Origin of the sequence: Kurthia massiliensis, from assembly GCF_000285555.1 — a bacterium.
Lineage (GTDB): Bacteria > Bacillota > Bacilli > Bacillales_A > Planococcaceae > Kurthia > Kurthia massiliensis.
The window spans coordinates 1-57,281 of the sequence record NZ_HE611002.1 but is presented as its reverse complement, the minus strand read 5'-3'; the positions used below and the strand labels follow the sequence as shown (position 1 = coordinate 57,281).

Genomic DNA, 57,281 nt, shown 5'->3' with positions numbered 1-57,281 from the left:
TCGTTCGTAGACTTCGTCATCATTTCAATATTTTTATAGTGAACAGCGCCGTTTTCTTTCAACGAGCTTTTTAATAAACAGTAGGGCATAACGATAAAAACAGCGATGCACATCAATGTAATAGCAGTCGCTAGCAATGCTTTTTTCAATGAAAAACATCCCTTTCATCTATATGATATTACTGAGGACGCTGTGGATAAAAAAATGTTTCCGGTGAAATTTATCCACAGGTGAAACTATTTAGCACTTCGTCCGTATAATAGTTATCCACATATAGAAAGGAACGTTGTCATGACTCAATCGACTACTGATAATAAAGTTTTAAAAGTGATTGTCCATGCGAGTGGTTTCTTTTCATCTTTCTATGTATCAATACTTGTACCGTTAATTACGTACTTTGTAAGTAAAGATGCAGAAGTGAAAAGCTTGTCGATTCAAGCGATTATTTTCCAATTACTAATGGGCGTTCTGATTTCGATTTCTGCGCTACTTGCTTATGTTCTTATCGGTATTCCATTTTTAATCGTATTCGTTGCGATGACGATTATCGTACCGATCGTCGGCATTGTCCGTGCGTTACAAGAGAAAAGTTGGAGTTACCCAATTATCGGGCGATTCTTTTAATGTAAAAGCGTGCTACTTACTTATAAAGTAGCGCGTTTTTTTCATGAGTTAAAATATTTGTCAAACGTTGTCTGACTATTTTATAATATAGTCAAAGATAGTCAAAGTCAGTGAAGCAAGCGAGGTGAAGACGGCAACATGAAAAATATTTCGGACATCATTGAAGGATATTTGAAGGAAGTTATTGAATTAGAAGGAAAAGGATTAGTTGAAATTAAACGCAGCGAAATTGCGGATATGTTTCAATGCGTACCATCGCAAATTAACTACGTCATTAATACGCGTTTTACCGAAGAACGCGGTTATCAAGTCGAAAGTAAACGCGGAGGCGGCGGCTATATTCGTATCGTTCGCGTTCAAGTAACTTCAGCCGCTGATTTAATCGATGAGATGATTCACCAACTCGGCACACAAGCATCGCAGCAAGTCGCTGAAGATATTGTCTTTCGTTTAATTGACGAAGAGGTCATTTCTAAGCGTGAAGCAAAAATGATGCTTGCGGCTGTCGATCGTCATACTATCGCACTCGGCTTACCACTACGAGACGAACTAAGAGCGCGCATTTTAAAAGCAATGCTTACGACGCTGAAATATGATAATCCGAATAGATAAGAGGTGTGTAAAGTGATCTGCGAAAATTGTAAGCAACGACCTGCAACCGTGACAGTAACGCAAATTCGTAACGGTCAGCAAATGACGAATCACTATTGCGACGTTTGCAGTCAACAGATGCATCAGCACGATCAAAATGAAGTGCCACTGCAACAACTTTTTTCTGATTGGTTCGGCATTCCGACTTGGTCTGCAAATGCACCGAAAAGCCAGCAACAAGAAGAGACAACGGCTTGTCCAAATTGCGGTATGACATATGCGCAATTTTTACAAGAAGGGAAGTTTAACTGTCCGACTTGTTACGATGCGTTCCGCCCACAGTTGCCACAAGTAATGAAGCGACTGCACAACGGCGCAACGAAGCACGTCGGTAAAATGCCAGGGTCTGTAAACGCGACTTATCAATTAAAGCAACGTATTGAAGGAATTCGAGCGGATATGCGTAAAGCTGTAGAAGAGGAACGTTTTGAAGATGCGGCAACGTTGCGTGATGAAGCACGCAAGCTAGAAGAGCAATTGCAAGGTGGTGATTCGAATGGATAATAAGGAGAAATTTTTTAATGCGACGAATGTAAAATGGATGGGCGGCGACAGTGAATATGGCGATATCGTCATGAGTACGCGCATTCGCCTTGCCCGTAATTTACGCGACTATCGTTTTCCTCGCGCTTTTTCAGAGGATGAAGCATTGAAGATTGATCAAACCATTTCGGGTGCACTATTAGATGCTGAAACGCTAGATCAACATTTTACACACGTCGATATTACGACGACGCCGATTTTGCAAAAAAAAGTGCTCGTCGAAAAACATTTAATTAGCCCGCAACTCGCGCATAAAGAACGCAACAGTTCAGTCGTCATTGCAGACGATGAATCGGTCAGCATCATGATTAATGAAGAAGACCATTTGCGCATTCAATGTATGGAGCCAGGGCTCGATTTAGAAAAAGCATATTTCAATGCAGATACGATTGATCGTTATTTAGAAGAGCACGTACCGTATGCATTTGATGAAACGTTCGGATATTTAACGAGCTGTCCGACGAATACCGGTACTGGCATGCGTGCATCGGTTATGATGCATTTGCCTGCTTTGACGATGACCGATCAAATGGAACAAATCATAAGCATGATGCCTCGACTTGGCATGGTCGTTCGTGGAATTTACGGCGAAGGAACAGAAGCTGTAGGCAACTATTATCAAATTTCTAACCAAGTGACACTCGGCAAATCTGAAGAAGAAATTTTAACGGACTTACAATCAATCGCTGAACAAATCGTACAGCGTGAAGTAGAATCTCGAAAAGCACTACTTGAGCATGCGTCGATTATCATTAATGACCGTGTTAATCGCTCACTCGGCACGTTACATTTTGCCCGTGTCATCACGAGTGACGAGGCGGCAAATTGTTTATCGAATGTCCGATTGGGTATAGATTTAGGACTAATCGAAAACATTCCGAACGCGGTTTTAAATAAATGCATGCTAGTCATTCAACCAGGCTTCCTACAACAATATGTAGGTACAACGTTAAAGCCAAATGAACGAGATGTTTATCGTGCCACATTATTAAGAGAGATACTAAATAATGTGAGACAGCGTGAAAAAGGAGACGATTCATATGATGTTTAACCACTTTACTCAAAGAGCTCAAAAGGTTTTACAATTAGCACAAGAAGAGGCTATTCGCATGAAACACGATGCGATTGGCACAGAGCATATTTTACTTGGCCTCATCCGTGAAGGTGGCGGTATTGCAGCGAAAGCGTTAGAAGCAATCGAAGTAACACCAGAAGTCATTGAAGAAGGCATCGAGAAATTAGTCGGTGTCGGTACGAAAGATGTAGGCCCTGTTGTACATTACACACCACGTGCGAAAAAAGTGATTGAACTATCAGTAGATGAATCACGTAAACTCGGTCACACATACATCGGTACAGAGCATATTTTATTAGCGCTTATTCGTGAAGGTGAAGGTGTAGCAGCACGCGTATTAAACAATGCAGGTGTAAGTTTAAACAAAGCACGCCAACAAGTACTACAATTGCTTGGCAATCACGATACGAATACGAACGGTAACAATACAAATGCGGCGCCGACTGCGAGCACACCAACGCTTGATAGCTTAGCGCGTGACTTAACACAAATCGCACGTGAAGGAAGCCTTGATCCAGTCATCGGCCGTAGTAAAGAAATTACACGTGTCATCGAAGTATTATCACGTCGTACGAAAAATAACCCGGTATTAATCGGGGAACCTGGTGTCGGTAAAACGGCGATTGCAGAAGGTCTTGCACAACAAATCGTCAACAACGAAGTACCAGAAATTTTACGCGACAAACGCGTTATGACACTTGATATGGGTACGGTCGTTGCCGGTACGAAATATCGTGGTGAATTCGAAGATCGCTTGAAAAAAGTGATGGACGAAATCCGCCAAGCCGGAAACGTCATTTTATTCATTGACGAGTTACACACATTAATCGGTGCTGGTGGTGCAGAAGGTGCAATCGACGCCTCAAACATTTTAAAACCATCATTAGCCCGCGGTGAATTACAATGTATCGGTGCGACAACATTAGATGAGTACCGTAAATATATCGAAAAAGACGCAGCGCTTGAGCGTCGTTTCCAACCAATTCAAGTAGATGAGCCAACACCAGAAGAAGCAGTTCAAATTATCCGTGGTCTGCGCGATCGTTACGAAGCGCATCACCGTGTGAAAATTACCGATGAAGCTGTAGAAGCAGCGGTGCAATTAAGTAACCGTTACATCTCTGACCGCTTCTTACCGGATAAAGCAATCGACTTAATGGATGAAGCGGGTTCAAAAGTACGCTTACGTTCGTACACAACACCACCGAACTTAAAAGAGCTTGAACAAAAGCTTGAAGCGGTGAAAGCAGAGAAAAACGCAGCCGTTCAAAGCCAAGAATTTGAAAAAGCAGCGAACTTACGCGACTCTGAACAAAAAATTAAAGAAGAGCTAGAAACAACGAAAAAAGAATGGAAAGAAAAACAAGGCCGTTCTGAATCTGAAGTAACAGTGAACGACATTGCCGAAGTAGTCGCAATGTGGACAGGTATTCCAGTAGCGAAAATCGCACAAGAAGAATCTGCAAAACTGTTAAACTTAGAAGACGAATTACACAAACGCGTTGTCGGTCAAGGTGAAGCAGTAGAGGCAATCTCTCGCGCAATCCGTCGTGCACGCGCTGGCCTGAAAGATCCAAAACGTCCAATCGGTTCATTCATTTTCTTAGGTCCTACAGGTGTCGGTAAAACGGAACTTGCACGCGCACTTGCGGAAGTTATGTTCGGCGATGAAGATTCAATGATTCGTATCGACATGTCTGAGTACATGGAGAAACATTCGACTTCACGCTTAGTCGGTTCACCTCCAGGTTATGTCGGTTACGATGAAGGCGGTCAATTAACTGAAAAAGTTCGTCGTAAACCGTACTCAGTCGTATTACTTGATGAGATTGAAAAAGCACACCCAGATGTGTTCAACATCTTACTACAAGTATTAGATGACGGTCGTCTAACAGATTCAAAAGGTCGCGTCGTTGACTTCCGTAATACCGTTGTCATCATGACATCAAATATCGGTGCAGAAGCATTGAAATATCGTAAGTCAGTCGGTTTCGGTGCACAAGAAACATCGAAATCAGAAGCGAATGCAAAAGACGTTATGTTAGAAGAACTGAAAAAAGCGTTCCGCCCAGAGTTCTTAAACCGTATCGACGAAACAATCGTCTTCCATTCACTGAAAAAAGACGAGCTTGCTGAAATCGTTGGCAAAATGTCTGATCAATTAACAAAACGTTTATCAGAACAAAACATCGAGTTAGAGCTTACAAAAGCTGCGCTTGATAAAATTGCCGCAGAAGGTTACGACCCAGAATACGGTGCACGTCCAATCCGTCGTGCATTGCAAAAACACGTCGAGGACCGTTTATCAGAAGAAATTCTGAAAGGTACTGTGTTAACAGGTCAAGTTGTCGTATTCGACTATAAAGATGACGAATTTACAGTGACAACGAAAAAATCGAAAAAAGAACCAGCGACTGCTGAAAAATAGGAAATACTAAAAAGGGGAACGTCTGTACTGTTAAGACGTTCCTCTTTTGTTTTATAATAAGATCATCACGAAAAAACGGAGGCAATTATGGCAAAGAAAAAAACGAAATTTGCATGTAATGAATGTGGCTATGAAACAGCGAAATGGATGGGAAGATGTCCGGGCTGTGGTCAATGGAATACGATGGTTGAAGAAGTAGAAGTTGTCTCAAAAGGTCCGCGCGGCGCGTTTAAACATTCTGAAACGGTGTCAGTAAAAGCGACGCCAATTATTTCTGTAGAAACGCAAGAAGAACAACGCGTGCCAACGGAGCTTACAGAGTTTAACCGCGTACTCGGCGGCGGTATCGTACCTGGTTCACTCGTATTAATCGGTGGGGACCCGGGAATCGGGAAATCGACATTATTATTACAAGTGTCTGCGCTCCTTTCGAATAAAGGCCATCGCGTATTGTACGTATCAGGTGAGGAATCGATTCGCCAAACGAAACTGCGTGCAGAACGTCTCGGTGTGCAATCACCCGAACTGTACATTTACGCTGAAACGAATCTTGAAATGATTAGCGAAACGATTGAACAGACGCAACCGAAGTTCGTCATCGTCGATTCGATTCAAACAGTGCATCACCCAGAAGTCACGTCTGCGCCAGGTAGCGTATCACAAGTACGTGAATGTACCGGTGAATTAATGCGTATTGCGAAAACGAAAAACATCGCCATTTTCTTAGTCGGTCACGTAACGAAAGAAGGGCAAATTGCCGGTCCACGTATTTTAGAACATATGGTAGATACGGTGCTATATTTTGAAGGCGAACGCCATCACAATCACCGTATTTTACGTAGCCAAAAAAACCGCTTCGGCTCAACGAACGAAATCGCCATTTTCGAAATGGTGCATGGGGGCTTAAAAGAAGTACTCAATCCATCCGAAATGTTTTTAGAAGAACGTTCACAAGGTGCACCGGGCTCGACGATTGTTGCATCGATGGAAGGAACACGTCCGATTCTTGTTGAAATTCAAGCGCTCGTTTCACCATCAAGTTTCAATTATCCGAAACGAATGGCGACAGGTCTCGATCAAAACCGGGTATCACTATTAATGGCGGTGCTTGAAAAACGAATGGGCCTCATGTTGCAATCACAAGATGCGTACATTAAAGTCGCAGGTGGCGTGAAACTTGATGAACCAGCAATCGATTTAGCAGTACTTGTGAGCATCGTTTCAAGTTTTAAAGATATGTCAGCAAGTCCGACTGACTGCTTCGCCGGTGAAGTCGGCTTAACAGGGGAAGTGCGCCGCGTGACACGTATTGAGCAACGCGTCAACGAAGCAGCAAAACTTGGCTTCAAACGTATTTTCATTCCATCGTCTAATATCGGCGGCTGGGACTTCCCACCAGGCATCGAAGTCATCGGTATTGAAACGGTCAATCAAGCGTTAAAGCAAGCATTTCGAGAACTGTAAAATTTTAAAAAATTATATCTTCCAATAAATGTTCAAAAAGGCGTAAGCAAGGAAATATATGTATAATGAACAGTTAAGGGAGGTGCCTCACATGTTGAAACGAATCATTCAAATCGTTTTTATACTGATTGGTGGAACGCTCGGGTTAATTTTGTTACCGCCTTTATTTGAACTCATTCATTTATCCGATAACCGTTGGATTAATAACCCTTACGTTTCTGTCATTGTCGGTGCGCTAATTTTATTCATTTTGTCATTGTTTATTGCAGATCATTTTGTAAGATTTTTACGTTGGCTTGAGGAAAAATTGTTGAAAGCGCCAAGTGGGGATTTACTATTTGGCACAATCGGCTTAATCATCGGTTTAATCGTTGCCTATTTGATTGGCTTTGCGATTGATACGATTGAATGGCCTGTCGTTACAAAAGTATTGCCGATTTTATTAACGCTTGTGCTCGGTTACTTAGGGTTCCAAGTCGGCTCGAAAAAACGCGAAGAACTGATGAGTGCCTTTGCGCGCAATACGAAAAAGAAAATAGAAGACGGCAAAGAAGAAGTCGAAATGTCGGCTTCATACAAGTTACTAGATACGAGTGTTATTATCGATGGCCGTATCGCCGATATTTGCCGTACCGGTTTTGTTGAAGGTGTGCTCGTTATTCCACAATTTGTATTAACAGAGCTTCAACATATCGCGGATTCTTCCGATACATTGAAACGTACGAAAGGGCGACGCGGTCTCGACATTTTAAAGGCGCTACAAGATGAACCATCGTTAAACGTAATGTTAACGGAAATCGATTTCGATGACGTACCAGAAGTCGATTTGAAACTCGTCCGTTTAGCGAAAAAAATGGGTGGCCAAATTGTCACAAACGATTTTAACTTAAACAAAGTATGTGAGCTTCATAACGTTCGCGTCTTAAATATTAACGAATTAGCGAATGCGGTGAAGCCGGTCGTTATTCCCGGCGAAGAAATGCATGTCGTCGTCATCAAAGAAGGGAAAGAGCACCATCAAGGTGTCGCGTACTTAGATGACGGAACGATGATTGTCGTCGAAGAAGGGAAATCGTATATCGGGGATGCGATTACCGTTATTGTAACGAGCGTGCTTCAAACATCTGCTGGTCGTATGATTTTCGCGAAGCCTAAAAAATAACAAATGGTTAGAGACTTTGTTCTCTAGCCATTTTTTAATACAATAGAGGCAACAACAGTGAGAGGGTGTTCAAATGCAATACGATGTGATTTTGCCAGCAGCGGGTAGCGGCAAACGAATGGGCGCAGGCAAAAACAAATTGTTCCTTGAATTAAAAGGGAAACCAATTTTAATGCATACGCTTGAAATTTTTGAGCGTGATGCGTGGTGTCGCGGCATTTATTTAGCGGTGAAAGATAGTGAACGCGCTTATATCGAACAATTATTAACGCAATACAACATTACGAAAGTAAAACAAATGCCAACCGGTGGCGCGGAACGTCAACATAGCGTACAGTCATGTATGAAGGCGATTGCAGAAGGTGAGATTGTGCTCGTCCATGATGCGGCACGTCCATTTATGACAGCGCCAACGATTCATGCGTTAGCCGAAGCGGCGTTTGAAAAAGGTGCAGCAATCGCGGGCGTGCGTGCAAAAGATACGATGAAGCGTGTCGAAGCAGGTGTCATTCAAGAAACGGTCGACCGTTCAACGCTTTGGATGATTCAAACGCCACAAGCATTTCGCTTTGATGTATTGAAACGAGCAGAAGACAATGCAGAACGTGACGGCTTTTTAGGAACAGACGAGTCAATGCTCGTAGAACGAGAAGGCGTAGACGTGCATATTGTTGAGAGTAGCTATGAAAATGTTAAAATAACAACAAAAGAAGATTTGGTTTTTGGTGAAGCAATCTTAAACCAACGTATTGGAGGATAAATTATGTTTCGCGTAGGACAAGGTTTTGACGTACATGAATTTGCAGAAGGACGCCCGTTAATTATCGGGGGAATTGAAGTGCCGAGTGATAAAGGGTTACTTGGTCACTCTGACGCCGACGTGTTATTACACACTGTTACAGATGCAGCACTTGGCGCAATCGGTGAAGGGGATATCGGTCACCACTTCCCAGACACAGATCCAGAATGGGAAGGTGCAGATTCTGCAAAGCTACTTGCGTACATCTGGGATAAAGTTGAAGCAAAAGGGTACAAGTTAGGTAACGTCGATTGCACGATTATGGCACAGGCACCAAAAATGGCCCCATACATCGATCAAATGCGTGCACGTATCGCTGAACTTTTACATGCAGACGTCGATCAAGTAAACGTAAAAGCGACAACGACTGAGAAATTAGGCTTCGTTGGCCGTAAAGAAGGGATTGCCGCAATGGCGACAATTCTTTTAATTAAACAGTAAGCCCGCTTTAATTTTTATATCCCGAGTGGTAAAATGAAAAAAGTTGAATTTTTCTCGACAAATTAGGAGGATACACATTATGACTAAAAAAGTTCGTGTACGTTACGCACCAAGTCCAACTGGACACTTACACATCGGTGGCGCTCGTACTGCACTATTTAACTACTTATATGCAAAACATTATGACGGAGATTTCGTATTCCGTATTGAAGATACAGATATCGCTCGTAACATCGAGGGCGGTGAAGCATCACAACTTGAAAACTTAGCTTGGATGGGTATTGAACCTGTTGAGTCTCCAGTAATCGGTGGTCCATTCGCACCTTACCGTCAAATGGAACGTCTTGACACTTACACTGAAGCTGCACATAAATTAATCGACATGGGCTTAGCTTACAAATGCTTCTGTACTGCAGAAGAATTAGAAGCTGAACGTGAAGCACAACGCGAAGCTGGCGTTGCAGCACCAATGTACAAAGGTACTTGCCGTCACTTAACTGCTGAAGAAGTAGCAGAAAAAGAAGCAGCAGGTATGCCTTACACAATCCGCTTCAAAGTACCAGAAAACGAAACATACGTTGTAGATGACTTAATCCGCGGCGAAGTAACATTCGAATCTAAAGATATCGGTGACTGGGTAATCGTAAAAGCAAACGGTATCCCAACTTACAACTTTGCGGTTGTATTAGATGACCACTTAATGGAAATGACACACGTCTTCCGTGGTGAAGAACATTTATCTAACACACCAAAACAATTAATGATCTACCGCGCATTCGGTTGGGAAGCACCACGCTTCGGCCACATGACGTTAATCGTTAACGAAAATCACAAAAAATTATCGAAACGTGATGAATCAATTATCCAATTCATCTCTCAATATCGTGAACTAGGTTACTTACCAGCTGCAATGATTAACTTCCTTGCATTACTAGGTTGGTCTCCAGAAGGTGAAGAAGAGATCTTCTCATTAGACGAGTTAATCGAACAATTCGATGAAAAACGTTTAACAAAATCACCATCTATGTACGATATGACAAAATTAAAATGGATGAACAACCAATACATGAAGAAATTAACACATGAAGAAGTTGTAGCACTTTGCCTTCCATTCTTACAAAAAGCTGGCCGCGTATCTGAAAACCCAACTGCTGAAGAAGCTGAATGGGCTGACAAATTAATCGGTCTTTACCATGAACAAATGAGCTTCGGCGCTGAAATCGTAGAGCTTTCTGAAATGTTCTTCCAAGATCACGTTGAATTAAACGATGAAGAAAAAGAAGTACTAGCTGGCGAACAAGTTCCTGAAGTACTTGCGACATTCAAGAAAAACCTTTTAGAACTTGAAGTTTACGAAGCAGCAGCCATCAAAAAAGCAATTAAAGCTGTTCAAAAAGAAACTGGTCACAAAGGTAAAAATTTATTCATGCCAATCCGCGTAGCAACTACTGGTGAAATGCACGGTCCAGAACTTGCAGATGCGATTGAAATTTTAGGTAAAGAAACTGTTGTGAAACGTTTAGACGCACAACTAGGCTAATCTTTTTATAAAACTGCTGGGTGATTTCGTCACTCAGCAGTTTTTGTTTTCAAAAAATCGGTTTCATTGTACAATGAGTCTATCCAGTTATACGAATGTATTAAAACGTTGAAGAGGAGAAGTACGTGCGAATCCACTCTAAGAGAGAGAGTTACCGAGGCTGAAAGTGACTTGAGTTGGGCCGCGCTGAAATGCACCTCGGAGTGTCGCGCTGAAACGATAGTAGGCGTGATCGGTTCGTCACCGTTAATAGACTTTAAGAGGGGATTTATCCCAATCAGAGTGGAACCGCGCATACGAGCGTCTCTGTCTAGGTCGCTAGATAGGGACGCTTTTTTTCGTCAAGGTGTAATATTGACCAGTAAGGGAACATAAGAAACATTACGATCATCTTCACCACTGGATTTATTATATATTGAGAGCAGATTATTATTTATAAAAGGAGAGAGCTCTTCATGGCTATTCAAATTTTTAACTCATTGACTCGTGAAAAGGAAAACTTCGTACCAATCGAAGAAGGTAAAGTACGCATGTACGTATGTGGTCCAACTGTATACAACTACATCCACATTGGGAATGCACGTCCTGTTATCGTTTACGATACAGTGCGTCGTTACTTACAATATAGTGGATTCGAAGTCGACTACGTTTCAAACTTTACAGACGTCGATGATAAAATTATTAAAGCAGCAAATGAACTAGGTGAAGAAGTACCAGAATTAACAGAGCGCTTTATTAACGCTTATTTCGAGGACATTACTGCATTAGGCTGCCAAAAAGCAGATTCACACCCACGTGTAACAGAACATATGGATGCGATTATTAATTTTATCGGGGTACTAGTAGATAAAGGATTCGCTTATGAATCACAAGGAGATGTTTACTACCGCACGCGTAAATTCAACGGCTACGGTAAATTATCTCACCAATCAGTAGACGATTTAAAAATCGGTGCACGTATTGAAGCGGGCGATAAAAAAGAAGACGCATTAGACTTCGCACTTTGGAAAGCTGCAAAACCAGGCGAAATTTTCTGGGAAAGTCCTTGGGGCAAAGGACGTCCAGGTTGGCACATCGAATGTTCTGTCATGGTACATGAACATTTCGGTGACACAATCGATATCCACGCGGGCGGTCAAGATTTAACATTCCCTCACCACGAAAATGAAATTGCACAATCTGAAGCATATACAGATAAACAATTCTCAAACTACTGGATGCACAATGGTTATATCAATATCGATAATGAAAAAATGTCTAAGTCTCTAGGAAACTTCATTTTAGTTCATGACATTATTCAACAAATCGATCCACAAGTACTACGCTTCTTCATGCTGTCAGTACATTACCGTCACCCAATCAACTTTGCACAAGATTTAGTGGAAGCTGCGCAAAACGGTTTAGAACGTCTGCGCACATCACGCAAAAACTTAGTGCACCGCTTAGAAAGTACTGCGAACTTAGCGGAAAAAGACGAAGCGGTATTTGAAGCAATCGCACAAGAACGCGCTAACTTCAAAACAGCAATGGACGATGATTTCAATACAGCAAATGCAATCGCTGCGTTATTCGGTTTATCAACAGTTGCAAACAAATATTTAAACGAAACAAATACGAACGCTGAAACGTTACAAGCATTAGTAGATGCATTAGATGAATTAGCAAGCGTACTTGGTTTAACGTTAAATGTGAAAGAAGAATTGTTAGACGAAGAAATTGATGCGCTAATCGAAGCACGTCAACAAGCACGTAAAGATCGTGACTTTGCACGCGCTGATGAAATCCGCGATCAATTAAAAGATATGAATATTATTTTAGAAGATACACGCCAAGGCGTGCGATGGAAACGAGGTTAAGAAGTTGGGAGAACTTCGTGATGTAGATGTAAAACAAGTAAATGCGTTAGCTTTAGCCTATATGGGAGATGCGGTATTAGAAATCGCCATTCGTGAACATTTATTACGTTCAGGTCGTGTGAAACCGAAAGTATTGCACCGTGAGGCAACACATTACGTTTCAGCAAAAGCACAAGCAATGGTCATTCGCAAAATGATCGACGAAGGCTTTTTCACTGAAGAAGAATTAGCAATTTTACGTCGTGGCCGCAATGCAAAATCTGGCTCTGTACCGAAAAATACAGATGTCCAAACGTACAACTATAGCTCTGCCTTTGAAGCAGTATTAGGTTACTTACATTTACTAGGCCGACAACAACGTGTAGAAGAAATTATTGCGTATACAATCCGAACAGTGGAAGAGAAAAATGAGGTGTCAAAATAATGAAATACGAACGTGATTTCAAGAAAAAAGGCGGCTTTAAAAAAAGCGGCCGTGACTTTAAAAAAGAACGCGAAATGAAAAAAGAAAATGTTGACGTTGATAGCGTAGAACAAACAGATGAAACGAAAGAAATGATCGCTGGTAAAAATCCAGTGTTAGAAGCGCTTCGTTCAACACGTGATATCAACAAAATTTGGATCGCTGAAGGCGTGAAAAAAAGCAGCATTACAGAATTATTAGATATGGCAAAAGAGCGCAAAATCGTCGTGCAATTTGCGCCAAAACAAAAATTAGATAAATTATCGTCAGAACATCACCAAGGTGTCGTTGCTTCTGTTGCAGCTTACAACTATGCAGAGTTAGATGATATTTTCAAAATCGCTGAGGAGCGTGGTGAAGATCCATTCATCATTATCCTGGACGAATTAGAAGATCCACATAACTTAGGTTCAATTATGCGTACAGCAGATGCAGTCGGTGCACACGGTATTATTATTCCACGCCGTCGTTCTGTAACACTTACAGCTGTCGTTGCAAAAGCATCAACTGGTGCGATTGAATATATCCCAACTGTTCGCGTCAATAACTTATCTCAAACAGTAGATGAATTAAAAGAACGCGGTGTTTGGATTGCTGGTACAGACGCAAAAGGCTCACAAGATTACCGTCGTATGGACGCGACATTACCACTAGCTGTCATTATCGGTAGCGAAGGTCGTGGCATGAGCCGCATCTTAACAGAAAAATGCGACTTCCTATACAACTTACCAATGGTTGGACACGTTACATCGTTAAATGCGTCAGTAGCAGCATCATTACTGATGTACGAAGTGTATCGTAAACGTCACGAACTATAAGTGAGGGCTGCCTATGAAGGATATTTTGATCGTAGATGGCTATAACATGATCGGTGACTGGGAAGAGTTGAAGCAGTTAAAAGACAATCATCAGTTGATCGACGCACGCGATCGCTTAATTGAACTTTTAGCCGAATTTCAAGCGTATTCGCAATACACGATTATTGTTGTATTCGATGCGTATCAAGTCCCAGGCATCGCAACGAAAGAAAAACAACACGCCATCGACATTATTTATACGCGTGTAAAAGAAACAGCAGATGAATGTATCGAAGCATTGACGATGGATAAGATTCATAAATACGGTCGACTAACACGCATTACCGTTGCAACATCAGATATGGCAGAGCAAAGTGTCATTTTCGGAAATGGCGCGCTCCGTATGCCAGCTTCTGAATTGCATACGGCTGTGCGAGAGGCCAAGCGTCAAATTACGCATACAGTCAAAAAAGAATATGCACGCGAGACAAAGTTTTCAAACCGTGTCCAAGTAGACGATGAGACGAAAAGCAAACTAGAAAATATGCGTCGAGGTTTGAAGTAACTGACAACAAGTATTTGGGGTGATTTTGTGATAACAAGTAAATTGCAACACCAGTATAGTAGTATGACGGACGAACAACTCGTCGAAGAAACTAGGCAAGGCGATAGCGAGGCGCTTGATTTTTTAATTACGAAGTACAAACCACTAGTGCGCATGAAAGTAAAATCTTATTTTTTAATTGGCGCGGATAAGGAAGATATTATTCAAGAAGGCATGATCGGTTTATTCAAAGCGGTGCGCGATTTTAATGATGGTCATCAAGCCTCATTCAAAGTGTTTGCAGAACTTTGCATTACACGCCAAATTATTACGGCGATTAAAACGGCAACACGGCAAAAGCATATGCCACTAAATTCGTACGTATCGCTCGATAAACCAGTCGGTGATGACGAGCAGGCGAGTACGCTGATGGATTTGTTAGAAACAGATTCGAGCGAAGATCCTGCAAATTTCGTCGTTCATCGAGAGCAATTTCTCGATATGGAATCGCGCATAAATGCGATATTAAGCCCATTTGAACAAAAGGTACTTGCGCTCTATATCGACGGCTGCAGTTACCAAGAAATTGCAGAACAATTAACGCGACATGTGAAGTCAATTGATAATGCATTACAGCGAATTAAACGCAAATTAGAGCAACAATTGACAACGACATGACCCGTAGCATTTATTGACAGGTAATGGCATTGATGATAGTCTTTATAAGGAGAAATGCCTGAAAGGTGATTTTATTTATGGCAAACAAAGTTGTGCTATGCTGCGAAAAATGCGGCGCCCGTAACTATAATTTACCGGCCCCAAAGGATAGCTCAAAAAGAATGGAATTAAAGAAATATTGTTCGAATTGTAATGAACATACATTACACAAACAAACAAGATAAATTTCGTTAATCATAAAGATTTTATTTTATTCGGAGGTTAGGTTGGATGGGAAAGCTTAAAACATTTTTCAGTAATGTTTTTTCTGAAATGCGTAAAACTAGCTGGCCTAAACGTAAAGAGCTTAGCAAATACACACTCGTTGTACTTTCTACATTACTCTTTATGGCAGTGTTCTTTATGCTAGTTGACTTAGGAATATCAAAATTATTCCGTATGTATTTGGATTTATAGATTTATAAGCGAAAAAATGTTAATATTTCTGAAAGGACCCGTTTTAGCGGGTTTTTTCATTTGCCTTTAAACAAAAGGAGGGAAAGGACAATTACGTCCTGAATTTTATGGAAAAAAATTGGTATGTCGTTCATACTTACTCTGGTTATGAGAATAAAGTAAAACTAAACCTTGAAAAACGTATTGAAACGATGGGTATGCAAGATAAAATTTTCCGTGTCATCATTCCTGAAGAACAAGAGATCGAAGTGAAAGATGGCCGTAAAAAAACATATATGCGTAAAACATTCCCTGGTTATGTATTAGTAGAACTAATCATGACTGATGATGCTTGGTACGTTGTACGTAACACACCAGGTGTTACTGGATTCATCGGTTCTTCAGGCGGTGGGGTAAAACCAACACCACTATTACCTGAAGAAGTTGACCACATCCTAAACAAAATGGCACAACAAAGTGCTGAACAAAGTGTTGACCTTGACTTCGCAGTTGGCGATTTAGTAGAAGTACTAGAAGGACCATTCGCGCACTTCCAAGGTAAAGTTGAAGAAATCATGCCTAACGAAGAAAAAATTAAAGTTACGGTAGATATGTTCGGCCGTGAAACAACAATGGAATTAGCTTTTGAACAAGTATTAAAAGTTTAATTGATATTAATTATGCTTGCCTTGCATAATTAAAAGTGTTATTATTTTTTAGGTCAGACTATATGATGGTCGACCCATAATTTTTAATGTTATCGGAAATAAGCCGACAGACAGATATGAGTGGGAGGGGCAACCCTATTACCACATCACGGACTTAAGGAGGTGTGTCTCGTGGCTAAAAAAGTTGTTAAAGTTGTAAAACTACAAATTCAAGCTGGTAAAGCAAACCCAGCGCCACCAGTTGGTCCTGCATTAGGTCAAGCAGGTGTTAACATCATGGGATTCTGTAAAGAATTCAATGCTCGTACACAAGACCAAGCAGGTTTAATCATTCCAGTTGAGATTTCTGTATTTGAGGATCGTTCATTCACATTCATTACAAAAACTCCACCAGCTGCAGTATTACTTAAAGTAGCAGCAGGTATCAAATCTGGTTCTGGTGAACCTAACAAGAAAAAAGTAGCTACAGTGAAACGTGACAAAGTTCGCGAAATCGCTGAAACTAAAATGCCAGACTTAAACGCGGCTTCAATCGAAACTGCAATGTCAATGGTAGAAGGTACTGCACGTAGCATGGGTATTGTCATCGAAGACTAATCCCATTACTTGATAAAAGTATTGTTTTTTTGGAGGTTGCGCATGTTTCTTATAGCGATATTAGAAACAACGCAGCCTTTATTCGTGGGAGGGAATTCCCGCTATAACCACAATCAAGGAGGAAATTCTAAATGTCTAAACAAGGTAAAAAATTACAAGACGCTGCTAAATTAGTAGATAAAACTAAAGCTTACACTGTAGCTGAAGCTGCAGCATTAGCAAAAGAAACTAGCAAAGTTAACTTTGATGCAACTGTAGAAGTAGCTTTCAACTTAAATATCGATACTCGTAAAAACGACCAACAAATCCGTGGTGCAGTAGTGTTACCAAACGGTACTGGTAAAACTCAAAAAGTTTTAGTATTCGCTAAAGGTGAAAAAGTTAAAGAAGCAGAAGCTGCTGGCGCAGACTACGTAGGCGACGCAGAATACATCCAAAAAATCAAAGACGGCTGGTTCGATTTCGACGTTATCGTTGCAACACCAGACATGATGGGTCAAGTTGGTCAACTTGGTCGTGTATTAGGTCCTAAAGGTTTAATGCCAAACCCTAAAACTGGTACAGTTACTTTCGACGTAACTAAAGCAGTTAACGAAATCAAAGCTGGTAAAGTTGAATACCGCGCTGACAAAGCAGGTATCGTACACGCACCAGTAGGTAAAGTATCATTCGACGCTGACAAATTAGCTGAAAACATCCAAACTTTAGTTGATGTTATCGTTAAAGCTAAACCAGCTACAGCGAAAGGTATTTACTTAAAATCATTACACGTTACAACTACTATGGGTCCATCAATCAAACTTGATACTCTAGCACTTGTAAAATAATATATATGATTGACAAACCAAAACTCATCTGATAAGATGAGTTTTGTTGTGAATTATCCATTTGTACCAAAGACAGTAGGGGCGGCTTTGTATCGCTTAATGATCCTACCGAGGGCAAAGGAATCATTCTCTATTTAGATGATGAATTTCTGCCTCTTGTCTTTCAATGATAAGGGGCTTTTCTTTTGTTCGGTATAAATGACTCATTCTTATAGGAGGTGTCAATAATGGGCAATGCAGTAGAAGCTAAACAAGCTGTTGTTCAAGAAATCGCTGACAAATTCAAAGCTGCAGCTTCAGTTGTAGTAGTTGATTACCGTGGTCTTACAGTTGGTCAAGTAACTGAACTACGTAAACAATTACGTGAAGCTGGCGTGGAATTCAAAGTATACAAAAATACTATGGTTCGTCGCGCTGCTGAAGAAGTTGGTCACGCTGAACTTAACGAAGTACTTACAGGTCCTAACGCAATCGCGTTCTCTAACGAAGACGTAGTTGCTCCTGCACGTATCATCAACAACTTCGCTAAAGAAAACGAAGCTTTAGAAATTAAAGCTGGTTTAATCGAAGGTAACTTCGCTACTTTAGAAGAAGTAAAAGCATTAGCAGAACTTCCATCACGCGAAGGTTTACTATCTATGCTTTTATCAGTGCTACAAGCACCAATGCGCAACTTCGCGCTTGCAACAAAAGCTGTTGCAGATCAAAAAGAAGAACAAGGCGCTTAATAGCTGCTTAATCTTCGCCGCATCATAGATGCAAAAAAATCCAAAAAATTAGATTCCAAATAGGAGGAACTCATAATGAACCAAGAACAAATCTTAGCTGCAATCAAAGAGATGACAGTTTTAGAATTAAATGACTTAGTAAAAGCAATCGAAGAAGAATTCGGCGTAACTGCTGCTGCTCCTGTAGCTGTAGCTGGTGCTGCTGCTGGTGCTGCTGAAGAAAAAACTGATTTCGACGTAGTTTTAACTTCTACTGGCGATTCTAAAATCAAAGTAATCAAAGTAGTTCGCGAAATCACAGGCTTAGGTCTTAAAGAAGCTAAAGAAGTAGTAGATAACGCTCCTAAAGCTCTTAAAGAAGGCGCAACTAAAGAAGAAGCTGAAGAAATCAAAGCTAAACTTGAAGAAGTTGGCGCATCTGTAGAATTCAAATAATTTCTACTAACTTTATGAAAAAGCTCGTCAATTCTGACGAGCTTTTTCTTCATTTTACGTGATGGAGGGCAATTATGTCAGATCATTATTATTCAAAAAACCCTGAGGTTGAGAGTAAGCCACGTAGATGGAATTTTAGGCTTCGAGGATTTTCCTTCACTTTCGAAACCGATGCAGGCGTTTTTAGTAAAAGCGAAGTAGATTTTGGCTCCCGTGTGCTAATCGACCGTTTCGAGCTGCCGTCTGTAGAAGGAAATATTTTGGATGTAGGTTGTGGTTATGGACCGATTGGATTATCAATCGCAAAAAGTTACCCAGAACGTATCGTTCATATGATGGACGTTAACGATCGTGCGTTAAATTTATCGCGTAAAAACGCGGAACTTAACGGGGTTCAAAATGTACGAATTTATGAGAGTGATGCACTTTCATCTGTCGAAACAGATCAAGTCGCTGTCGTTCTGACGAATCCTCCAATTCGTGCCGGTAAACAAACCATTTTCCGTATTTACGATAGAGCTTTTGAGCTTCTAAAAGAAGATGGAGAGCTGTGGATCGTCATTCAAAAGAAACAAGGTGCACCATCTACAGTAGAACACTTGTCGCAACAGTTTAAGGAAGTCACAGTCGTTGATAAAGAAAAAGGATACTGGATTATTAAAGCAATTAAATAATTTCAGCCATTTCGAAAAAAGCAATGTCAATATTTATAGATTGACTTGACAAAAACGCTGTGATATTATAAGAAAATGCAAAAATATTAATTTGAAGCCGTATGCCCATTTGATGAAATGTCAATCGGAAACGGTGAAAATTAAGTTTGATTAAACGAAAATGAGGTTTTATAACCCGTTTTCTTTTTTGTCTTGTGAAAAATTGCAATTTCACAGGACCTAATATCGCTTTATTGAGGGGTGAATGAGTTGACAGGTCAACTAGTTCAGTACGGACAACACCGCCAGCGTAGAAGCTTCGCGCGTATTAAAGAGGTGCTAGAACTTCCTAATCTTATCGAGATTCAAACTGCTTCTAACGAGTGGTTTTTAGAGGAAGGCTTACGTGAAATGTTCCGTGACATTTCACCAATCGAAGACTTCACAGGAAATCTTTCACTAGAATTCGTCGACTACAGTCTTGGAGAACCAAAATATGATGTCGATGAGTGTAAACAACGTGACGTAACTTACGCAGCACCACTTCGCGTAAAAGTACGTCTTCATAATAAGGAAACATCAGAAGTAAAAGAACAAGAAGTATTCATGGGTGATTTCCCACTGATGACTGAAACTGGTACTTTTGTAATCAATGGCGCAGAACGCGTTATCGTTTCCCAATTAGTTCGATCACCAAGTGTATACTATCACGATAAAACAGATAAAAATGGTAAAAAAGGATTTGGCGCAACAGTTATTCCAAACCGTGGTGCATGGTTAGAGTATGAAACAGACGCAAAAGATGTCGTTTACGTTCGTATCGACCGTACACGTAAATTACCTGCAACGGTATTATTACGTGCATTAGGCTTTGCATCTGACCAAGAAATTATCGAACTTATCGGTGACAATGAATATTTACGTAATACTTTAGAAAAAGATAACACTGATAGCACTGAAAAAGCGTTATTAGAAATCTATGAACGTCTACGTCCAGGTGAACCACCTACAGTAGAGTCAGCTAAAAACTTACTATATTCTCGTTTCTTCGACCCAAAACGCTACGATTTAGCAGCTGTAGGTCGTTACAAAATGAACAAAAAACTTCATATCAAGAACCGTTTATTCAACCAAACATTAGCTGAAACTTTAGTGGATCCAGAAACTGGTGAAATTATTGCTGAAAGCGGTACAGTGATCGACCGTCGTGTATTAGACCGCATCACACCATACTTAGAAGGTGGCGTGAACTTCACAACACTTTCTAAAGTGGGCGGCATCATCGAAGGCGACATTCTTGTACAAGAAGTTAAAATCTTTGCACCAAACGATGAGTCTCAAAAAGAAATTAAAGTAATCAGCAACGCATACGTCGACGATGAAGTAAAACACCTTACTCCAGCTGACGTTGTAGCTTCTGTTTCTTACTTCTTCAACTTATTACATGGTGTGGGCGATACTGATGATATCGATCACCTTGGTAACCGTCGTCTACGTTCAGTAGGTGAGTTACTACAAAACCAATTCCGTATCGGTTTATCTCGTATGGAACGTGTTGTACGTGAACGTATGTCAATCAACGATACTGCTGCGATTGTTCCACAACAATTAATCAATATCCGTCCAGTAATTGCGGCTATTAAAGAATTCTTCGGTAGCTCTCAATTATCACAATTCATGGACCAAACAAACCCATTAGCAGAATTAACGCACAAACGTCGTCTTTCTGCATTAGGACCTGGTGGTTTAACACGTGAACGTGCCGGCTTCGAAGTACGTGACGTTCACTATTCTCACTATGGCCGTATGTGTCCAATCGAAACTCCAGAGGGTCCAAACATTGGTTTAATCAACTCTCTATCATCATATGCGAAAGTAAATCCATTCGGTTTCATCGAAACACCATATCGTCGTGTTGACCCTGAAACAGGTAAAATTACTGAGCACATTGATTACTTAACAGCAGACGAAGAAGATAACTACGTTGTTGCTCAAGCGAACTCTCTTCTTACTGAAGAAGGTACATTCGCTGAGGAAGAAGTAGTAGGTCGTTTCCGTGGTGATAACTCAGTATTCAAACGCGAAACTGTAGATTACATGGACGTATCTCCTAAACAAGTAGTATCTGCTGCGACAGCATGTATCCCATTCTTAGAAAACGATGACTCTAACCGTGCTCTTATGGGTGCCAACATGCAACGTCAAGCTGTTCCACTTCTAAACCCAGAAGCTCCTTTCGTAGGTACTGGTATGGAACACGTGAATGCTCGTGACTCAGGTGCTGCAGTAGTAGCAAAATACCCTGGTATTGTTGAGCACGTAGAAGCACGTTATATCTCAGTTCGTACAATCGAAGAAGTAGATGGTAAAGAAGTAAAAGGCGACTTAGTTCGTTATAAACTTCAAAAATTCACACGTTCAAACCATGGTACATCTATTAACCAACGTCCATTAGTTAAAGAAGGCGATCGTGTTAAACCACGTGACATCTTAGCTGATGGTCCGTCAATGGAAAATGGTGAACTTGCACTTGGCCGTAACGTAGTCGTGGCATTCATGACTTGGAATGGTTACAACTACGAGGATGCCGTTATCATGAACGAACGTTTAGTTAAAAATGACGTATACACTTCTGTTCACATCGAAGAATATGAATCAGAAGCTCGTGATACAAAACTTGGACCTGAAGAAATCACACGTGATATTCCAAACGTTGGTGAAGAAGCGCTTCGTAACTTAGACGAACGTGGTATCATCCGCATCGGTGCCGAAGTAAATGATGGTGACATCTTAGTAGGTAAAGTAACGCCTAAAGGTGTAACTGAACTTACTGCTGAGGAACGTTTATTACACGCAATCTTCGGTGAAAAAGCTCGCGAAGTACGCGATACTTCATTACGCGTACCACACGGTTCTGGTGGTATCGTACTTGATGTTAAAGTGTTCCACCGCGAAGATGGCGACGAATTATCTCCAGGTGTAAACCAAATGGTACGTGTTTACATCGTTCAAAAACGTAAAATCCGCGTTGGGGATAAAATGGCCGGCCGTCACGGTAACAAAGGGGTTATCTCTCGTATCTTACCAGAAGAGGATATGCCATTCTTACCAGACGGTACACCAGTCGACATCATGCTTAACCCACTGGGCGTACCATCACGTATGAACATCGGACAAGTACTTGAATTACACTTAGGTATGGCTGCTCGTTACTTAGGCGTGCACATGGCTACTCCTGTATTCGATGGTGCTACCGATGAAGACGTATGGCGCACAATGGAAGAAGCTGGCATGAACCGTGACGGTAAAACAATTTTATATGATGGACGCTCAGGTGAACCATTCGACAACCGCGTATCTGTTGGGGTTATGTACATGATCAAACTTGCGCACATGGTTGATGATAAACTTCATGCTCGTTCAACTGGTCCTTACTCACTTGTTACACAACAACCATTGGGTGGTAAAGCTCAATTCGGTGGTCAACGTTTCGGTGAGATGGAAGTTTGGGCTCTTGAAGCATACGGTGCAGCGCACACACTTCAAGAAATCTTAACTGTTAAATCTGATGACGTTGTTGGTCGTGTAAAAACATACGAAGCAATCGTTAAAGGTGAACCAGTTCCAGAACCAGGCGTTCCGGAATCATTCAAAGTATTAATCAAAGAACTTCAATCACTTGGTTTAGACGTGAAAATGTTAAACATCAATGATGAAGAAGTTGAGCTACGTGATGACGAAGAAGATGATGTTCCATCAGCTGACGCGTTAAACATCGCTGCTAAAAAAGAAGAAACTGACGAAGTATCTTCTGAACAATAAGATTTAAACTTTACGGGACATGGACAGGACCTCTTTTGGGCTTGTCCTCGTTCCCGTTTTATAACATTTAATCAGTCGTCGAGCTAATTTATAAGTCAAAAAGACTTCATTAATAGAGGGAGGTAGGCTCCTTGATAGACGTTAATAATTTTGAATACATGAAAATTGGTCTTGCTTCACCAGATAAAATCCGTTCATGGTCATATGGTGAGGTTAAAAAACCAGAAACTATCAACTACCGTACATTAAAACCAGAAAAAGACGGTCTATTCTGCGAACGCATTTTCGGACCAACAAAAGACTGGGAGTGTCACTGTGGTAAATACAAACGTGTACGCTATAAAGGCGTAGTTTGTGACCGTTGTGGCGTAGAGGTAACTCGTGCAAAAGTTCGTCGTGAACGTATGGGTCACATCGAATTAGCAGCTCCTGTATCACACATTTGGTACTTCAAAGGTATTCCAAGCCGCATGGGTCTTATCTTAGATATGTCTCCACGTGCTTTAGAAGAAGTTATCTACTTCGCTTCATATGTTGTTATCGAATCAGGTGACACACCATTAGAAAAGAAACAACTGCTTTCTGAAAAAGAATACCGTGCATACCGTGAAAAATTCGGTAACACATTCAAAGCATCAATGGGTGCTGAAGCAATCAAAGACCTTCTAAAAGAAATCGATTTAGACCGCGAGTCAATCGAACTTAAAGAAGAACTTAAAACTGCACAAGGCCAACGCCGTACACGTGCGATTAAACGTTTAGAAGTTGTTGAATCATTCCACCACTCAGGCAACCGTCCTGAATGGATGATCTTAGATGTACTACCAGTAATTCCTCCAGAATTACGTCCAATGGTACAACTAGATGGTGGCCGTTTCGCAACATCTGACTTAAACGATTTATACCGTCGTGTTATCAACCGTAACAACCGTTTAAAACGTTTATTAGACCTTGGTGCTCCTGGCATCATCGTTCAAAACGAAAAACGTATGTTACAAGAAGCAGTTGATGCATTAATCGATAATGGTCGTCGTGGTCGTCCTGTTACAGGTCCTGGTAACCGTCCATTAAAATCTCTTTCTCATATGTTAAAAGGTAAACAAGGTCGTTTCCGTCAAAACTTACTTGGTAAACGTGTCGATTACTCTGGTCGTTCTGTAATCGTTGTTGGTCCATCTTTAAAAATGTTCCAATGTGGTCTACCAAAAGGTATGGCAATCGAGCTATTCAAACCTTTCTTAATGAAAGAATTAGTTGAACGTGGTTTAGCACACAACATTAAATCTGCTAAACGTAAAATCGAACGTCAACACGAAGAAGTATGGGATGTTTTAGAAGACATCATGCGCGAGCACCCAGTATTACTGAACCGTGCACCAACGCTTCACCGTCTTGGTATCCAAGCGTTCGAGCCTACACTTATCGAAGGTAAAGCAATCCGCTTACACCCATTAGTATGTACTGCATACAATGCCGATTTCGATGGTGACCAAATGGCCGTCCACGTTCCACTTTCTGCAGAAGCACAAGCTGAAGCACGTTTATTAATGCTTGCAGCACAAAACATCCTGAACCCTAAAGATGGTAAACCAGTTGTTACACCATCTCAAGATATGGTCTTAGGTAACTACTACTTAACTCTTGAACGCGAAGGCGCTCCAGGTGAAGGTACAGTCTTCTCAGATCCTGACGAATTAAACGTTGCTTACGAAAACAACGAAGTGCACTTACACACTCGTATTGCGATTCGTGCAGCATCATTAAATAATGACACGTTCACTGAAGAACAAAAACAACAACTTCTTGTAACTTCTGTTGGTAAAGTTATTTTCAATGAAATCTTATATCCTGATTTCCCTTACATTAACGAACCTACAACAGCAAACTTACAAGAAGGTACACCAGATAAATACTTCGTACCAACAAATACGAATATTAAAGAACTACTTGCAGAGCAAGAACCTGTACGTCCGTTCACTAAAAAATATCTTGGTAAAGTTATCGCAGAAGTATTCGATCGCTACCACATCACAGAAACTTCTAAAATGCTTGATAAACTTAAAAACCTTGGCTTCAAATATTCTACTAAAGCTGGTATCTCAATCGGTATCTCAGATATCATCGTATTACCAGATAAACAAGAAATTTTATCTGAAGCTCAAATTAAAGTGGATAAAGTTCAAAAACAATTCCGTCGCGGTTTAATTACTGAAGACGAACGTTACGATCGTGTTATCTCATTCTGGAGTGACGCGAAAGACATTATCCAATCTAAACTGATGAAATCTCTTCCAGCTACCAACCCAATCTTCATGATGAGTGACTCTGGTGCCCGTGGTAACGCATCTAACTTCACTCAGCTGGCTGGTATGCGTGGTCTGATGGCCAACCCAGCTGGTCGTATCATCGAATTACCAATCAAATCTTCATTCCGTGAAGGTTTAACGGTATTAGAGTACTTCATCTCTACTCACGGTGCACGTAAAGGTCTTGCCGATACAGCACTTAAAACAGCCGATTCAGGTTACCTTACTCGTCGTCTTGTTGACGTTGCTCAAGACGTTATCATTCGTGAAGACGATTGTGGTACTGATAAAGGCCTTGAAATTACAGCACTTAAAGAAGGCAACGAGTTAATCGAAGCTCTTGAAGAACGTGTATTAGGTCGTTACGTGAAGAAAACAATTACAAACCCAGCTACTGGCGAAGTAATTGCAGCTCGCGACGAATTAATCACAGCTGAAATCGCTCGTAAAATTACTGAAGCAGGTATTGAATCAGTAACAATCCGTTCAGCATTTACATGTAACACTAAACACGGTGTATGTAAAAAATGTTACGGTATGAACTTAGCAACTGGTGACGAAGTAGAAGTGGGTGAAGCAGTAGGTATCATCGCTGCCCAATCTATCGGTGAACCAGGTACTCAGTTAACAATGCGTACGTTCCATACTGGTGGGGTAGCCGGTGCCGATATTACACAAGGTTTACCTCGTATCCAAGAGATCTTCGAGTCTCGTAACCCTAAAGGTCAAGCACTGATCACTGAAATCTCAGGTACAGTTGTTGAGATCGAAGAAATTCGCGAAGGCTTAAAAGAAATTACAATCCAAAGCCCAATCGAATCTCGTAAATATACAGCTCCATACAATGCACGTCTAAAAGTTCAAGAAGGCGATGAAGTTACTCATGGTCAAACTTTAACTGAAGGTTCAATTGATCCAAAACAATTAATCAAAGTTACTGACGTTGCAACTGTAGAAGAGTACTTATTAAAAGAAGTTCAAAAAGTATACCGTATGCAAGGTGTAGAAATCGGTGATAAACACATCGAGGTTATGGTACGTCAAATGTTACGTAAAGTTCGTATTATCGAAGCTGGTGACACTGACTTATTACCAGGCTCATTAGTAGATATCCACCAATTCACTGAAGCGAACCGTAAGATCCTTGTAGAAGGCGCGAAAGCACCAGCTACATGTCGCCCAGTAATCCTTGGTATTACTAAAGCTTCTCTTGAAACTGAATCATTCTTATCTGCGGCTTCATTCCAAGAAACAACTCGTGTGTTAACGGATGCAGCAATCAAAGGTAAACGTGATGAATTACTTGGTCTGAAAGAAAACGTAATCTTAGGTAAACTTGTCCCAGCAGGTACAGGTATGCAACGCTACCGTCAAATCGAAATTGCCGGTCCAGCAGCAGCTACTCAAGAAGCACCTTCAGCTGAATAATTTGTTTCTTAAAAATCCTAGCGAATTTTCGCTAGGATTTTTTTATTGACATATCATCTATTGGGTGATAATATATTTTAGGTTGATAGTTCATTGTCTATCATTTCACGGACGTTTCGTCTAAGAGAAAAGAATAAAACAATAGTTTGTTAATAAACAGACAGTTACGACAAGCATGGCTGGTTGTGGAACGGATCGTTGTTGCTCTAATATGCAACAGGCGAATAAACCACGCATGCGGTGCGACGGCACAAATTTTGGTATTCCCGTTGCATTGAAGAACCAGGCAGACTCTTGGTAGAGATGATGACGTTTTAGTGAAACGCCACCATAACTTGAAGTACTGCATCCGTAGTTTTTACGCTGATCACGTAAAGGCTTTTGTTTTTAACTAAAAATGAACCACCTGGATGTGTGGATTTAAAGAAAGCAATGAGAGGAGGACATATCGATGCCTACAATTAACCAATTAGTACGTAAGCCTCGTCAATCCAAAAGTAAGAAATCTAATTCACCAGCTTTAAACAAAGGCTATAACAGCTTTGCAAAAAGCTTAACTAACGTGAACTCACCACAAAAACGTGGTGTTTGTACTCGTGTTGGTACAATGACACCTAAAAAACCGAACTCAGCGTTACGTAAATACGCTCGTGTACGTTTAACTAACCAAATCGAAGTTAACGCTTATATCCCTGGTGAAGGCCATAACTTACAAGAACACAGTGTTGTTCTTATTCGTGGCGGTCGTGTAAAAGATTTACCGGGTGTACGTTATCACGTTGTACGTGGTGCTCTTGATACAGCTGCTGTACAAGGTCGTATGCAATCACGTTCATTATACGGTGCTAAAAAACCTAAAGAAAAAAAATAATTTAAACATAAGTATTTAATGCTTGAAAGGAGGAAAACACATGCCTCGTAAAGGTCCTGTTTCCAAACGTGACGTGTTACCAGATCCACTTTATAACTCAAAACTAGTAACTCGTTTAATCAACAAATTGATGGTAGATGGTAAAAAAGGTACTTCTCAAAAAATCTTATACGGAGCTTTCGATTTAGTTAAAGAACGCTCTGGTAAAGAAGCTTTAGAAGTATTCGAAGCTGCTTTAGAAAACGTAATGCCAGTTCTTGAAGTACGTGCTCGCCGTGTCGGTGGTGCTAACTATCAAGTACCAGTAGAAGTTCGTCCAGAACGTCGTACTACTTTAGGTCTTCGTTACCTAGTAAACTACTCTCGTCTTCGTGGCGAAAAAACTATGGAAGAACGTCTTGCTAACGAAATTTTAGACGCTGCTAACAACACTGGTGCGTCAGTTAAAAAACGCGAAGATATGCATAAAATGGCTGAAGCCAACAAAGCATTCGCTCACTACCGCTGGTAGAATTTACATTATACAAAATATCCATTATGGAAGGAGAAATTCCGCATGACTAGAGAATTCTCACTTGAGAACACTCGTAATATCGGAATCATGGCTCACATTGATGCTGGTAAAACAACAACAACTGAGCGTATCCTTTATTACACTGGTAAGATTCACAAAATCGGTGAAACTCATGAAGGCGCTTCTCAAATGGACTGGATGGAGCAAGAGCAAGAACGTGGTATCACTATCACTTCTGCTGCGACAACAGCCCAATGGAAAGGCCACCGTGTAAACATTATCGATACACCAGGACACGTAGACTTCACAGTTGAAGTTGAACGTTCTCTTCGTGTACTTGATGGTGCGGTAACTGTACTTGATGCTCAATCAGGTGTAGAACCACAAACTGAAACAGTATGGCGTCAAGCTACAACTTACGGCGTACCACGTATCGTATTCATTAACAAAATGGATAAAATCGGTGCAAACTTCTTATACTCTGTAGGAACTTTACATGAACGTTTAGAAGCAAATGCTCATCCAATTCAATTACCAATCGGTGCTGAAGATGAGTTCCACGCTATCATCGACTTAGTAGAAATGAACGCTACTTTCTACAAAGAAGGCGATGACGGTTCTCACGCTGAAGTTAAAGAAATTCCTGAAGAATACAAAGAACAAGCAAATGAATACCGCGAAAAACTTATCGAAGCAGTTGCTGAATTAGATGAAGATCTAATGGAAAAATACTTCTCTGGTGAAGAAATCACTAAAGAAGAATTAAAAGCTGCTATCCGTAAAGCTACATTATCAGTAGAATTCTACCCTGTAGTATGTGGTACTGCATTCAAAAACAAAGGTGTTCAATTAATGCTTGACGCAGTAGTTGACTACCTACCAGCTCCAACTGATGTTGAATCTATTAAAGGTACATCTATCGATGGAGAAGAAGAAATCGTACGTCACTCTTCTGATGACGAACCATTCTCAGCACTAGCGTTCAAAGTTATGACTGACCCTTATGTTGGTAAATTAACTTTCTTCCGCGTGTACTCAGGTGTTCTTCAATCTGGTTCTTACGTACAAAACTCTTCTAAAGGCAAACGTGAACGTGTAGGTCGTATCCTACAAATGCACGCTAACAGCCGTCAAGAAATCACTGAAGTTTACGCTGGTGACATCGCTGCTGCAGTAGGTCTTAAAGCTACAACTACTGGGGATACTCTATGTGCAGAAGATAGCTTAGTTATCCTTGAATCAATGGAATTCCCAGAACCAGTTATTTCTTTATCTGTTGAGCCTAAATCAAAAGCTGACCAAGATAAAATGGGTCAAGCCCTACAAAAATTACAAGAAGAAGATCCAACTTTCCGCGCTCACACTGACGTAGAAACTGGTGAAACTATTATCTCTGGTATGGGTGAACTACACCTTGATATCCTTGTAGACCGTATGAAACGTGAATTCAACGTTGACGCGAACGTAGGTGCTCCTCAAGTATCTTACCGTGAAACTTTCCGCACAGCGGCTAAAGTTCAAGGTAAATTCGCTCGCCAATCTGGTGGTCGTGGTCAATATGGTGACGTTCACATCGAATTCTCACCAAACGAAGAAGGTAAAGGTTTTGAATTCGAAAACGCTATCGTTGGTGGTGTAGTTCCTCGTGAATACATTCCAGCTGTAGAAGCAGGTCTTAAAGACGCATTAGCTAACGGTGTATTAGCAGGTTTCCCTCTAATCGACGTTAAAGCTCGTTTAGTCGATGGTTCTTACCACGATGTCGATTCAAATGAAATGGCATTCAAAGTTGCTGCATCTTTAGCAGTTAAAAAAGCAGCTACTGCTTGTGACCCAGTTCTTTTAGAACCAGTTATGAAAGTAGAAGTTGTAATGCCAGAAGAATATCTTGGTGATATCATGGGTAACATCACTGCACGCCGTGGTCGTGTAGAAGGTATGGAAGCTCGCGGTAACGCTCAAGTTGTTCGTGCAATGGTTCCACTTGCTGAAATGTTTGGTTACGCTACGACTTTACGTTCTTCAACTCAAGGTCGCGGTACATTCTCAATGGTATTTGACCACTATGAAGAAGTTCCAAAATCAGTTTCAGAAGAAATCATTAAAAAACACAAAGGTTAATAGCAATTTTTAATTGAAATTTCCTTTGTATTCAAGTATAAATAACATGTAAGCTATGTCTTGGCGGCAAAACAGGGCCCGTTTTGCTAAAGAGCATATCTATAAATCTTAAAACAATAAACTTTTTAAACCCTAGGAGGCACATTTAAAATGGCTAAAGAAAAATTCGACCGTTCTAAAACGCATGCTAACATTGGTACAATCGGACACGTTGACCATGGTAAAACAACTTTAACAGCTGCAATCGCTACAGTTCTTGCTAAAAAACAAGGCGGTGAAGCTAAAACATACGCTGATATCGATAACGCTCCAGAAGAAAAAGAACGCGGTATCACTATCAACACTTCTCACATCGAATATGAAACTGACACTCGTCACTACGCTCACGTTGACTGCCCAGGACACGCCGATTACGTTAAAAACATGATCACTGGTGCTGCACAAATGGACGGCGCGATCTTAGTAGTATCTGCTGCTGATGGTCCAATGCCTCAAACTCGTGAACACATCCTTTTATCTCGTAACGTAGGTGTACCTTACATCGTAGTATTCTTAAACAAATGCGATATGGTAGACGACGAAGAATTACTTGAATTAGTAGAAATGGAAGTTCGTGACTTATTATCTGAATACGGCTTCCCTGGCGATGACCTACCAGTTATCAAAGGTTCTGCTCTTAAAGCTTTAGAAGGCGAAGAAAAATGGGAAGATGCTATCGTTGAATTAATGAACGCTGTTGACGAATACATCCCAACTCCAGAACGCCAAACTGACAAACCATTCATGATGCCTGTAGAGGATGTATTCTCTATCACAGGTCGTGGTACAGTAGCAACTGGCCGTGTTGAACGTGGTCAAGTTAAAGTCGGTGATGTAGTTGAAATCGTAGGTATCGCTGAAGAAACTGCTGAAACTACTGTAACTGGTGTAGAAATGTTCCGTAAATTATTAGATTACGCTGAAGCTGGCGATAACATCGGTGCTTTATTACGTGGTGTTGCTCGTGAAGATATTCAACGTGGTCAAGTATTAGCTAAACCAGGTTCAATCACACCTCACACTAAATTCACTGCTGAAGTTTACGTGTTATCTAAAGAAGAAGGTGGACGTCATACTCCATTCTTCTCTAACTACCGTCCACAATTCTACTTCCGTACTACTGACGTAACTGGTGTAATCACTTTACCAGAAGGTACTGAAATGGTAATGCCTGGCGATAACACTAAAATGAACATCGAACTTATCCACCCAATCGCTATTGAAGACGGTACTCGTTTCTCAATCCGTGAAGGCGGCCGTACAGTTGGTTCAGGTGTTGTTTCTAACATCGAAAAAGCTTAATTTTAACTTTCTCTCGTAGAAATTTTTAATTAACTTTCATAAACAGGTTACTCGTTCATTCGAGTAACCTGTTTTTTTAATTTCTAAAACTTAAATTGACTTCACTTTGTACAAAACTTATAATTGCTTTTGTTATCTACTATACTAAAGAAAGCAGGTGACATAGATGAATGCAGTAGTTGTAGCCGTAATCGTCATGCTTGTATTAAGTGTCCTACGCATTAACGTTGTATTTTCATTAGCAATTGGTGCAATTGTAGGTGGCTTAATTGCAGGGATGTCATTAAGTGATACATTAGAAGCGTTTATCGGTGGCCTTGGAGATGGCGCTGAAGTTGCGTTAAGTTACGCAATGCTCGGTGGTTTAGCAGTCGCTATTTCAAAAACGGGAATTTCAGAATTACTCGTCGCCTCGATTTTAAAGCTCGTGAAACGAAAAGGGGATTCGCAAAAGTCTGGTTTAATGAAGGCGTTGATCTTCATCGTCCTATTGTTGATGGCCATTTCATCACAAAACATTATTCCAATTCACATTGCGTTTATTCCATTATTAATTCCACCAATCATTAAAATTTTAAATATGCTACAAATCGACCGTCGTTTGATTGCTTGTATTTTAGCGTTCGGTTTGATTACACCGTATATGAGTTTGCCGTTCGGGTTCGGACTTGTATATCAAGGCATTGTGGCCGACAACATTTCGGCTGCAGGACTTGAGATTACACGTCACGACGTTTACGGTCCAATGCTCATTCCAGCAATCGGTATGGTATTCGGTTTAGTGATCGCATTTTTCGTATTCCGTAAACCACGTCAATATGAAGACATCAATGTCGAAAGTGAATTAATTGTACAAGTAAATAAGAAAAATATTATCGCAACGATTATTGCGCTTATTACAACGGTCATCATTCAAATTCCAGCAATCGTGCCACTCGCATCAGGACAAATGTTTTTAGGGGCATTAACAGGTGTATTCATTTTATACATTACAGGTGCGATTAAATGGAAAGAAGCAGATAGCGTATTGACAGATGGAATGCGCTTAATGGCATTTATCGGTATGGTCATGATTGCATCAAGTGGTTTTGCTGCAGTCGTAACTGCAACAGGTGATGTTGAAGGTTTAGTTGCTACTGCTAAAACGATACTCGGTGACAATAAAGCACTTGCCGTTCTTATTATGTTATTGATTGGTTTCTTTATTGATATGGGAATCGGTTCATCATTTGCGACGATTCCGATTATCGCGTCGATTTTCGTGCCAATTGCAGAAAGCTTCGGATTAAGTGCCGCAGCAATTATTGCCTTGATCGGTACAGCCGGTGCATTAGGCGATGCTGGTTCACCAGCGTCAGATTCAACGCTTGGACCAACTGCTGGTTTAAACGTCGACGGTCAACACGACCATATTCGAGATACATGTATTCCTACATTGTTGATTTTCAACATTCCATTGCTCGTTTCAGGATGGTTAGCAATCATGTTCTTCTCTTAATTTTATATTTCTATAGAAGAAAAGCCGTTTTCTGTACATAAGTTGACAGAAAAATGGCTTTTCTTTTTTTGGAGGGTAATGGGTTGATATCTGCGCCAAATTTTTATATACTAGGAAACGTTAAAAAAGCAGACGTAAATTTATATTTAAGAAAAGAGACACTTAGAATAGCGCAAATAAATTTTTTTAAAGAAAGTTGTTGCGTCTAAGATTTATATTATGTATAATATAAATGTTGGTCTTTGACTGCGATGAAACGGGAGGTTACCGACACACCCGGCCGCATTGCCATGGCGCGTGTGCGGAAAATTTCCGTGGAGAATTGTCTAGGAAATAGGCGAAAAGGGAGGGAAAATAATGGCAAAACAACAGATTCGTATTCGTTTAAAAGCATATGATCACCGTATTTTAGATCAATCTGCTGAAAAAATCGTAGAAACTGCTAAACGCTCAGGTGCTGGTGTATCAGGTCCGATTCCACTACCAACTGAACGCTCAGTTTACACAATTTTACGTGCGGTCCACAAATATAAAGACTCACGTGAACAGTTCGAAATGCGTACACATAAACGTCTAATCGATATCGTTAACCCAACACCACAAACTGTGGATGCGTTAATGAAATTAGATTTACCATCAGGCGTTGATATCGAAATCAAACTATAATGCATGGTAAAATACAAAAAAATTAATTTTTAAATATCCTCAGGAGGTGTGACACATGACCAAAGGAATCTTAGGTAGAAAAATCGGTATGACGCAAGTCTTTGCTGAGAACGGTGATTTAATCCCTGTAACTGTAATCGAAGCTACTCCAAACGTAGTTCTTCAAAAGAAAACAGTTGATACAGACGGTTACGAAGCTATCCAAATCGGTTTCGAAGATAAACGTGAAAAATTATCTAACAAACCAGAAAAAGGACACGTAGCTAAAGCTAACACTGCTCCTAAGCGCTTCATTCGCGAAATTCGCGATGCTGACTTAGCTGATTACGAGATTGGTCAAGAAGTCAAAGTTGAAATTTTCGCAGAAGGCGATGTAGTAGATGTAACAGGTGTTACTAAAGGTAAAGGTTTCCAAGGTGTTATTAAACGCCACGGTCAATCACGTGGTCCTATGGCCCACGGTTCTCGTTACCACCGTCGCCCTGGTTCAATGGGTCCAGTTGCTCCAAACCGCGTATTCAAACAAAAGAATTTACCTGGTCAAATGGGTGGCAACGTTGTAACTATCCAAAACTTAGAAATCGTAAAAGTTGATGCAGAACGCAACTTATTACTAGTAAAAGGTAATGTTCCTGGTTCTAAAAAAGCATTAGTAACAGTTAAATCTGCTATTAAAGCTAACTAATTTTCCGAAGAAAGGAGGAAACAGGAATGACAAAAGTAAACGTACTTAGTCAAACAGGTTCTTCTGTAGGTGAAATCGAATTAAACGATGCTATCTTCGGAATCGAACCAAACGAATCTGTACTATTCGACGCAATCGTTGCACAACGTGCTTCTTTACGTCAAGGTACACACAAAACTAAAGGTCGCTCAGAAGTTTCTGGTGGTGGTCGTAAACCATGGCGTCAAAAAGGTACTGGCCGTGCCCGTCAAGGTTCTATTCGCTCTCCACAATGGCGTGGCGGTGGTATCGTATTCGGTCCAACTCCACGTAGCTATGCATACAAACTTCCTAAAAAAGTTCGTCGCTTAGCACTTAAATCAGCTCTTTCAACTAAAGTTGCTGAAACAAACTTCGTAGTAGTTGATGCATTAACTCTTAATGCACCAAAAACTAAAGATTTCGTGAAAGTTCTTGCTGATTTATCAGTAGAATCTAAATCACTTATCGTTACTGCTGATGTGAATGAAAACGTAGCATTATCTGCTCGTAACATCCCTGGCGTAACTGTTCTAACAGTTGAAGGTATCAACATTTTAGATCTAGTATCTGCAAACAAAGTTGTTATCACTAAAGACGCTGTAGCTAAAATTGAGGAGGTGCTTGGTTAATGGAAGCACGTGAAGTATTAAAACGTCCTGTCATTACTGAGCTATCTTCAGAACAAATGGCAGAACAAAAGTACACTTTTGAAGTTGACACTCGTGCCAACAAAACAGAAGTTAAAAACGCAGTTGAATCTATCTTTGGCGTGAAAGTTGCGAAAGTAAACATCATGAACATTAAAGGTAAAAAGAAACGCGTTGGCCGTTACACTGGCTTAACTAACAAACGTCGTAAAGCTATCGTAACTTTAGCTGAAGGCGAAATCGAATTATTCGAAATGTAATATAGATTACATTCTAATTAATAAAGGAGGGAATACACATGGCGATTAAAAAGTATAAACCAACCACAAATGGCCGTCGTAACATGACGTCATCTGACTTTGCTGAAATCACAACTAATAAACCAGAGAAATCTTTATTAGCTGCTAAAAAACGCAAAGCTGGTCGTAACAACCAGGGTAAAATCACTGTTCGTCATAATGGTGGTGGTCATAAGAAACAATACCGTATCATCGATTTCAAACGTAACAAAGACGGAATCGTGGGTAAAGTTGCCACTATCGAATATGATCCTAACCGATCTGCAAACATCGCATTAATTAACTATGCTGATGGTGAAAAACGTTATATCCTAGCACCGAAAGGTCTAGTTGTAGGTATGACTATCGTGTCAGGCCCAGAAGTTGATATTAAAGTAGGTAACACATTACCACTTGCTAACATCCCAATGGGTACTACAATCCACAACATCGAATTAAAACCTGGTAAAGGTGGACAATTAGTACGTTCTGCTGGTACTTCTGCGCAAGTACTTGGTAAAGAAGACAAGTACGTAATCGTTCGCTTACAATCTGGTGAAGTACGTATGATCTTAGCAACTTGCCGCGCTACAATCGGTGAAGTTGGTAACGAACAACACGAACTTATCCACATTGGTAAAGCCGGTCGTAAACGTTGGATGGGTAAACGTCCTACAGTTCGTGGTTCTGTAATGAACCCTAACGATCACCCACACGGTGGTGGTGAAGGTAAAACTCCAGTTGGCCGTAAGTCTCCAATGACTCCATGGGGTAAACCTGCTCTTGGTTACAAAACTCGTAACAAGAAAGCAAAATCTAGCAAATTTATCATTCGTTCTCGTAAAAAATAATGTGATTAAGCTGCGGTTCACTAGTGGGATCGCGGTTGAATCATGGAGGGAGGTTCCGAAATGGCTCGTAGCTTGAAAAAAGGACCATTTATTGATGAACACCTTATGAAAAAGGTTGAGGCATCAAACAATTCTGAGAAGAAACAAGTTATTAAAACTTGGTCTCGTCGTTCTACTATCTTCCCGAACTTCATTGGCGAAACAATCGCTGTATATGATGGACGCAAACACGTACCAGTATACGTAACAGAAGATATGGTAGGTCACAAGTTAGGTGAGTTCGCTCCAACACGTACATTCAAAGGTCACGGTGGAGACGATAAATCAACTAAAGTACGCTAATTAAGAGGGGAGGTACACTATAATGCAACAAGAAGCTAAAGCTATCGCTCGCACAGTTCGCATTGCTCCTCGTAAAGTTCGTCTAGTAGTAGACTTAATCCGAGGTAAACAAGTCGGTGAAGCCATCGCTATTTTAAAACACACTCCAAAAGCTGCTTCTCCAGTAGTGGAAAAAGTTTTAAACTCAGCAATTGCAAATGCAGAGCACAACTATGATTTAGATGTAAACAACTTAGTTGTTTCTAAAGTATTTGTTGACGAAGGTCCAACATTAAAACGCTTCCGTCCACGCGCACAAGGACGTGCTAGCGCAATCAACAAACGTACAAGCCACATTACACTTGTGGTATCTGAGAAGAAGGAGGGATAATACGTGGGTCAAAAAGTACATCCAATTGGTTTACGTGTAGGTGTCATTCGTGATTGGGAATCTCGTTGGTACGCTGAAAAAGATTACGCAACATTACTTCACGAAGATATCAAAGTACGTAAATTCATCGAAGAAACTTTAAAAGAAGCTTCAGTTTCTAAAGTAGAAATTGAACGCGCTGCAAATCGCATCAATATTACAATTAGTACAGCTAAACCAGGTATGGTAATCGGTAAGGGCGGTCAAGAAGTAGAATCACTTCGTAAAGCTCTTAACAACATGACTGGCAAACGCGTACACATCAACATCGTTGAAATCAAACGCGCTGATCTTGACGCTCGCTTAGTAGCTGAAAACATCGCTCGTCAATTAGAAAACCGTGTATCATTCCGTCGTGCACAAAAACAAACAATTCAACGCACTATGCGTGCAGGTGCTAAGGGTATCAAAACTCAAGTATCTGGTCGTCTAGGTGGCGCTGATATCGCACGTGCTGAACACTATAGTGAAGGTACTGTTCCACTTCATACTCTTCGTGCTGACATCGACTATGCTCATGCCGAAGCTGACACTACTTATGGTAAATTAGGTGTTAAAGTATGGATCTACCGTGGTGAAGTCCTTCCTACTAAAAAGAACTCTGTGGAAGGAGGCAAATAATTATGTTATTGCCAAAACGCGTTAAATACCGTCGTGTACACCGTGGCAAAATGCGTGGTCAATCAAAAGGCGGCACAACAGTAACATTCGGTGAATACGGTCTACAAGCTCAAACAGCTAGCTGGATCACAAACCGTCAAATTGAGGCTGCTCGTATCGCTATGACACGTTACACTAAACGTGGCGGTAAAGTATGGATTAACATCTTCCCTCACAAACCTTACACTAAAAAGCCTCTAGAAGTACGTATGGGTTCTGGTAAAGGTGCTCCTGAAGGTTGGGTAGCAGTTGTAAAACCAGGTCGTGTAATGTTCGAAATCGGCGGCGTCACTGAAGAAGTGGCTCGCGAAGCACTACGTTTAGCATCTCACAAGCTACCAGTTAAGTGTAAGATCGTTAAACGTGAAGAAATTGGTGGTGAATCTAATGAAGGCTAATGAAATCCGTGAACTTGCAACTGTTGAAATTGAAGACAAAGTAAAATCACTGAAAGAAGAGCTTTTCAACCTTCGCTTCCAATTAGCGACTGGTCAATTAGAAAACACAGCTCGTATTCGTGAAGTACGTAAAGCTATCGCGCGTATGAAAACTGTTATTCGTGAAAGAGAAATCAGTGCAGATTAAACTGATAAAGGAGGTTTGCAAGCATGACTGAGCGTAATCAACGCAAAGTTTACACAGGCCGCGTAGTTTCTGACAAAATGGACAAAACTATTACAGTAGTTGTTGAAACATACAAGAAACACTCACTTTACGGTAAACGTGTAAAATACTCTAAAAAGTTCAAAGCGCATGATGAAAACAACACAGCAAAAGTTGGAGACATCGTACGTATTATGGAAACTCGTCCGCTATCAGCTACTAAACGTTTCCGTTTAGTTGAAGTTGTAGAAGAAGCGGTTATTATCTAATAAATTTCGGTTTCGGTATTTATTACTCAAAGATCCGAAGGGAGGTAACCTAAGTGATTCAACAAGAAAGTCGTTTAAAAGTTGCCGACAACTCAGGTGCTAAAGAAGTTTTAACTATCAAAGTACTAGGTGGTTCTGGCCGTAAAACAGCTAACATCGGTGATGTTATCGTTTGTACAGTTAAGAAAGCAACACCAGGTGGCGTTGTCAAGAAGGGCGAAGTAGTGAAAGCTGTTATCGTTCGTACAAAATCAGGTGTTCGTCGTCAAGACGGTACTTACATCAAATTCGATGAAAACGCGTGTGTAATCATCCGTGATGACAAATCACCACGCGGAACTCGTATTTTCGGACCTGTTGCTCGTGAATTACGTGACAGCAGCTTCATGAAAATCGTTTCATTAGCTCCGGAAGTTCTTTAATTCAGGAAAGTGCCAACAAGGAGGTGCGACACAATGCACGTTAAAAAAGGCGATAAAGTAAAGGTTATCTCAGGTAAAGATAAAGGCAAAGAAGGCGTTATCTTAGCTGCGTTTCCTAAAAAGGATCGCGTGTTAGTTGAAGGTGTAAACATCGTTAAAAAACACGTGAAACCAAACCAACTTAATCCACAAGGTGGTATCGTTTCTCAAGAAGCAGCGATCCACGTATCGAACGTAATGCTAATCGACCCTAAAACTGGCGAGCCGACTCGCGTAGGTTTTAAAGTTGAAGATGGCAAAAAAGTTCGTGTAGCAAAAAAATCAGGTAATGTTATTAACTAATTTTTAAAAAAAGAAGGGAGGTACAAACATGAGCCGCCTAAAAGAAAAATATGTAAACGAAGTATCATCAGCTCTAATGAGCAAATTTGAATACACTTCAACTATGCAAGTACCTAAAGTAGAAAAAATCGTAATCAACATGGGTGTTGGTGACGCTGTACAAAACTCTAAAGTACTAGATGCTGCAGTTGAAGAATTAACTTTAATCACTGGTCAAAAACCAGTTGTAACTAAAGCTAAAAAATCTATCGCTGGATTCCGTCTACGTGAAGGTATGCCAATCGGTGCAAAAGTTACTCTTCGTGGTGACCGTATGTACGATTTCTTAGATAAATTAATCTCTATTTCACTTCCTCGTGTACGTGACTTCCGTGGTGTTTCTAAAAAAGCATTCGACGGTCGCGGTAACTACACTCTAGGTGTTAAAGAACAATTAATCTTCCCAGAAATCGATTTCGATAAGGTTTCTAAAGTACGCGGTATGGATATCGTTATCGTAACTACTGCGAACTCTGATGAAGAAGCTCGCGAGTTGTTAACTCAATTCGGTATGCCATTCCAAAAATAAGATAGGAGGGCTAGAACGTGGCTAAAAAATCAATGGTTGTTAAACAACAACGTACAAAAAAATTCAAAGTCCAAGATTACACACGTTGCGAACGCTGTGGTCGTCCGCACTCTGTATATCGTAAATTCAAACTTTGCCGTATTTGTTTCCGTGAACTTGCTTACAAGGGACAAATTCCTGGCGTGAAAAAAGCCAGCTGGTAATCCCCTAAATTGGGAAGGAGGTAAAATGTAATGACTATGACAGATCCAATTGCAGATATGCTTACTCGCATCCGTAATGCGAACATGGTACGTCACGAAAAATTAGAGCTTCCAGCTTCTAAGATCAAAAAAGAAATCGCTGAAATTCTTAAACGTGAAGGTTTCATCCGTGACGTTGAGTATATCGAAGATGATAAACAAGGTATTATCCGTATCTTCTTAAAATACGGTCAAAATAATGAACGTGTTATCACAGGTTTAAAACGTATCTCTAAACCAGGTCTACGTGTTTACGCGAAAACTGAAGATGTTCCTAAAGTTCTTAACGGCTTAGGTATCGCTTTAGTTTCAACATCACAAGGCTTAGTTACAGATAAAGAAGCTCGCGCTAAAAAAATTGGCGGCGAAGTTTTAGCATACGTTTGGTAATTAGCAACAAAAGAATGGAGGTGCAATAACAAATGTCTCGTATTGGTAAAAAAATCATCGAGGTGCCTGCAGGCGTTACAGTTTCAGTTGATGCTGAAAACGTAGCAACTGTTAAAGGTCCGAAAGGCGAATTAGTTCGTGCTTTCCACAAAGATATGAAAATTACTCAAGAAGGCAACGTCCTAACTGTAGAACGTCCTTCTGATTCTAAAGAACACCGTACAAACCACGGTACAACTCGTGCTCTATTAGCTAACATGGTAACTGGTGTTTCAACTGGTTTTGAAAAAGCTTTAGAACTTGTCGGTGTCGGTTACCGTGCTCAACTGCAAGGTAAAAAATTAGTTCTTAATGTTGGTTACTCTCACCCAGTAGAATTTACTCCTGGTGAAGGTATCGAAATCGAAGTACCATCTAACACTAAAGTAATTGTTAAAGGTATTTCTAAAGAACAAGTTGGTGCATTAGCATCTAACATCCGTGACGTACGTCCTCCAGAACCTTACAAAGGTAAAGGGATTCGTTATGAAGGCGAATACGTTCGTCGTAAAGAAGGTAAAACAGGTAAATAATGCTGCTTAAGCATTAGAAAGGAGTGACCTTTAGTGATTACGAAACAAGATAAAAATCAAGTTCGTAAAAAACGTCATGCTCGCGTACGTGCTAAAGTTGCCGGTACAACTCAACGTCCTCGTTTAAATGTTTACCGTTCAAACAAACACATCTACGCTCAAATCATTGACGATATGCAAGGTGTAACACTTGTATCTGCTTCAACTATGGAAACTGGTTTTGAAGGCACTACAAGCAACACTGAAGCTGCTGCAAAAATTGGCGAAACTATCGCTAAAAAAGCTGCTGACAAAAACATCAAAGCGGTTGTTTTCGACCGTGGCGGTTACTTATATCACGGACGCGTACAAGCTTTAGCTGAAGCTGCACGTGAAAATGGTTTAGAATTTTAATAAGAAGGAGGTTCACATTCAATGGGTCACATTATTGACGCAAACAGTCTAGAACTTGAAGAACGCGTAGTTACTATCAACCGCGTTGCTAAAGTTGTTAAAGGTGGACGTCGTTTCCGCTTTACTGCATTAGTTGTTGTCGGAGATCGCAATGGCCATGTAGGTTTCGGTACAGGTAAAGCACAAGAAGTACCTGATGCTATTCGCAAAGCTGTAGAAGATGCGAAGAAAAACTTAATCGAAGTTCCACGTGTAGGTGGTACTACTCCTCACCTAGTGATGGGTAAATTCGGCGCAGGTAACATCATGATTAAACCTGCATCTCCTGGTACAGGAGTTATCGCCGGTGGTCCAGTACGTGCCGTACTAGAACTTGCTGGTATTACAGATATCTTATCTAAATCTTTAGGATCTAACACACCAATCAACATGGTTCGTGCTACTGTTAAAGGTTTATCTGAATTAAAACAAGCTGAAGAAGTTGCAAAACTTCGTGGTAAATCAGTAGAAGAACTTTTAGGTTAAGGGAGGGAAATTGACAATGGCAAACAAATTAGCGATTACCCTTACTAAAAGCCCAATCGGTGCTAAACCAGGCCAAAAGAAAACTCTTGAAGCTCTAGGTTTACGCAAAATGCAACAAACTGTAGAACAAGCTGATAACGCAGCTGTTCGCGGTCAAATTGCAAAAGTAGCTCACTTAGTGACAGTTACTGAAAACTAATCTTACATCTTAAAATAAGGAGGTGCCTCTAAATGAAACTTCATGAATTACAACCAGCTGCAGGTTCACGTAAAGTACGTAACCGTGTAGGTCGTGGTATCGCTACTGGTAACGGTAAAACTGCTGGTCGCGGTCACAAAGGTCAAAAAGCTCGTTCAGGTGGTGGCGTACGTCCTGGCTTCGAAGGTGGTCAAAACCCACTATTCCGTCGTTTACCAAAACGCGGTTTCACAAACATTAACCGTAAAGAGTTCGCTATCGTGAACCTTGACGCGTTAAACCGTTTTGAAGAAGGCACAGAAGTTACACCAGCTTTACTTCTTGAAACTGGTATCGTGAGCAACGAAAAATCTGGTATTAAAGTTTTAGGTAACGGTTCAGTTACTAAAAAATTATCAGTTAAAGCTCATAAATTCTCTGCTTCTGCTAAAGAAGCTATCGAAGCTGCTGGCGGAAACATTGAGGTGATCTAATGTTTCAGACTATCGCTAACCTATTCCGTGTTAGAGATATCCGAAATAAGATCATTTTCACACTTTTGATGTTGGTGATTTTCCGTATAGGAACATTTATCCCGGTACCAAATGTGGATGCTGACGTATTACAGCAAACTGATGAACAAAGTTTAGTTGGTTTCCTTAATATGTTCGGTGGGGGAGCTCTCCAGAACTTCTCTATTTTCGCGATGGGAATTATGCCTTACATTACGGCATCAATCATCGTTCAACTGTTACAAATGGATGTTGTGAAAAAGTTCACCGAGTGGTCAAAACAAGGTGAAGTTGGGCGTAAGAAAAGCGCTCGATTTACACGATACTTCGCAATTGTCCTAGCATTTATTCAATCTATCGCTATGTCTTACGGTTTCAACCGTATGTATGGCGGTAATTTGATTAATGAAGAAGGTTTTTTAACCTACTTTACAATTGCAATCGTGTTAACTGCTGGAACAGCATTTCTATTGTGGTTAGGCGAACAGATAACTGAAAAAGGTGTAGGAAATGGTATTTCCATTATCATCTTCGCGGGGATCGTTGCAGCATTACCAAATACAGTTAATCAGATTTACGCTCAAGAATTTGAAAATGCTGGGGATCAATTATTCCTGAACATTGTCAAATTTGCACTTATTGCAATTGTAGTTTTAGCGATTGTAGTTGGGGTTATCTACTTCGAACGCGCAAGTCGAAAAATTCCAATTCAGTACTCTAAAGGTTCAGGCGGCAATATGCGCGGAGCACAAAAATCCCACCTGCCACTTAAAGTAAATGCGGCTGGGGTTATCCCAGTAATCTTTGCTGTTGCGTTCATCGTAACACCTAGAACAATCGCCACTTTCTTTGGTGACGGTAAGGTTGCTACTTTCATTCAGAATACTTTCGACTATTCAAAACCAGTAGGTATGATTATTTACGTGGCTTTAATCATCGCTTTCGCATACTTCTATGCGTTTGTACAAGTAAACCCTGAGAAAGTAGCAGATAACTTGAAGAATCAAGGTGCTTACATCCCAGGCATTCGCCCAGGTAAGAGCACTGAAAAATATCTTACAAGTGTGTTATATCGCTTAACATTTGTAGGGTCAATTTATTTAGCGATTATCGCAGTGTTACCGATCTTATTCGTAAACATTGGCGGGCTTCCACAGTCTGCACAGATTGGTGGTACAAGCTTAATCATCGTAGTCGGCGTAGCCCTTCAAACGATGACACAACTTGAATCACAGCTAACGAAACGACACTACAAAGGTTTCATGAAATAACTTTGGTTGGCTTGGGGGCGTCTTCGGATGTTCCTGATACAACCATAAATTATATATTGGAGGATTTACCGTATGAATATCGTTTTAATGGGTCTTCCTGGTGCTGGTAAAGGCACTCAAGCAGACAAAATTATTGAAAAGTACGACATTCCTCATATCTCTACAGGCGATATGTTCCGTGCCGCTATGAAGAATGGTACAGAACTAGGCTTAGAAGCTAAATCTTACATCGATAAAGGTGCATTAGTACCCGATGAAGTGACGATCGGTATCGTTCGTGAGCGCTTAGCTGAACCTGATTGCGAAAAAGGATTCTTATTAGACGGTTTCCCACGTACAATTGAACAAGCTGAAGCATTAGATAATATTTTATCTGATCTTGGCCGTAAAGTTGAACACGTGGTAAACATCAAAGTCGAAGAAGATGAATTAGTTAAGCGATTAACAGGTCGTCGCATTTGTAAAGTATGCGGATCATCTTATCACTTAGTTTTCAACCCACCAAAAGTTGAAGGCGTATGTGATAAAGATGGTGGAGAACTTTATCAACGTGCAGACGATAATCTAGAAACGGTTTCTAATCGTCTAGAAGTAAATATCAAGCAATCTCAACCATTACTTGATTTTTACAACAACAAGAACGTTTTAACAGATATTGACGGTCAGAAAGATATCAATGATGTCTTTGCTGATGTTGACGCTCTTCTAAAGAGCAGCCGCAACTAATACCCGAGTCTCGGGCGCAGGAAATTCTGCCTCGGCAAGGAATCATGCTGCGGTAGCAAAACGGAATTTAAATTTCGAGAGCTGCAAAAGCATATTGTGCCCGGTCTATGCACTGATGAATTATTGCATCATTCGAAGGATTCCCTTTGTCCTTGATGCAATATTAATTCTGAAAGGGTATAATGGGTTTCGTGTAAAAGTATCTGTATATTACAGGTATGCACAGATCTCATCCAAGGATAGACATTCCAGGTGATCGTGTTGACATTATGGATACTGATTCATGGGATTTTTTCCAGGGATGTGAGAACGAACCCAAGACGTCTTTCGAACATCTCTCATACAATCCGAACAATGTTAGGACGAGTATTTCAACAAGAACACTTGGCTGAATTCGTTTGAATTTGACGATGAGAACCTGAATTGCATATAGAAGGGAGACAGGCTCGATGGCGAAAGACGATGTAATTGAAATCGAAGGCACAGTTCTTGAAACTTTGCCAAACGCGATGTTTAAGGTAGAATTAGAAAATGGTCATACAGTTCTTGCTCACGTAAGTGGCAAAATCCGTATGCACTTCATCCGTATTCTTCCGGGGGATAAGGTTACAATTGAATTATCTCCATATGACTTAACTCGCGGTCGTATCACATACCGTTTTAAATAATCTTTTGCACTCCGGACCACTAAGGAGGTTAGGTAAGATGAAAGTAAGACCATCTGTGAAACCAATCTGCGAAAAATGTAAAGTTATTCGCCGACGCGGTAAAGTAATGGTAATCTGTGAAAATCCTAAACACAAACAAAAACAAGGATAATAATAAAGGAGGTGCACTCGTACATGGCACGTATTGCTGGTGTTGATATTCCTCGCGAAAAACGCGTTGTAATTTCATTAACTTACATCTACGGTATCGGTAACGCTACTTCTAAAGAAGTTCTAGCTAAAGCTGGCGTTGACGAAAACATCCGTGTAAAAGATCTTACTGAAGATCAATTAAACAAAATCCGTGAACAATTAGACACATATAAAGTAGAAGGTGACTTACGTCGCGAAATCTCTTTAAACATTAAACGTCTAATGGAAATCGGTTCATTACGTGGTATCCGCCACCGTCGCGGTTTACCTGTTCGTGGTCAACATACGAAGAACAATGCTCGTACTCGTAAAGGTCCTCGTAAAACTGTTGCGAACAAGAAAAAATAATTAAGTAAAGGAGGTCACACTTAACAATGGCACGTAAACAACAATCTCGTAAACGTCGTGTGAAAAAAAATATCGAATCTGGTATTGCTCACATCCGTTCTACATTCAACAACACAATTGTTACTCTTACAGATGTACAAGGTAACGCTATTTCATGGTCATCAGCTGGTGCTCTAGGTTTCCGTGGTTCACGTAAATCTACTCCATTCGCTTCTCAAATGGCTGCTGAAACTGCTGCTAAAACAGCAATGGAACATGGTTTAAAAACTATCGAAGTAACTGTTAAAGGTCCTGGTGCTGGCCGTGAAGCTGCTATCCGTGCACTTCAAGCTGCTGGTCTAGAAGTTACAGCTATCAAAGACGTAACTCCAGTTCCTCACAATGGTTGCCGCCCACCAAAACGTCGTCGTGTATAATTAATAGTTGCAACTTAATCTCGAATTAAGTTAAACTATCATATGCACTAACTTTGTATTAGGACAATCTTATTTGATTGACATTCGATTTTAACAAACAAATGATGGATTGATACCATACATTCGATGTTTTATTAAGGAGGGTAAATTGAATGATCGAAATTGAAAAACCAAAGATTGAAACCGTTGAGATCAGCGATGATTTAAAATACGGCAAGTTTGTTGTAGAGCCACTTGAACGTGGTTATGGAACTACTTTGGGTAATTCACTACGTCGTATCCTTCTGTCTTCTTTACCAGGAGCTGCTGTTACATCAATTCAAATTGACGGCGTACTACACGAATTCTCAACTATTGAGGGTGTCGTAGAAGATGTTGCTTCAATTATTTTGAATCTGAAAAAGTTAGCTTTAAAAATTTACTCTGACGAAGAAAAAGTCATTGAAATTGATTTTAAAGGTTCAGGAGTGATCACTGCTGCTGATATTACTCACGACAGTGACGTAGAAATTTTAAACCCAGATCTATATATTGCAACTGTTGCTAATAATGGTCATCTTCGCATGCGTATGTATGCGCAACGTGGACGTGGATACACTCCAGCTGATCAAAACAAACGCGAGGATCTTCCTATCGGCGTTATCCCGATCGACTCTATTTACACTCCAGTATCACGCGTCAACTTCACAGTGGAAAACACTCGTGTTGGTCAATCGACTGACTTCGATAAACTTTCACTTGATGTATGGACAGATGGCAGCATCGGTCCTAAAGAGGCGATTTCGCTCGGAGCAAAAATTTTAACCGAGCACTTAAACATCTTCGTTGGTTTAACTGATGAAGCACAAACTGCTGAAATCATGGTTGAAAAAGAAGAAGATCAAAAAGAAAAAGTTTTAGAGATGACTATCGAAGAACTTGATCTTTCTGTTCGTTCTTACAACTGTCTAAAACGCGCTGGCATCAATACTGTTCTTGAACTTGCTAACAAGTCTGAAGACGATATGATGAAAGTACGTAACTTAGGCCGTAAATCATTAGAAGAAGTAAAAGCGAAGTTAGAAGAGCTTGGTTTAGGGTTACGCGAAGAAGACTAAGCACACTTTTTAAACATATAAATTTTACGATCAGTAATTGAAAAAAGGAGGGAAATTCCATGGGTTACAGAAAACTTGGCCGCACAAGTTCTCAACGTAAAGCGATGCTTCGCGATTTAGCAACAGACTTAATCGTAAACGAACGCATCCAAACAACAGAAACTCGTGCAAAAGAATTACGTTCAGTAGTTGAAAAAATGATTACTCTAGGTAAACGCGGTGACTTACACGCTCGTCGTCAAGCTGCAGCATTTATCCGTCGTGAGTTAGCTACTACAACTGACGCTGAAGGTAACGAACAAACTGTTTTCGCACTTCAAAAGTTATTTGATGATGTAGCTCCACGCTACGCTGACCGTCAAGGCGGTTATACTCGCATTATGAAAGTTGGTCCTCGTCGTGGTGACGGTGCACCAGTAGTTGTGATTGAATTAGTTTAATCGCTAACAACTAATGCGGTGGAGGGTGTACTGTTCACATCATATGAACTTTGCACCCTCTTTTTTAAAAACCAATGATTTATACGACAATATAAAAAGCTGAGTGTTATGATGAGCGACTACGGTCGACTCGTTTAGCTCTACGCACCCCATTCACTTAATGGTCTGAGCAACCGTTAAGGAGATTTTCGTTTTACTGCGCGTTTCTCTGAATGGGGTGCGCGCTTTTTTATTTTGTTTAAAAAAACGACACGAAGACGACTTTGTCTATTATGACAAAGTCGTCTTTTTTGTATACAATCTCTTTAATGATGAAGCGTGCTCAGTTAGAATGGAGAGAAGCGCAGCATCGAGTGAGAGAGGAGTTCCAGCATGAATGAAATACTATCACTAAAAAACATTACGTTCACGTATACGCCAGAAGAAGCAAATTCGAAAAATGCAGTAGAAGATGTGTCATTTAACGTATACGAAGGTGAATGGATTGCGATTGTCGGCCATAACGGTTCAGGAAAATCGACATTGGCACGTATTATTAACGGTTTACTATTTCCACAGCAAGGGGCAGTAAATGTACTAGCTCAACCAATGAATGAAGATAATTTATGGGATATTCGCTCGCAAATGGGCATGGTGTTCCAAAATCCAGATAACCAATTCGTCGGCGCAACAGTGCAAGACGACGTTGCGTTCGCGCTTGAAAACAATGGCGTACCGTATGAAGATATGGTAGCGCGCGTACATACAGCACTTGCGCAAGTGAAGATGGAGCAATTTTTAGATCGTGAGCCACAGCACTTATCGGGTGGCCAAAAGCAGCGTGTCGCCATCGCAGGAGCACTTGCACTTCGCCCGCGTATTTTAATTTTAGATGAGGCGACGTCGATGCTTGACCCGCAAGGTCGTGCTGAAGTGTTAGCAACGGTCCGCAAATTGCGTGAAGAAACGGGCTTAACAGTTTTATCGATTACACACGATTTAGAAGAAGCGATGATGGCAGACCGCTTATTATTTATGAATGGCGGGAAAAAGTTTGCAGAAGGTACGCCGCAACAAATTTTTGATTTAGGGGATGAACTCGTCAAGCTCGGTCTTGATTTACCGTTCCCGATTAAAATGGCGAAGTTACTACAAGCGCAAGGTGTATCACTGCAAGGTGGTTATATGACAGAAGAAGAGTTGGTGAATGATATATGGATATCGAACTTCAAAAAGTAAGTTATAGCTACGGCGTCGGCACACCGTTTGAAAAACGCGCACTATATGACGTCGATTTAAACATTCCGAGTGGTAGCTATCAAGCGATTATCGGCCACACTGGTTCAGGTAAATCGACCATCTTACAACATTTAAATGCATTGCTGAAACCGACAGAAGGCGTCGTACGTATCGGCGATGCAATCATCGAACGAAAGAAGAAACCGAAAGATTTGCGACCTGTGCGTCAAAAAGTCGGCATCGTTTTCCAATTTCCAGAGCATCAACTATTTGAAGAAACGGTGCTCAAAGATATTATGTTCGGTCCGATGAACTTCGGCGTCAGTGAACAAGAAGCTGAAAAGCGTGCGCGCGAAATGGTGCAACTCGTTGGCTTACCGGATAGCGTGTTAGAAAAATCACCGTTTGATTTGTCAGGTGGTCAAATGCGTCGTGTTGCTATTGCAGGTGTACTAGCGATGAAGCCCGAAGTGATCGTACTTGATGAACCGACAGCTGGGTTAGATCCGCGCGGTCGTAAAGAAATTATGGAGCTGTTTTATCGTTTATATAAAGAACAAGGCTTAACGATGATTCTCGTGACGCACAGTATGGAAGATGCTGCGCGTTATGCGAATCGAATTGCGATTATGTATGATGGACGCTGCGTGTTAACTGGTTCGCCGCTTGAAATTTTCAGCGATGCGGAGAAGTTAGCAGAGTTCCGTTTAGAAGTACCACATATCATTCAGTTCCAAAAACGTTTAGAAGCACGTATCGGCTTCACACTGCCGGTATTGTGTCTAACGGAGGAACAATTAGCAGAATCGCTTGGGCAAGCTGTAAAGGAGCGTGAGCGATAATGGGGAAAATGATTTTTGGTCGATTTTTACCGGGTGATTCCATCGTGCATAAAATGGACTCACGTGCGAAATTGTTATTCGTCTTTATTTTTATTATTGCGGTCTTTTTAGCAAACAACACGTGGTCGTATGCAGCATTGCTCGCGTTTACGTTTATTGTGATGCTTTTATCAAAAATTAAATTACGTTATTTAATTAATGGTTTGAAGCCTGTACTGATCTTGCTCGTCTTCACGCTCGTATTGCACATCTTCTTTACGAAAGGTGGCGCACTACTCGTCGATTGGAAGTTTATCCACATTTACGAAGAAGGGGTACGACAAGGGATTTACATTTCAATTCGTTTCTTAGTGCTCGTATTTATTACATCGATTTTAACGTTAACGACATCACCCATCGCTATTACGGACGGGATGGAAATGTTATTAAATCCGTTGAAAAAGGTGAAATTACCAGTGCATGAATTGGCACTAATGATGTCGATTGCCCTACGCTTCATTCCGACATTAATGGACGAAACTGATAAAATTATGAAAGCACAAATGGCACGTGGCTCAGATTTAACGTCTGGTCCAATTAAAGATCGTGTAAAAGCGGTCGTGCCGTTACTCGTGCCACTTTTTGTTAGTGCATTTAAACGTGCTGAAGATTTAGCAACGGCGATGGAAGTAAGAGGTTATCGTGGCGGCGAAGGTCGTACACGTTATCGCCAATTAAAATGGCAACTGCGAGATACGATGGCACTAGTATTGTTACTCATCTTTATCGCATTGCTCGTATTTTTACGTAATTAAAAGGAGTTTCTATATACATGAGACGTTTAAAAGCAACGATTGCTTATGACGGTACGAACTTTGCGGGCTATCAAGTACAGCCGAAGCAACGTACTGTTCAAGAAGAAATCGAAAAAATCTTAACGCGTATGCATAAAAGTGACGAAACGGTGCATGTGACAGCGAGTGGTCGTACCGACGCTCGCGTACATGCATTAGGACAAGTCATTCATTTTGATACGACGTTAAACATTCCGGTCGATAAGTACGTGACAGCATTAAACGTACAATTGCCAGGAGACATTCGCGTGTTGCACATGGAAGAAGTTGCAAGTGATTTTCATGCGCGTTACAGTGTACATGGCAAACAATATCGCTACATTTGGTCGTGCACGAAAATTGCCGATCCGTTCCGTCGTTTCCATACGACACCGACGAATGGGCAAAAGCCAGATGTTGCACGTATGCAACAAGCGGCACAGCATATTATCGGTACACATGACTTCTCTTGCTTCTGTGCAGCGAACACGAGCGTGAAGGATAAAGTGCGTACGGTCGAGGCGCTTGACTTCGAGTGGCACGGTGAGGAACTGCACATGATCATTCGTGGAAATGGCTTCTTATACAATATGGTGCGTATTATTGCAGGCACATTATGGGAAGTAGGAATTTCGAAGCGTGAACCAGCAGAACTCGCACAAATTGTGGCGTCGATGGATCGCGCACAAGCCGGAAAAACGGCGCCACCACAAGGTTTATACCTCGAAAAAGTACATTATCCACAGTAGTACAACTCGTCCTAGTGTTTTATCGAAAATGCTTGACTTAAGTTGCCTAGTGTTATAAGATGATGTATGGTATTTTCATTACCCCACAAGATAAGCCCCGAATCTTTTCTTATGAGGATAAAGAAAACAATTGGAACAGATTTTATAGAATTAATTGAAATTGTAGGAGGATACTAACAATGATGCGTACAACATTCATGGCAAAAGGCCACGAAGTAGAACGTAAATGGTTCGTTGTTGACGCTGAAGGCCAAACTCTTGGTCGTTTAGCTTCAGAAGTAGCAGCTATTTTACGTGGTAAAAATAAACCAACATTCACACCGAACGTTGACACTGGTGATCACGTGATCATCATTAATGCAGAAAAAATCGAATTAACAGGTAACAAATTACAAGGTAAAATCTACTACCGTCACACTCAATATGCAGGTGGTTTAAAACAACGTACTGCAGGCGAAATGAAAGAAAAATACCCTGTACAAATGCTTGAATTAGCTGTAAAAGGCATGCTTCCTAAAAACTCTTTAGGTCGTCAAACATTCAAAAAATTACACGTATACGCTGGCGCTGAACACCCACACGCAGCACAACAACCAGAAGCTTACACGCTTCGCGGATAATTATTAGAGGAGGACAATATCTTGGCACAAGTTCAATATATCGGCACAGGCCGTCGTAAAAGCTCTACTGCCCGCGTACGTTTAGTACCAGGCGAAGGCAAAATCGTAATCAACAATCGCGCAGTTGAAAACTACGTACCATTCGAAACTTTACGCGAAATCATCAAACAACCACTAGTAGCTACTGAAACTCTTGGCAGCTATGACATTTTTGTAAATGTTAACGGTGGTGGTTTCACAGGTCAAGCTGGCGCAATCCGCCACGGTATCGCTCGTGCGTTACTAACTGTTGACCCTGATTTCCGTCCAGTTCTTAAATCTGCAGGTTTACTTACTCGTGACCCTCGTATGAAAGAACGTAAAAAACCAGGTCTACGCGGCGCTCGTCGTGCACCTCAATTCTCAAAACGTTAATTTTCGTTTTCCGAATGCAAAAAGTCATTCTTTCGAGAGTGGCTTTTTTTGTGTGCAAAAAACGGGTATACAACACACATCACGACATATAAGGAGGGATTGTGTGAAGTTTACGGCGATTTTTTTCGTCTATAGTGCATTGTTAGGTGCTTTTGTCGGTAGTATTGCGGCATTGTTTTTATTATTCGTTGAATGGTGTATTGAAATGATTTGGGAAGTCGTACCGGAGCGACTCGACTGGTCGTTTTATCCACTCATTGTTGGGTTAGTCGGTGGTGTTATCATCGGCTTGCTTCAAAAATATGTTGGTCAATATCCGAAGACGATTCACGAAACGCTTGAAGAGTTTCAACAAACGAAAGCTGTTGCGTACAAAAAGCAACTATGGCCGAATTTCGTCATGGGTGTTATCGTACTCGCATTCGGCGCAAGTCTCGGTCCAGAAGGAGCACTTGCGAGTATCGTTGGAGGTTTAATTACGTGGGTAGGTGATCGCCTGAAATTGACGTGGCAACAAAAAGAGCAACTCATTCAACTAGAAATTGGCGCGATGCTTTCTGCGATTTTCCATGCACCACTTGTCGGGGTCAGCGAAGCGCTTGAAGAGTCGAAAACGACGTATCCAAAATGGCAAAAAATATTGTTATACGGGTTATCCACAGCGCTCGGAATTATTGCGTTTAGCACTGTGAATAACTTTTTCGATAAAGAAAGCATTTTTGCGATTACAACACCTACTGTACAGTGGACGTGGCAAGCGTTCCTTTTCATCATCCCAGCAATCGCGATCGGCTACGTAGCGGGTCTTTTTTTCTTGAAAACAGAAGCATTGAGCGATCGACTTGCAGCGAAGTTTCAATCTAAATTGTTGCTCGGTATCATCGGTGGACTATTCATCGGTTTGTTTGGCATGATGTCCTCGTACTTTTTATTTTCAGGAGAACATGCATTGAAACATTTTTCAGTAGAAGCGGTGACGATGTCGCTCGGCGCATTGTTGTGGATTGGACTAGGAAAAATGTTATTGACGAATATTTGCTTTGCTTGCGGATGGCGTGGTGGTAAAATTTTTCCGGCCATTTTTGCAAGCGTCGCGATTGGCTTTGCATTTGCTAACGTATTTCCGTATACACCAGGATTATTAATTGCGATTATTGTCGCTACGTGCTGTACGGTTATTTTAGGACAACCAATTGTTACAGCAGCGCTACTCCTCTTTTTATTCCCACTACAATTTGCGCCATTTATTATCGTTGTGTCGATTGTGACACAACGATTCCGTCAGCATAAAGCACAATCCGTCCATGCAACAACTTCATAAAAGATGAAAAACCGTCTCACATTTTGTAGAGGCGGTTTTATATATGTTAAATATTTACTTTTATCCTAAAATTAGTTATGATGATACAAACGCGTTTAAATATGAGGAATTGGAGGCTTTAACATGGTTGTAAAATTTGATATTGGTTCAACAGCAGAGTTTTCAAAAACGATTAGTGAGTTCGATGTTTATCAGTTCGCAGGTATTTCAGGTGATTTAAATCCGATACATATTAACAAAGTTGCTGGTGAAGCGTCGATCTTTAAAGACCGCGTAGCACATGGCATGCTCGTATCGTCACTTATTTCAACAACAATCGGTATGAAGCTACCGGGTGAAGGTACAATTTACTTAGGTCAAAACTTAAAATTCACGCGTCCTGTTTACATTGGTGATACAGTGACAGCGAAAGTAGAAGTCGCAGAGTTTATTAAAAAAGATATCGTAAAGCTAATTACGACAGTGACAAACCAAGATGGTAAAACAGTTGTCGAAGGCGATGCGGTTGTAAAAGTACCAGTAGTCGAAGAAGCAGCATCTACAGACGAAGCAGCAACAGCGACGAAATAATAAAAAGCATCACGCTTTTGTGGCGTGATGCTTTTTTATACGGAGCGTTTCATCGTACGTGTGACGAATGATTGGATACTCAACAGCAATTTTTCGAACGGCGCGGCTGCGAGTACGATCGAGACGAGTAAGAAAAATGCTAAGTAAATCCACAGCCATGCATGTGGAAACGCATCTTTTAAATAGTCATTCAAATGATAATGTTGATAAATAAATAAAATTGGGCGATGGAAAAAGTAAATCGCCAATGAACGGGTACCGAGTACAGTAAACCATGTTCGTTTATGTGTCATTAAAGCCATGACTGAAATAGACATGCAAATCGTCACAACCATGACGAGTAAACGCATCACTGCACCCGAAGCAGGAATGCCCAATTCGAGATTGACCCTGTCATACGGATTCCGTCCACTTAATAAGTTACGCATGTCGTACAACCCGTCGATATTGAAGTAAATCGTAAATGCGATCAAGACGAGTGAAATCCACGAGATGATTTTAAGTTCTGGTGCTTTTAATGATTCGACTAAATCGTTCGTTTTAACGTAGAACCCTAAAATAAAAAATGGGAAAAAGGTGATGATGCGTGATAATACGAGCGTATCACCGACGTGTGTATAACCGATTAATAACGCAGCGATAATGCTGACAGGTAACACGATATAGGCAGGTACGCGACGAATGACGCGACCGATACATAACCAAGCGGCCATCGCGAACATAAACCATGGCACACCATTTTCAACAAATGGATTAAAGTTATAAGATTGATTGCCTAACCAATAATGGATAATGAAATAAAACAATATTTCGAGTATGAAATAAAGTACGAGAAAATTAGCGATCTTTTCAATACGGAAAGGATCTTTTAAAATAGTCGATTTACTAAATAAGCCCGCTAAGAAAATAAAGAGGGGCATATGAAACAAGTAAATATAGAAGAAGAACATGCGCATCGATTCGAACTGATCTGTATAATAATCTGCTGCGTGTCCTAAAACGACTAAGACGATTAAAAGAGCTTTCACATTATCAAAGACGAAAATGCGTTGCTTGGATTCACTCATGTTAAAATCTGTCCTTTATGATAATTTACAATCTTTAATATAGACCTAAAAGACGTGAAATGTAATGGTAATTACGTAAAAAAATGAAGAATTAATGATGTGACAAACGCGTGACAAAGTATGAAGGGTTTTGAGAGTAGTTATGTTATACTTTAAATTGATATTGATATATATGAGGAGTGTTAGAACGTGATTAATGAACAACAAGTTTATGAATTACTTGGCGGTTTTAAAGATCCCATTTTACATAAAACACTAGCCGAAACAAATGGGGTACTTGAAGTACGCATTAAAGAAGAAAAAGAACATGTCAGCGTTAAAGTGGCCATCGCAAAATTAGGTACACCAGAACAACTGACTTTCCAAATGGATATTGTGAATGAACTAAAAGAAGCGGGCTTCAAAACAGTCGGTATTCGCTTTGCAGAATTAGATCCTTCTGTATTAGAAAGCTTCCGCGGTAACGCAACACGTGCAGAAGCACAAGATTTATTATCACCACTTAGCAATACAAAATTTATCTCAATCGCTTCTGGTAAAGGCGGCGTAGGTAAATCAACTGTATCTGTTAACCTTGCAGTAGCACTTTCACGTTTAGGTAAAAAAGTCGGTTTAATCGATGCGGATATCTACGGTTTCAGTGTACCGGATATGATGGGTGTACAAGATATGCCTCGCGTAGAAAACGATCGCATTTTCCCAGTAGAACGTTTCGGTGTCAAAATGATTTCAATGGGCTTCTTCGTTGAAAACAACGCACCAGTTGTATGGCGTGGTCCAATGTTAGGTAAAGTATTAGATCAATTTTTCCGCGATGTAGAGTGGGGCGAATTAGACTACTTACTATTAGACTTACCTCCAGGCACAGGTGACGTTGCACTTGATATTCACCAAATGCTTCCTGAATCATATGAAATCGTTGTAACAACACCTCACCCAACAGCTGCATTCGTTGCTGCTCGTGCTGGTGCAATGGCAATCAAAACACAACACCACATTTTAGGGGTTGTGGAAAACATGTCTTGGTTCCAATCAGAAGTATCTGGTCAAAAAGAATTCGTCTTCGGTAAAGGTGGCGGTACGAAATTAGCTTCAGAATTACGTACAGAACTACTTGGACAAATTCCACTAGGCCAACCAGAAATTATCGAAGCGGATTTCGCACCATCAGTATATGCACGTAACCACTCAACTGGTCAGTTATATATTGAAATGGCACAAAATGTGATCGATAAATTAAACGAAGCTGAAAATAAATAACGTTTTTTCTATAGATAGATCTCGAAACGATACGTTTCGGGATCTTTTTTATATAGCGCACATGAAATTATAGAGAAGAGCAGGCGGAATAATTGTCTGAGATAGCAAAATACATCGGTCAAAAAGCGCTCAAAACAACGTGAAATTATTTTAGAAAAAAGGTTGACGTATAAGGTATAGAAGCGTATAGTTAGTTTTGTTGTTAAAACAACTCACAAAAACAAAATAAAAAAGTGCTTGCACTTATGAAGTTTTGTTGATATAATAATTAAGTCGTCAACGAGATGACCTAAAAAACTTATTAAAAAAAGTACTTGACAACAAGAACTTGAAATGATAAGATATAAGAGTTGCTGAAGCAACGAG

Annotated in this window: 70 protein-coding genes and 2 other annotated features (1 of these 72 running past the window's edge); of the genes, 68 read left to right on the top strand and 2 right to left on the bottom strand. The window is 40.6% G+C overall.

Going from position 1 to position 57,281, the window contains the following annotated elements; translation table 11 throughout:
• Window positions 1-149: the 5' portion of a hypothetical protein gene (locus KMHG_RS14140; protein WP_010290464.1), read on the bottom strand. 37 nt of this gene lie to the left of the window's left edge; the window shows 149 of its 186 coding nt (coding positions 1-149); it begins with the start codon at window positions 147-149; its stop codon lies off the left edge, out of view.
• Between the two features lie 142 nt (window positions 150-291).
• On the opposite strand from KMHG_RS14140, the gene KMHG_RS14135 reads away from it, so the two are divergent.
• From KMHG_RS14135 to KMHG_RS13810, 67 genes are all read left to right on the top strand, one after another.
• Window positions 292-624, top strand: a complete 333-nt coding sequence (locus tag KMHG_RS14135) for a DUF4870 domain-containing protein (RefSeq protein WP_010290462.1) — start codon at window positions 292-294, stop codon at window positions 622-624.
• A gap of 138 nt (window positions 625-762) precedes the next feature.
• Window positions 763-1,236 (top strand): CtsR family transcriptional regulator, encoded by a 474-nt coding sequence (locus tag KMHG_RS14130; protein ID WP_010290461.1) that lies wholly within the window; start codon window positions 763-765, stop codon window positions 1,234-1,236.
• Window positions 1,237-1,248: 12 nt separating this feature from the next.
• A complete protein-coding gene (locus tag KMHG_RS14125) occupies window positions 1,249-1,779 on the top strand; it encodes a UvrB/UvrC motif-containing protein (protein WP_010290460.1) in 531 nt (176 codons plus the stop codon).
• Entirely contained in the window at window positions 1,772-2,869 is a 1,098-nt protein-coding gene (gene mcsB / locus KMHG_RS14120; RefSeq protein WP_010290459.1) for a protein-arginine kinase McsB, read from the top strand. Before KMHG_RS14125 ends, mcsB begins: the two co-directional genes overlap by 8 nt.
• Window positions 2,859-5,321: an ATP-dependent Clp protease ATP-binding subunit gene (locus tag KMHG_RS14115; RefSeq protein WP_010290458.1), complete on the top strand. Its 2,463-nt coding sequence runs from the start codon at window positions 2,859-2,861 to the stop codon at window positions 5,319-5,321. The genes mcsB and KMHG_RS14115 overlap by 11 nt, the downstream gene beginning before the upstream one ends.
• A gap of 87 nt (window positions 5,322-5,408) precedes the next feature.
• Window positions 5,409-6,785 (top strand): DNA repair protein RadA, encoded by a 1,377-nt coding sequence (gene radA, locus KMHG_RS14110; RefSeq protein WP_010290457.1) that lies wholly within the window; start codon window positions 5,409-5,411, stop codon window positions 6,783-6,785.
• Window positions 6,786-6,876: 91 nt separating this feature from the next.
• The gene (locus KMHG_RS14105; protein WP_010290455.1) at window positions 6,877-7,947 is read left to right on the top strand and encodes a PIN/TRAM domain-containing protein; all 1,071 of its coding nucleotides are present in this window, start codon (window positions 6,877-6,879) and stop codon (window positions 7,945-7,947) included.
• Window positions 7,948-8,020: 73 nt separating this feature from the next.
• Window positions 8,021-8,707: a 2-C-methyl-D-erythritol 4-phosphate cytidylyltransferase gene (ispD, locus tag KMHG_RS14100; RefSeq protein ID WP_010290452.1), complete on the top strand. Its 687-nt coding sequence runs from the start codon at window positions 8,021-8,023 to the stop codon at window positions 8,705-8,707.
• Between the two features lie 3 nt (window positions 8,708-8,710).
• Window positions 8,711-9,187, top strand: coding sequence for a 2-C-methyl-D-erythritol 2,4-cyclodiphosphate synthase (gene ispF / locus KMHG_RS14095; RefSeq protein ID WP_010290451.1), 477 nt, complete (start codon window positions 8,711-8,713; stop codon window positions 9,185-9,187).
• A gap of 79 nt (window positions 9,188-9,266) precedes the next feature.
• Window positions 9,267-10,727: a glutamate--tRNA ligase gene (gltX, locus tag KMHG_RS14090; RefSeq protein WP_010290450.1), complete on the top strand. Its 1,461-nt coding sequence runs from the start codon at window positions 9,267-9,269 to the stop codon at window positions 10,725-10,727.
• 99 nt (window positions 10,728-10,826) lie between these two features.
• Window positions 10,827-11,038 (top strand) — a binding site (T-box leader).
• 144 nt (window positions 11,039-11,182) lie between these two features.
• Window positions 11,183-12,583: a cysteine--tRNA ligase gene (cysS, locus tag KMHG_RS14085; protein WP_010290449.1), complete on the top strand. Its 1,401-nt coding sequence runs from the start codon at window positions 11,183-11,185 to the stop codon at window positions 12,581-12,583.
• A gap of 4 nt (window positions 12,584-12,587) precedes the next feature.
• Window positions 12,588-13,007, top strand: a complete 420-nt coding sequence (locus KMHG_RS14080; RefSeq protein ID WP_010290448.1) for a Mini-ribonuclease 3 — start codon at window positions 12,588-12,590, stop codon at window positions 13,005-13,007.
• A 74-nt stretch (window positions 13,008-13,081) separates the two neighbouring features.
• The gene (gene rlmB / locus KMHG_RS14075; RefSeq protein WP_187116286.1) at window positions 13,082-13,864 is read left to right on the top strand and encodes a 23S rRNA (guanosine(2251)-2'-O)-methyltransferase RlmB; all 783 of its coding nucleotides are present in this window, start codon (window positions 13,082-13,084) and stop codon (window positions 13,862-13,864) included.
• 13 nt (window positions 13,865-13,877) lie between these two features.
• The gene (locus tag KMHG_RS14070) at window positions 13,878-14,408 is read left to right on the top strand and encodes an NYN domain-containing protein (RefSeq protein ID WP_010290446.1); all 531 of its coding nucleotides are present in this window, start codon (window positions 13,878-13,880) and stop codon (window positions 14,406-14,408) included.
• A gap of 63 nt (window positions 14,409-14,471) precedes the next feature.
• A complete protein-coding gene (sigH, locus tag KMHG_RS14065) occupies window positions 14,472-15,065 on the top strand; it encodes an RNA polymerase sporulation sigma factor SigH (protein WP_010290443.1) in 594 nt (197 codons plus the stop codon).
• A 77-nt stretch (window positions 15,066-15,142) separates the two neighbouring features.
• The gene (gene rpmG, locus KMHG_RS18875; protein ID WP_010290442.1) at window positions 15,143-15,289 is read left to right on the top strand and encodes a 50S ribosomal protein L33; all 147 of its coding nucleotides are present in this window, start codon (window positions 15,143-15,145) and stop codon (window positions 15,287-15,289) included.
• A 46-nt stretch (window positions 15,290-15,335) separates the two neighbouring features.
• Window positions 15,336-15,521, top strand: coding sequence for a preprotein translocase subunit SecE (secE, locus tag KMHG_RS14060; protein ID WP_010290439.1), 186 nt, complete (start codon window positions 15,336-15,338; stop codon window positions 15,519-15,521).
• A gap of 107 nt (window positions 15,522-15,628) precedes the next feature.
• Window positions 15,629-16,168 carry a transcription termination/antitermination protein NusG gene (gene nusG / locus KMHG_RS14055; protein ID WP_010290438.1) on the top strand — a complete coding sequence of 180 codons (540 nt, stop codon included), beginning with the start codon at window positions 15,629-15,631 and terminating at the stop codon, window positions 16,166-16,168.
• A 171-nt stretch (window positions 16,169-16,339) separates the two neighbouring features.
• Window positions 16,340-16,765: a 50S ribosomal protein L11 gene (gene rplK, locus KMHG_RS14050; protein ID WP_010290437.1), complete on the top strand. Its 426-nt coding sequence runs from the start codon at window positions 16,340-16,342 to the stop codon at window positions 16,763-16,765.
• 131 nt (window positions 16,766-16,896) lie between these two features.
• The gene (gene rplA, locus KMHG_RS14045) at window positions 16,897-17,592 is read left to right on the top strand and encodes a 50S ribosomal protein L1 (protein WP_010290436.1); all 696 of its coding nucleotides are present in this window, start codon (window positions 16,897-16,899) and stop codon (window positions 17,590-17,592) included.
• Between the two features lie 48 nt (window positions 17,593-17,640).
• Window positions 17,641-17,785 (top strand) — a sequence feature (ribosomal protein L10 leader region).
• Window positions 17,786-17,819: 34 nt separating this feature from the next.
• Window positions 17,820-18,320 (top strand): 50S ribosomal protein L10, encoded by a 501-nt coding sequence (gene rplJ / locus KMHG_RS14040; protein WP_010290434.1) that lies wholly within the window; start codon window positions 17,820-17,822, stop codon window positions 18,318-18,320.
• Between the two features lie 75 nt (window positions 18,321-18,395).
• Window positions 18,396-18,755 carry a 50S ribosomal protein L7/L12 gene (gene rplL / locus KMHG_RS14035; protein ID WP_010290433.1) on the top strand — a complete coding sequence of 120 codons (360 nt, stop codon included), beginning with the start codon at window positions 18,396-18,398 and terminating at the stop codon, window positions 18,753-18,755.
• Window positions 18,756-18,829: 74 nt separating this feature from the next.
• Window positions 18,830-19,429, top strand: coding sequence for a class I SAM-dependent methyltransferase (locus tag KMHG_RS14030; RefSeq protein ID WP_010290431.1), 600 nt, complete (start codon window positions 18,830-18,832; stop codon window positions 19,427-19,429).
• Window positions 19,430-19,678: 249 nt separating this feature from the next.
• Complete coding sequence (gene rpoB, locus KMHG_RS14025) at window positions 19,679-23,230, top strand: DNA-directed RNA polymerase subunit beta (protein ID WP_010290428.1); 3,552 nt, start codon at window positions 19,679-19,681, stop codon at window positions 23,228-23,230.
• A 131-nt stretch (window positions 23,231-23,361) separates the two neighbouring features.
• Complete coding sequence (gene rpoC / locus KMHG_RS14020; RefSeq protein WP_010290425.1) at window positions 23,362-26,964, top strand: DNA-directed RNA polymerase subunit beta'; 3,603 nt, start codon at window positions 23,362-23,364, stop codon at window positions 26,962-26,964.
• 451 nt (window positions 26,965-27,415) lie between these two features.
• A complete protein-coding gene (gene rpsL, locus KMHG_RS14015) occupies window positions 27,416-27,835 on the top strand; it encodes a 30S ribosomal protein S12 (protein WP_010290424.1) in 420 nt (139 codons plus the stop codon).
• Between the two features lie 40 nt (window positions 27,836-27,875).
• Window positions 27,876-28,346 carry a 30S ribosomal protein S7 gene (rpsG, locus tag KMHG_RS14010; RefSeq protein ID WP_010290422.1) on the top strand — a complete coding sequence of 157 codons (471 nt, stop codon included), beginning with the start codon at window positions 27,876-27,878 and terminating at the stop codon, window positions 28,344-28,346.
• A gap of 45 nt (window positions 28,347-28,391) precedes the next feature.
• A complete protein-coding gene (gene fusA, locus KMHG_RS14005; protein WP_010290421.1) occupies window positions 28,392-30,470 on the top strand; it encodes an elongation factor G in 2,079 nt (692 codons plus the stop codon).
• 150 nt (window positions 30,471-30,620) lie between these two features.
• On the top strand, window positions 30,621-31,811 hold the full coding sequence (gene tuf, locus KMHG_RS14000) for an elongation factor Tu (RefSeq protein WP_010290420.1): 1,191 nt from the start codon (window positions 30,621-30,623) through the stop codon (window positions 31,809-31,811).
• 166 nt (window positions 31,812-31,977) lie between these two features.
• Entirely contained in the window at window positions 31,978-33,309 is a 1,332-nt protein-coding gene (locus KMHG_RS13995; RefSeq protein ID WP_010290419.1) for a Na+/H+ antiporter family protein, read from the top strand.
• Window positions 33,310-33,666: 357 nt separating this feature from the next.
• Complete coding sequence (rpsJ, locus tag KMHG_RS13990) at window positions 33,667-33,975, top strand: 30S ribosomal protein S10 (RefSeq protein WP_010290418.1); 309 nt, start codon at window positions 33,667-33,669, stop codon at window positions 33,973-33,975.
• A gap of 55 nt (window positions 33,976-34,030) precedes the next feature.
• Window positions 34,031-34,660: a 50S ribosomal protein L3 gene (gene rplC, locus KMHG_RS13985; RefSeq protein WP_010290417.1), complete on the top strand. Its 630-nt coding sequence runs from the start codon at window positions 34,031-34,033 to the stop codon at window positions 34,658-34,660.
• 26 nt (window positions 34,661-34,686) lie between these two features.
• Window positions 34,687-35,310, top strand: a complete 624-nt coding sequence (gene rplD / locus KMHG_RS13980) for a 50S ribosomal protein L4 (protein WP_010290415.1) — start codon at window positions 34,687-34,689, stop codon at window positions 35,308-35,310.
• Window positions 35,310-35,588, top strand: a complete 279-nt coding sequence (gene rplW / locus KMHG_RS13975) for a 50S ribosomal protein L23 (protein ID WP_010290413.1) — start codon at window positions 35,310-35,312, stop codon at window positions 35,586-35,588. Before rplD ends, rplW begins: the two co-directional genes overlap by 1 nt.
• A 38-nt stretch (window positions 35,589-35,626) precedes the next feature.
• Window positions 35,627-36,457 (top strand): 50S ribosomal protein L2, encoded by an 831-nt coding sequence (gene rplB / locus KMHG_RS13970; protein WP_010290412.1) that lies wholly within the window; start codon window positions 35,627-35,629, stop codon window positions 36,455-36,457.
• Window positions 36,458-36,517: 60 nt separating this feature from the next.
• On the top strand, window positions 36,518-36,799 hold the full coding sequence (gene rpsS / locus KMHG_RS13965) for a 30S ribosomal protein S19 (RefSeq protein WP_010290411.1): 282 nt from the start codon (window positions 36,518-36,520) through the stop codon (window positions 36,797-36,799).
• 22 nt (window positions 36,800-36,821) lie between these two features.
• Window positions 36,822-37,169: a 50S ribosomal protein L22 gene (gene rplV, locus KMHG_RS13960; RefSeq protein WP_010290409.1), complete on the top strand. Its 348-nt coding sequence runs from the start codon at window positions 36,822-36,824 to the stop codon at window positions 37,167-37,169.
• 3 nt (window positions 37,170-37,172) lie between these two features.
• Window positions 37,173-37,829: a 30S ribosomal protein S3 gene (gene rpsC / locus KMHG_RS13955; protein WP_010290408.1), complete on the top strand. Its 657-nt coding sequence runs from the start codon at window positions 37,173-37,175 to the stop codon at window positions 37,827-37,829.
• 2 nt (window positions 37,830-37,831) lie between these two features.
• Window positions 37,832-38,266, top strand: a complete 435-nt coding sequence (rplP, locus tag KMHG_RS13950; protein ID WP_010290407.1) for a 50S ribosomal protein L16 — start codon at window positions 37,832-37,834, stop codon at window positions 38,264-38,266.
• A complete protein-coding gene (gene rpmC, locus KMHG_RS13945) occupies window positions 38,256-38,453 on the top strand; it encodes a 50S ribosomal protein L29 (protein WP_010290406.1) in 198 nt (65 codons plus the stop codon). The genes rplP and rpmC overlap by 11 nt, the downstream gene beginning before the upstream one ends.
• A 23-nt stretch (window positions 38,454-38,476) precedes the next feature.
• Window positions 38,477-38,740, top strand: a complete 264-nt coding sequence (rpsQ, locus tag KMHG_RS13940; protein ID WP_010290404.1) for a 30S ribosomal protein S17 — start codon at window positions 38,477-38,479, stop codon at window positions 38,738-38,740.
• A gap of 53 nt (window positions 38,741-38,793) precedes the next feature.
• On the top strand, window positions 38,794-39,162 hold the full coding sequence (gene rplN / locus KMHG_RS13935) for a 50S ribosomal protein L14 (protein WP_010290403.1): 369 nt from the start codon (window positions 38,794-38,796) through the stop codon (window positions 39,160-39,162).
• Window positions 39,163-39,195: 33 nt separating this feature from the next.
• On the top strand, window positions 39,196-39,504 hold the full coding sequence (gene rplX / locus KMHG_RS13930) for a 50S ribosomal protein L24 (protein ID WP_010290402.1): 309 nt from the start codon (window positions 39,196-39,198) through the stop codon (window positions 39,502-39,504).
• Between the two features lie 28 nt (window positions 39,505-39,532).
• Entirely contained in the window at window positions 39,533-40,072 is a 540-nt protein-coding gene (rplE, locus tag KMHG_RS13925) for a 50S ribosomal protein L5 (RefSeq protein ID WP_010290401.1), read from the top strand.
• A 17-nt stretch (window positions 40,073-40,089) separates the two neighbouring features.
• A complete protein-coding gene (locus KMHG_RS13920) occupies window positions 40,090-40,275 on the top strand; it encodes a type Z 30S ribosomal protein S14 (protein ID WP_010290400.1) in 186 nt (61 codons plus the stop codon).
• A 30-nt stretch (window positions 40,276-40,305) separates the two neighbouring features.
• Complete coding sequence (gene rpsH, locus KMHG_RS13915) at window positions 40,306-40,704, top strand: 30S ribosomal protein S8 (protein WP_010290398.1); 399 nt, start codon at window positions 40,306-40,308, stop codon at window positions 40,702-40,704.
• A 32-nt stretch (window positions 40,705-40,736) separates the two neighbouring features.
• On the top strand, window positions 40,737-41,276 hold the full coding sequence (gene rplF / locus KMHG_RS13910) for a 50S ribosomal protein L6 (RefSeq protein ID WP_010290397.1): 540 nt from the start codon (window positions 40,737-40,739) through the stop codon (window positions 41,274-41,276).
• A 33-nt stretch (window positions 41,277-41,309) separates the two neighbouring features.
• Window positions 41,310-41,669, top strand: coding sequence for a 50S ribosomal protein L18 (gene rplR, locus KMHG_RS13905; protein WP_010290395.1), 360 nt, complete (start codon window positions 41,310-41,312; stop codon window positions 41,667-41,669).
• Window positions 41,670-41,690: 21 nt separating this feature from the next.
• Window positions 41,691-42,194: a 30S ribosomal protein S5 gene (gene rpsE, locus KMHG_RS13900; protein WP_010290393.1), complete on the top strand. Its 504-nt coding sequence runs from the start codon at window positions 41,691-41,693 to the stop codon at window positions 42,192-42,194.
• 16 nt (window positions 42,195-42,210) lie between these two features.
• Window positions 42,211-42,393 carry a 50S ribosomal protein L30 gene (gene rpmD, locus KMHG_RS13895; RefSeq protein WP_010290392.1) on the top strand — a complete coding sequence of 61 codons (183 nt, stop codon included), beginning with the start codon at window positions 42,211-42,213 and terminating at the stop codon, window positions 42,391-42,393.
• Window positions 42,394-42,425: 32 nt separating this feature from the next.
• Entirely contained in the window at window positions 42,426-42,866 is a 441-nt protein-coding gene (gene rplO, locus KMHG_RS13890) for a 50S ribosomal protein L15 (protein WP_010290391.1), read from the top strand.
• Complete coding sequence (secY, locus tag KMHG_RS13885) at window positions 42,866-44,155, top strand: preprotein translocase subunit SecY (protein ID WP_010290390.1); 1,290 nt, start codon at window positions 42,866-42,868, stop codon at window positions 44,153-44,155. The genes rplO and secY overlap by 1 nt, the downstream gene beginning before the upstream one ends.
• Before the next feature lie 72 nt (window positions 44,156-44,227).
• Window positions 44,228-44,881, top strand: coding sequence for an adenylate kinase (locus KMHG_RS13880; RefSeq protein WP_010290389.1), 654 nt, complete (start codon window positions 44,228-44,230; stop codon window positions 44,879-44,881).
• Window positions 44,882-45,330: 449 nt separating this feature from the next.
• Window positions 45,331-45,549, top strand: a complete 219-nt coding sequence (gene infA, locus KMHG_RS13875; RefSeq protein ID WP_010290388.1) for a translation initiation factor IF-1 — start codon at window positions 45,331-45,333, stop codon at window positions 45,547-45,549.
• A 37-nt stretch (window positions 45,550-45,586) separates the two neighbouring features.
• Window positions 45,587-45,700 carry a 50S ribosomal protein L36 gene (gene rpmJ, locus KMHG_RS13870; protein WP_000868344.1) on the top strand — a complete coding sequence of 38 codons (114 nt, stop codon included), beginning with the start codon at window positions 45,587-45,589 and terminating at the stop codon, window positions 45,698-45,700.
• Window positions 45,701-45,723: 23 nt separating this feature from the next.
• Window positions 45,724-46,089 carry a 30S ribosomal protein S13 gene (gene rpsM / locus KMHG_RS13865; RefSeq protein WP_010290385.1) on the top strand — a complete coding sequence of 122 codons (366 nt, stop codon included), beginning with the start codon at window positions 45,724-45,726 and terminating at the stop codon, window positions 46,087-46,089.
• Window positions 46,090-46,115: 26 nt separating this feature from the next.
• Window positions 46,116-46,505 (top strand): 30S ribosomal protein S11, encoded by a 390-nt coding sequence (rpsK, locus tag KMHG_RS13860; RefSeq protein WP_010290384.1) that lies wholly within the window; start codon window positions 46,116-46,118, stop codon window positions 46,503-46,505.
• 152 nt (window positions 46,506-46,657) lie between these two features.
• Window positions 46,658-47,602, top strand: a complete 945-nt coding sequence (locus KMHG_RS13855; protein ID WP_010290382.1) for a DNA-directed RNA polymerase subunit alpha — start codon at window positions 46,658-46,660, stop codon at window positions 47,600-47,602.
• Between the two features lie 59 nt (window positions 47,603-47,661).
• The gene (gene rplQ, locus KMHG_RS13850; RefSeq protein WP_010290381.1) at window positions 47,662-48,042 is read left to right on the top strand and encodes a 50S ribosomal protein L17; all 381 of its coding nucleotides are present in this window, start codon (window positions 47,662-47,664) and stop codon (window positions 48,040-48,042) included.
• A gap of 372 nt (window positions 48,043-48,414) precedes the next feature.
• On the top strand, window positions 48,415-49,260 hold the full coding sequence (locus KMHG_RS13845) for an energy-coupling factor ABC transporter ATP-binding protein (RefSeq protein WP_010290380.1): 846 nt from the start codon (window positions 48,415-48,417) through the stop codon (window positions 49,258-49,260).
• On the top strand, window positions 49,236-50,102 hold the full coding sequence (locus KMHG_RS13840; RefSeq protein WP_010290379.1) for an energy-coupling factor ABC transporter ATP-binding protein: 867 nt from the start codon (window positions 49,236-49,238) through the stop codon (window positions 50,100-50,102). The genes KMHG_RS13845 and KMHG_RS13840 overlap by 25 nt, the downstream gene beginning before the upstream one ends.
• A complete protein-coding gene (locus KMHG_RS13835) occupies window positions 50,099-50,896 on the top strand; it encodes an energy-coupling factor transporter transmembrane component T family protein (protein WP_026022121.1) in 798 nt (265 codons plus the stop codon). The genes KMHG_RS13840 and KMHG_RS13835 overlap by 4 nt, the downstream gene beginning before the upstream one ends.
• 17 nt (window positions 50,897-50,913) lie before the next feature.
• Entirely contained in the window at window positions 50,914-51,663 is a 750-nt protein-coding gene (gene truA, locus KMHG_RS13830) for a tRNA pseudouridine(38-40) synthase TruA (protein ID WP_010290376.1), read from the top strand.
• A 182-nt stretch (window positions 51,664-51,845) separates the two neighbouring features.
• Complete coding sequence (rplM, locus tag KMHG_RS13825; protein WP_010290374.1) at window positions 51,846-52,283, top strand: 50S ribosomal protein L13; 438 nt, start codon at window positions 51,846-51,848, stop codon at window positions 52,281-52,283.
• A gap of 21 nt (window positions 52,284-52,304) precedes the next feature.
• The gene (rpsI, locus tag KMHG_RS13820) at window positions 52,305-52,697 is read left to right on the top strand and encodes a 30S ribosomal protein S9 (protein WP_010290373.1); all 393 of its coding nucleotides are present in this window, start codon (window positions 52,305-52,307) and stop codon (window positions 52,695-52,697) included.
• A 103-nt stretch (window positions 52,698-52,800) separates the two neighbouring features.
• Complete coding sequence (locus KMHG_RS13815; protein WP_010290372.1) at window positions 52,801-54,018, top strand: chloride channel protein; 1,218 nt, start codon at window positions 52,801-52,803, stop codon at window positions 54,016-54,018.
• Between the two features lie 123 nt (window positions 54,019-54,141).
• Window positions 54,142-54,588 (top strand): MaoC family dehydratase, encoded by a 447-nt coding sequence (locus KMHG_RS13810; protein WP_010290370.1) that lies wholly within the window; start codon window positions 54,142-54,144, stop codon window positions 54,586-54,588.
• Window positions 54,589-54,623: 35 nt separating this feature from the next.
• Here the strand turns inward: KMHG_RS13810 and KMHG_RS13805 are convergent, their stop codons facing one another.
• Window positions 54,624-55,655, bottom strand: coding sequence for an acyltransferase family protein (locus KMHG_RS13805; RefSeq protein ID WP_010290369.1), 1,032 nt, complete (start codon window positions 55,653-55,655; stop codon window positions 54,624-54,626).
• 189 nt (window positions 55,656-55,844) lie between these two features.
• Between KMHG_RS13805 and salA the strand changes: the two genes are divergently transcribed.
• A complete protein-coding gene (gene salA, locus KMHG_RS13800) occupies window positions 55,845-56,915 on the top strand; it encodes an iron-sulfur carrier protein/transcriptional regulator SalA (protein WP_010290368.1) in 1,071 nt (356 codons plus the stop codon).
• Window positions 56,916-57,281 lie beyond the last annotated feature (366 nt).

Coding starts and splice junctions, on each gene's coding strand:
- KMHG_RS14135 (WP_010290462.1), top strand. CDS start 292: ATGACTCAATCGACTACTGATAATAAAGTTTTAAAAGTGATTGTCCAT.
- KMHG_RS14130 (WP_010290461.1), top strand. CDS start 763: ATGAAAAATATTTCGGACATCATTGAAGGATATTTGAAGGAAGTTATT.
- mcsB (WP_010290459.1), top strand. CDS start 1,772: ATGGATAATAAGGAGAAATTTTTTAATGCGACGAATGTAAAATGGATG.
- KMHG_RS14115 (WP_010290458.1), top strand. CDS start 2,859: ATGATGTTTAACCACTTTACTCAAAGAGCTCAAAAGGTTTTACAATTA.
- radA (WP_010290457.1), top strand. CDS start 5,409: ATGGCAAAGAAAAAAACGAAATTTGCATGTAATGAATGTGGCTATGAA.
- KMHG_RS14105 (WP_010290455.1), top strand. CDS start 6,877: ATGTTGAAACGAATCATTCAAATCGTTTTTATACTGATTGGTGGAACG.
- ispD (WP_010290452.1), top strand. CDS start 8,021: ATGCAATACGATGTGATTTTGCCAGCAGCGGGTAGCGGCAAACGAATG.
- ispF (WP_010290451.1), top strand. CDS start 8,711: ATGTTTCGCGTAGGACAAGGTTTTGACGTACATGAATTTGCAGAAGGA.
- gltX (WP_010290450.1), top strand. CDS start 9,267: ATGACTAAAAAAGTTCGTGTACGTTACGCACCAAGTCCAACTGGACAC.
- cysS (WP_010290449.1), top strand. CDS start 11,183: ATGGCTATTCAAATTTTTAACTCATTGACTCGTGAAAAGGAAAACTTC.
- rlmB (WP_187116286.1), top strand. CDS start 13,082: ATGAAAAAAGAAAATGTTGACGTTGATAGCGTAGAACAAACAGATGAA.
- KMHG_RS14070 (WP_010290446.1), top strand. CDS start 13,878: ATGAAGGATATTTTGATCGTAGATGGCTATAACATGATCGGTGACTGG.
- sigH (WP_010290443.1), top strand. CDS start 14,472: ATGACGGACGAACAACTCGTCGAAGAAACTAGGCAAGGCGATAGCGAG.
- rpmG (WP_010290442.1), top strand. CDS start 15,143: ATGGCAAACAAAGTTGTGCTATGCTGCGAAAAATGCGGCGCCCGTAAC.
- secE (WP_010290439.1), top strand. CDS start 15,336: ATGGGAAAGCTTAAAACATTTTTCAGTAATGTTTTTTCTGAAATGCGT.
- nusG (WP_010290438.1), top strand. CDS start 15,629: ATGGAAAAAAATTGGTATGTCGTTCATACTTACTCTGGTTATGAGAAT.
- rplA (WP_010290436.1), top strand. CDS start 16,897: ATGTCTAAACAAGGTAAAAAATTACAAGACGCTGCTAAATTAGTAGAT.
- rplJ (WP_010290434.1), top strand. CDS start 17,820: ATGGGCAATGCAGTAGAAGCTAAACAAGCTGTTGTTCAAGAAATCGCT.
- rplL (WP_010290433.1), top strand. CDS start 18,396: ATGAACCAAGAACAAATCTTAGCTGCAATCAAAGAGATGACAGTTTTA.
- KMHG_RS14030 (WP_010290431.1), top strand. CDS start 18,830: ATGTCAGATCATTATTATTCAAAAAACCCTGAGGTTGAGAGTAAGCCA.
- rpsL (WP_010290424.1), top strand. CDS start 27,416: ATGCCTACAATTAACCAATTAGTACGTAAGCCTCGTCAATCCAAAAGT.
- rpsG (WP_010290422.1), top strand. CDS start 27,876: ATGCCTCGTAAAGGTCCTGTTTCCAAACGTGACGTGTTACCAGATCCA.
- fusA (WP_010290421.1), top strand. CDS start 28,392: ATGACTAGAGAATTCTCACTTGAGAACACTCGTAATATCGGAATCATG.
- tuf (WP_010290420.1), top strand. CDS start 30,621: ATGGCTAAAGAAAAATTCGACCGTTCTAAAACGCATGCTAACATTGGT.
- KMHG_RS13995 (WP_010290419.1), top strand. CDS start 31,978: ATGAATGCAGTAGTTGTAGCCGTAATCGTCATGCTTGTATTAAGTGTC.
- rpsJ (WP_010290418.1), top strand. CDS start 33,667: ATGGCAAAACAACAGATTCGTATTCGTTTAAAAGCATATGATCACCGT.
- rplC (WP_010290417.1), top strand. CDS start 34,031: ATGACCAAAGGAATCTTAGGTAGAAAAATCGGTATGACGCAAGTCTTT.
- rplD (WP_010290415.1), top strand. CDS start 34,687: ATGACAAAAGTAAACGTACTTAGTCAAACAGGTTCTTCTGTAGGTGAA.
- rplW (WP_010290413.1), top strand. CDS start 35,310: ATGGAAGCACGTGAAGTATTAAAACGTCCTGTCATTACTGAGCTATCT.
- rplB (WP_010290412.1), top strand. CDS start 35,627: ATGGCGATTAAAAAGTATAAACCAACCACAAATGGCCGTCGTAACATG.
- rpsS (WP_010290411.1), top strand. CDS start 36,518: ATGGCTCGTAGCTTGAAAAAAGGACCATTTATTGATGAACACCTTATG.
- rplV (WP_010290409.1), top strand. CDS start 36,822: ATGCAACAAGAAGCTAAAGCTATCGCTCGCACAGTTCGCATTGCTCCT.
- rplP (WP_010290407.1), top strand. CDS start 37,832: ATGTTATTGCCAAAACGCGTTAAATACCGTCGTGTACACCGTGGCAAA.
- rpmC (WP_010290406.1), top strand. CDS start 38,256: ATGAAGGCTAATGAAATCCGTGAACTTGCAACTGTTGAAATTGAAGAC.
- rpsQ (WP_010290404.1), top strand. CDS start 38,477: ATGACTGAGCGTAATCAACGCAAAGTTTACACAGGCCGCGTAGTTTCT.
- rplX (WP_010290402.1), top strand. CDS start 39,196: ATGCACGTTAAAAAAGGCGATAAAGTAAAGGTTATCTCAGGTAAAGAT.
- rplE (WP_010290401.1), top strand. CDS start 39,533: ATGAGCCGCCTAAAAGAAAAATATGTAAACGAAGTATCATCAGCTCTA.
- rpsH (WP_010290398.1), top strand. CDS start 40,306: ATGACTATGACAGATCCAATTGCAGATATGCTTACTCGCATCCGTAAT.
- rplF (WP_010290397.1), top strand. CDS start 40,737: ATGTCTCGTATTGGTAAAAAAATCATCGAGGTGCCTGCAGGCGTTACA.
- rpsE (WP_010290393.1), top strand. CDS start 41,691: ATGGGTCACATTATTGACGCAAACAGTCTAGAACTTGAAGAACGCGTA.
- rpmD (WP_010290392.1), top strand. CDS start 42,211: ATGGCAAACAAATTAGCGATTACCCTTACTAAAAGCCCAATCGGTGCT.
- rplO (WP_010290391.1), top strand. CDS start 42,426: ATGAAACTTCATGAATTACAACCAGCTGCAGGTTCACGTAAAGTACGT.
- secY (WP_010290390.1), top strand. CDS start 42,866: ATGTTTCAGACTATCGCTAACCTATTCCGTGTTAGAGATATCCGAAAT.
- KMHG_RS13880 (WP_010290389.1), top strand. CDS start 44,228: ATGAATATCGTTTTAATGGGTCTTCCTGGTGCTGGTAAAGGCACTCAA.
- infA (WP_010290388.1), top strand. CDS start 45,331: ATGGCGAAAGACGATGTAATTGAAATCGAAGGCACAGTTCTTGAAACT.
- rpmJ (WP_000868344.1), top strand. CDS start 45,587: ATGAAAGTAAGACCATCTGTGAAACCAATCTGCGAAAAATGTAAAGTT.
- rpsM (WP_010290385.1), top strand. CDS start 45,724: ATGGCACGTATTGCTGGTGTTGATATTCCTCGCGAAAAACGCGTTGTA.
- rpsK (WP_010290384.1), top strand. CDS start 46,116: ATGGCACGTAAACAACAATCTCGTAAACGTCGTGTGAAAAAAAATATC.
- KMHG_RS13855 (WP_010290382.1), top strand. CDS start 46,658: ATGATCGAAATTGAAAAACCAAAGATTGAAACCGTTGAGATCAGCGAT.
- rplQ (WP_010290381.1), top strand. CDS start 47,662: ATGGGTTACAGAAAACTTGGCCGCACAAGTTCTCAACGTAAAGCGATG.
- KMHG_RS13845 (WP_010290380.1), top strand. CDS start 48,415: ATGAATGAAATACTATCACTAAAAAACATTACGTTCACGTATACGCCA.
- KMHG_RS13840 (WP_010290379.1), top strand. CDS start 49,236: ATGGATATCGAACTTCAAAAAGTAAGTTATAGCTACGGCGTCGGCACA.
- truA (WP_010290376.1), top strand. CDS start 50,914: ATGAGACGTTTAAAAGCAACGATTGCTTATGACGGTACGAACTTTGCG.
- rplM (WP_010290374.1), top strand. CDS start 51,846: ATGCGTACAACATTCATGGCAAAAGGCCACGAAGTAGAACGTAAATGG.
- KMHG_RS13810 (WP_010290370.1), top strand. CDS start 54,142: ATGGTTGTAAAATTTGATATTGGTTCAACAGCAGAGTTTTCAAAAACG.
- KMHG_RS13805 (WP_010290369.1), bottom strand. CDS start 55,655: ATGAGTGAATCCAAGCAACGCATTTTCGTCTTTGATAATGTGAAAGCT.